Source organism: Mesorhizobium sp. NZP2298 (genome assembly GCF_013170825.1).
Lineage (GTDB): Bacteria > Pseudomonadota > Alphaproteobacteria > Rhizobiales > Rhizobiaceae > Mesorhizobium.
This window is the reverse complement of record NZ_CP033365.1, coordinates 4,414,671-4,469,850: the sequence shown is the minus strand read 5'-3', so window position 1 is coordinate 4,469,850 and position 55,180 is coordinate 4,414,671. Positions and strand designations below refer to the sequence as shown.

Here is a 55,180-nt window from a genome sequence, read left to right as displayed (position 1 = left end):
AGTTCCGCGTCTCCGCCGACAACATGATCGATGTCGGCGCCGAGATCACCGTCGAGCACTTCGTCGCCGGCCAGAAGGTCGATGTGACGGGCACGACGATCGGCAAGGGTTTTCAGGGCGTCATCAAGCGCCACCACATGGGTGGTGGCCGCGCGACGCACGGTAACTCGGTCTCGCACCGTACGCACGGTTCGACCGGCCAGCGCCAGGACCCCGGCAAGGTGTTCAAGGGCAAGAAGATGGCCGGTCATATGGGCGACACCCGCGTCACCACGCAGAACGTCGAGATCGTCTCGACCGATGCCGACCGCGGCCTGATCCTGATCCGCGGAGCGGTTCCCGGATCGAAGGGCGCCTGGATCCTGGTCCGCGATGCGGCCAAGGTGGCACTGCCGGCCAATGCGCCGAAGCCCGCCGCGATCCGCCCAGTTGCAGCAGGAAGTGCTGCTAAGAACGAGGCTCCGGCCACAGAGGGAGCGGAATAATGGATCTCAAGATCACAACGCTTGGCGGCAAGGACGCCGGCAAGGTGAAACTCTCCGAGGAGATTTTCGGCCTTGACCCGCGCGAGGACATCCTGCAGCGCGTCGTGCGCTGGCAGCTTGCCAAGAAGCAGCAGGGCACGCACAAGGCCAAGGGCCGCGCCGAAATCGCGCGCACCGGCGCCAAGATGTACAAGCAGAAGGGTACGGGCCGCGCCCGTCACCACTCGGCACGCGCTCCGCAGTTCCGCGGCGGCGGCAAGGCCCACGGCCCGGTCGTTCGCAGCCACGAGCACGACCTGCCGAAAAAGGTGCGTGCTCTGGGCTTGAAGCATGCTCTCTCGGCCAAGGCCAAGAGCGCGTCGATCATCGTCATCGACGAGCTGAAGCTGACCGAGGCCAAGACCAAGGCGCTGATCGCGAATTTCGCGACGCTGGGCCTGAGCAATGCCCTGGTGATCGGTGGTGCCGAGCTTGACAAGAACTTCAAGCTGGCCGCGACCAACATCCCCAACATCGACGTGCTGCCCATCCAGGGCATCAACGTCTACGACATTTTGCGCCGCGGCACGCTGGTCCTTTCCAAGGCCGCCGTCGAGGCTCTCGAGGAGCGCTTTAAATGACCGACCTTCGTCACTACGACGTGATCGTCAGCCCGGCGATCACCGAAAAGTCGACCATGGCTTCCGAGCAGAACCAGGTCGTCTTCAACGTCGCCAAGAAGGCGTCGAAGCCGGAAATCAAGGCCGCCGTCGAAGCGCTGTTCGGCGTCAAGGTGATGGCCGTGAACACGCTTGTCCGCAAGGGCAAGATCAAGCGCTTCCGCGGCACGATCGGCCGCCAGAGCGACGTCAAGAAGGCGATCGTGACGCTGGCCGACGGCCAGTCGATCGACGTCGCGACGGGTCTCTGAGCAAGGCCGCGAGGACAGAACAATGGCACTGAAAAAATTCAACCCGGTAACGCCGAGCACCCGTCAGCTGGTCATCGTCGACCGCTCGGGCCTCTACAAGGGCAAGCCCGTCAAGGGTCTGACCGAGGGCCTGACCAAGTCGGGCGGCCGCAACAATTACGGCCGCATCACCGCCCGCTTCATCGGCGGTGGTCACAAACGTTCGTACCGCATCATCGACTTCAAGCGCCGCAAGTTCGACGTCGTCGGCACGGTCGAGCGCATTGAATACGATCCGAACCGCACCGCTTTCATCGCGCTGATCAAGTACGACGATGGCGAGCTGTCCTACATCATCGCCCCGCAGCGCCTTGCCGCCGGCGACAAGATCGTGGCTGGCGAAGCGGTCGACGTGAAGCCGGGCAATGCGATGCCGCTGGCATCGATGCCGGTCGGCACGATCGTCCACAACATCGAGCTGAAGCCGGGCAAGGGCGGCCAGGTTGCCCGTTCGGCTGGCGGTTACGCCCAGCTCGTCGGTCGCGACCAGGGCATGGCGATCCTGCGCCTCAACTCGGGCGAGCAGCGTGTCGTTCACGGCTCCTGCATGGCCACGGTCGGCGCCGTGTCGAACCCCGACCACGGCAACATCAACGATGGCAAGGCCGGCCGCACGGTTTGGCGCGGCAAGCGCCCGCACAATCGCGGCGTGACCATGAACCCGGTCGACCATCCGCACGGCGGTGGTGAAGGCCGCACCTCCGGTGGCCGTCATCCGGTCAGCCCGTGGGGCAAGCCGACCAAGGGCAAGAAGACGCGGTCCAACAAGGCGACCGACAAGTTCATCCTGCGCTCGCGCCATCAGCGCAAGAGCTAAGAAGAGGTAACGCCAAGTGACTCGTTCTATTTGGAAAGGCCCCTTCATCGACGGCTACCTTCTCAAGAAGGTGGACAAGGTTCGTGAAGGTGGTCGCAATGAGGTGATCAAGATGTGGAGCCGTCGCTCCACCATCCTGCCGCAGTTCGTCGGCTTCACCTTCGGTGTCTACAACGGCCAGAAGCATGTTCCCGTTTCGGTGAACGAGGACATGGTCGGTCATAAGTTCGGTGAATTCGCTCCGACGCGGACTTATTACGGTCACGGCGCGGATAAGAAGGCGAAGAGGAAATAATCATGGGCAAGGCCAAAGCTCCGCGCAGGCTTGCTGATAACGAAGCGCGCGCCGTGTTGCGCACGATCCGTATCAGCCCGCAGAAGCTGAACCTCGTTGCCGCGCTGATCCGCGGCAAGAAGGTCGCGACAGCGCTTTCCGACCTCGAATTCTCGGCCAAGCGGATTTCCGGCACGGTCAAGAAGACGCTGGAATCGGCGATCGCCAACGCGGAAAACAACCACGACCTCGACGTCGATGCGCTGGTGGTGGCGGAAGCCTATGTCGGCAAGTCGATTGTCATGAAGCGGTTCCACGCTCGTGGCCGTGGTCGCGCCAGCCGTATCGAGAAGCCGTTCTCGCACCTCACGATCGTCGTTCGTGAAGTCGAAGAAAAAGGGGAGGCCGCATAATGGGCCAGAAAGTCAATCCGATCGGTCTTCGCCTCGGCATCAACCGGACCTGGGATTCGCGCTGGTTCGCGAACACCGGCGAGTACGGCAAGCTGCTGCATGAGGACATCAAGATTCGCAAGTATCTTGAGAAGGAACTCAAGCAGGCCGCGATCTCCAAGGTCGTGATCGAGCGCCCGCACAAGAAGTGCCGCGTCACCATCCATGCCGCGCGCCCGGGCCTGATCATCGGCAAGAAGGGCGCCGACATCGAGAAGCTCCGCAAGAAGCTGATGGAGATGACGAAGTCCGAGACGCACCTCAACATCGTCGAAGTGCGCAAGCCGGAAATCGACGCGACCCTGGTCGCCCAGTCGATCGCCCAGCAGCTCGAGCGCCGTATCGCGTTCCGCCGCGCCATGAAGCGCGCCGTGCAGTCGGCGATGCGCCTCGGTGCCGAAGGCATCCGCATCAACTGCTCCGGCCGTCTGGGCGGCGCTGAAATCGCCCGCATGGAGTGGTACCGCGAAGGCCGCGTGCCGCTGCACACGCTGCGCGCCGATGTCGACTACGGCACGGCCGAGGCGAATACGGCGTACGGCATCTGCGGCGTCAAGGTCTGGGTATTCAAGGGCGAGATCCTCGAGCACGACCCGATGGCTTCGGAACGTCGCGCGACCGAGGGTGATGCAGCGCATGGCGGTGGTGGTGATCGCGAACGCGGTCGTCGTCGCGAAAACGCCTGAGACATTTAGGAATTTGGAGTTAGAACGATGCTGCAGCCAAAGCGCACAAAGTTCCGCAAGCAGTTCAAGGGCCGTATCCATGGTACCGCAAAGGGCGGCACCAACCTGGATTTCGGTGGTTTCGGGCTGAAGGCGCTTGAGCCGAACCGCGTCACCGCGCGTGAGATCGAGGCGGCCCGCCGCGCGATCACCCGCGAAATGAAGCGCGCTGGCCGCGTCTGGATCCGTATTTTCCCGGATCTGCCGGTCACGTCGAAGCCGACCGAAGTCCGCATGGGCAAGGGCAAGGGCGCCGTCGACTACTGGGCGGCGCGCGTCAAGCCGGGCCGCATCATGTTCGAGATCGACGGCGTCAGTGAAGAAACCGCCCGTGAGGCGCTGCGTCTCGGCGCGGCCAAGCTCTCGGTCAGGACGCGCTTCGTACAGCGCATCGCAGAATAAGGACGGGCTGATCATGAAAGCCGAAGACATCCGGACCAAGACCCAGGACCAGCTGACCGACGATTTGGCCAGCCTGAAGAAGGAGCAGTTCAATCTGCGCTTCCAGAAGGCCACCGGCCAGCTCGAGAAGACCGCGCGCGTGAGGCAGGTCCGCAAGGACATTGCGCGTATCAAGACCATCGCTGCGGAAAAGTCCGCGGCCAAGAAGGCTTAAGGACGAAAACCATGCCAAAGCGCATTCTGCAGGGCACCGTCGTCAGCGACAAGAACGAGAAGACGGTTGTCGTCAAGGTCGAACGGCGCTTCACGCATCCCGTGATGAAGAAGACCGTGCGCATGACCAAGAAGTACAAGGCGCACGACGAGAACAACGCCCACAAGGTTGGCGATCAGGTGTTCATCCAGGAATCGAAGCCGATTTCCAAGGATAAGCGCTGGATCGTTGTGTCTTCGGACCAGGCGTAAACAAACGAATTTTGGACAGACCGGGGAGGGGTGAAAAACCCGTCCCGTTAGAAAAGAAGAAGGCGGCCAGTCATGATTCAGATGCAAACAAACCTCGACGTGGCGGATAATTCCGGCGCGCGTCGTGTCATGTGCATCAAGGTGCTGGGCGGCTCGAAGCGGAAATACGCTTCCGTGGGCGACATCATCGTGGTGTCCATCAAGGAAGCCATTCCGCGCGGCCGCGTTAAGAAGGGCGATGTGATGAAGGCGGTCGTGGTTCGCACGGCCAAGGACATCCGCCGCCCGGACGGCAGCGTGATCCGTTTCGACAAGAACGCGGCCGTTCTCGTCGACAACAAGAAAGAGCCGATCGGCACGCGTATCTTCGGACCGGTTCCGCGCGAACTCCGCGCCAAGAACCACATGAAGATCATCTCGCTCGCGCCTGAAGTGCTGTAAGGAGCCGGACCAATGCAAAAGATTAGAAAAGGCGACAAGGTCGTCGTGCTGGCCGGCAAGGACAAGGGCCGTTCGGGCGAAGTCCTCTCGGTTCAGCCGAAGGATGACACCGCGCTGGTGCGCGGCGTCAACATGATCCGTCGTCACCAGAAGCAGTCCCAGTCCCAGGAGGGCGGGATCATCACCAAGGAAGCGCCGATCCAGCTGTCGAACATCGCGCTGGCCGACCCCAAGGATGGCAAGCCGACCCGCGTCGGTTTCGTCTTCCAGAAGGACGGCAAGAAGGTGCGCGTCGCCAAGCGCTCGGGAGAAGTCATCAATGGCTAAGGCTCAAACCAAGCAGGCTACTGCAACCAACACGCCGCGCCTCAAGCAGGTCTACAATGAGACCATCCGCAAGGCGCTGCAGGAGCAGTTCGGCTACGACAACGACATGCAGGTTCCGCGCCTCGACAAGATCGTGCTGAACATGGGTGTCGGCGAAGCGACCGCCGATTCCAAGAAGCCGTCGGTTGCGGCCGAAGACCTGGCGCTGATCGCCGGCCAGAAGGCCGTCGTCACCCGCGCCCGCAATTCGATCGCTGGCTTCAAGGTCCGCGAGAACATGCCGATCGGCGCCAAGGTCACGCTGCGCAAGGAGCGCATGTACGAGTTCCTCGACCGCCTCGTGAACATCGCGCTGCCGCGCGTCCGCGACTTCCGCGGACTGAACCCCAAGAGCTTCGATGGCCGTGGCAACTACGCCATGGGCATCAAGGAGCACATCGTGTTCCCGGAGATCAACTACGACAAGGTTGATCAGATCTGGGGCATGGACGTCATCGTTTGTACGACTGCGAAGACGGACGACGAAGCCAGGGCATTGCTCAAGGCCTTCAACTTCCCCTTCCGCCAGTAACGGCAGCGAGAAAAGGAAAAATCTGAAATGGCAAAGACCAGCTCAGTCGAGAAGAACAACAGGCGCCGCAAGCTTGCCGACCAGTACGGTCCCAAGCGCGCTGCCCTGAAGGCGATCATCATGGATCAGTCCAAGCCGATGGAAGAGCGCTTCCGCGCTCAGCTCAAGCTTGCTGCCCTGCCGCGCAACTCGGCCAAGATCCGCATCCGCAACCGCTGCGAAGTCACCGGCCGCCCGCGTGCCTACTATCGCAAGCTCAAAGTATCGCGCATCGCGCTTCGTGATCTCGGCAATAACGGCCAGATCCCGGGCCTGGTCAAGTCGAGCTGGTAAGGAGGACATAACATGTCATTGAGCGATCCTCTCGGCGATATGCTGACCCGCATCCGCAACGCCTACGGCCGCAAGAAGTCGAGTGTCTCGACGCCGGCCTCGCGTTTGCGCACCCGCGTCCTCGACGTGCTGAAGGCTGAAGGCTATATCCGCGACTACAGCCAGACCGACTTCGACAACGGCAAGTCCGAAATCGAAATCGAGCTGAAGTATTTCGATGGCGCGCCAGTCGTGCGCGAAATCGCCCGCGTTTCGAAGCCGGGCCGCCGCGTTTACGTCTCGGCCAAGTCGATCCCGCACGTCGCCAACGGCCTCGGCATCGCCATCCTTTCGACGCCGAAGGGCGTGATGGCCGATCACGAGGCACGCGAACAGAACGTCGGTGGCGAGATTCTCTGCCAGATTTTCTGATCTGGCAGCTGAGCGCAAAGTGGAATCCGGTCTTCGGATCGTTCCGAAGACAGAGACCTGAAACAAGAGAAGTGACGAGGACAACAAAATGTCTCGTATTGGAAAGAAACCCGTTTCGCTGCCGCAGGGCGTGACCGCGACCGTCAACGGCCAGACCGTTACGGCGAAGGGCCCCAAGGGCGAGCTGAAGTTCGTGGTGAACGACGAAGTCCTGGTCAAGATGGAAGGCAGCGAAATCGCTGTCCAGCCGCGCGATCAGACCAAGACCGCCCGCTCCAAGTGGGGCATGTCGCGCACGCAGATCGTCAACATCCTGCAGGGCGTGAAGGACGGCTTCGAGAAGAAGCTCGAGATCACCGGCGTCGGCTACCGCGCTGCACTTCAGGGCAAAAACCTGCAGCTGGCACTTGGCTTCAGCCATGACGTCGTCTACGAGACGCCGGCCGGCATCACCATCACCGTGCCGAAGCCGACCGAGATCACCGTGGCCGGCATCGACAAGCAGCAGGTTGGTCAGGTGGCTGCCGAGATCCGCGAATACCGCGGTCCCGAGCCCTACAAGGGCAAGGGTGTACGCTACGCTGGCGAGAAGATCGTCCGCAAGGAAGGCAAGAAGAAGTAGTGGGCCTGGCCCCGAAAAGTCGCAGGCTTTTCGAAAGGGCCAAGCCAAGGAAGTGTAACGCCGCGGGGAGCGGTCGCGGGAGGCGCTTTCGCCTACCGCACATGGCGGCCCCCGTTTTTTGAAGGCAAGGAAGACCATCATGGGTACCAAGGAATCCACGCAGCGCCGTGCGCAGCGCGTCCGTCGTCAGATCAGGAAGGTCGCCGGCGAGCGGCCGCGTCTGTCGGTCCACCGCACCTCGAAGAACATCTATGTGCAGGTGATCGACGACGCCAAGGGCCACACTATCGCCGCTGCCTCGACGCTGGAGAAGGACCTCAAGGGTTCCCTCAAGACCGGTGCCGACACCGCTGCGGCCGCCGCGATTGGCAAGCTGATCGCCGAGCGCGCGACCAAGGCCGGCGTCAAGGAAGTCGTCTTCGACCGCGGCCCCTACATCTATCACGGCCGTGTCAAGGCCTTGGCTGAAGCTGCTCGCGAAGGCGGTCTCAGCTTCTGATTCTTTCACCGTCGGCGACCCAAAGTGGCGTCGACAATCATCAACCCGTGCTTCCGGAAAAGAACAAGGAACAGGATATGGCACAGGAACGTAGGGAAGGCGGCCGCGGCCGCGAGCGTGAAGAGCGCGACGACGGCATGGTGGACAAGCTGGTCCACATCAATCGCGTGGCCAAGGTCGTCAAGGGTGGTCGTCGCTTCGGCTTCGCCGCACTAGTCGTCGTCGGCGACCAGAAGGGCCGCGTCGGCTTTGGTCACGGCAAGGCGCGCGAAGTGCCGGAAGCGATCCGCAAGGCAACCGAGTCCGCGAAGCGCGACATGATCTTCGTGCCGCTGCGCTCGGGTCGCACGCTGCATCACGACGTCGAGGGACGCTGGGGCGCCGGACGCGTTCTGCTGCGTGCCGCCAAGCAGGGTACCGGCATCATCGCCGGCGGCCCGATGCGCGCCGTCTTCGAGACGCTCGGCATGCATGACGTGGTCGCCAAGTCGATGGGGTCGTCGAACCCTTACAACATGGTCCGCGCCACCTTCGACGCGCTCAAGAGCCAGATGCATCCCAAGGATGTCGCTGCCGCTCGCGGCATCAAGTATTCGACCCTTCAGGCCCGCCGCGGCACCGCCGTTGCGGCTGAAGAATAGTCGACTGACCAGGGATTTTGACCATGGCCAAGAAAGCAACCAAGACCATCACCGTTGAGCAGATCGGTTCGCCGATCCGCCGTCCGAAGGAACAGCGCGCGACGCTGGTCGGCCTCGGCCTCAACAAGATGCACAAGCAGCGCACGCTGGAAGATACGCCTTCCGTGCGCGGCATGATCGCCGCCGTTCAGCATCTCGTCCGCGTCGTGGACGAGGGCTGAGCCAAAGCGCAGGAGAACTCAGATGAAACTCAACGATCTGCGTGACAAGGACGGCGCGACGCACTCCAAGAAGCGTCTCGGCCGCGGCATCGGTTCCGGCTCGGGCAAGACCGCCGGTCGCGGCGTCAAGGGCCAGAAGGCACGCTCCGGCGTCGCCATCAACGGCTTCGAGGGCGGCCAGATGCCGCTCTACAGGCGCCTGCCGAAGCGCGGCTTCAACAACCTCTTCGCCAAGAGCTTCGTTGTCGTCTCGCTGGCTCGTATCCAGGAAGCCGTCGACGCCAAGAAGCTTGACGCCAAGGCAACCGTGACGGCCGAGGCGCTTGTCGCCGCCGGCGTCATCCGCCGCGTCAAGGATGGCGTACGCGTGCTGTCCGACGGCGAGCTCAAGGCAAAGCTCGCCTTCGACGTGGCCGGCGCCTCCAAGGCCGCGATCGAGAAGATCGAGAAGGCCGGCGGCTCGGTCAAGTTGCCGGAAAAGGCAGCTGCCGAGTAACGGCGATTTGAAGCGTGATCGGCAAGAGTGGGATCCAGTTTTCGCTCACGATTGCGCTTTGACCAGCTCAATTAGGCGGCCGCGTCAACGCGGCCGCTTGCATGTTTACAGCCCGGAGCTTATCTCGTGAGCTTCGGTGAAACGCACCGCCTGACCTCACGGGCCATCAAGCGTTACCAAGCGGAGAATCAGGCATGGCTTCGGCTGCTGAACAACTAGCCTCGAATCTGAATTTCTCGGCCTTCGCCAAGGCGGAGGACCTGAAGAAACGCATCTGGTTCACCATCGGCGCGTTGCTCGTCTACCGCCTCGGCACCTACATCCCGCTTCCCGGCATCAACCCCGACGCCTTCGCCCAGGCATTCTCCTCGCAGAGCAAGGGCGTCCTCGGCATGTTCAACATGTTCGCGGGCGGCGCCGTGCAGCGCATGGCGATCTTCGCGCTCGGCATCATGCCCTACATCTCCGCCTCCATCATCATGCAGCTGATGACCTCGGTCATCCCGTCGCTGGAAGCACTGAAGAAGGAAGGCGAACAGGGCCGCAAGGTCATCAACCAGTACACGCGCTACGGCACGGTGCTGCTCGCACTGGTTCAGGCCTACGGCATTTCGGTGGGCCTGGAAGGCGGTAACGGCATCGTCAGCGATCCCGGCATGTTCTTCCGCATCTCGACCGTCGTCACGCTGGTCGGCGGCACCATGTTCCTGATGTGGCTCGGCGAGCAGATCACCGCGCGCGGCATCGGCAACGGTATTTCGCTGATCATCTTCTCCGGCATCGTCGCGGGCCTGCCGCATGCCATCTCCGGCACGCTGGAACTCGGCCGCACCGGCGCCCTGTCGACCGGCCTGATCCTTGCGATCATCGTTCTGGCCATCGTGGTCATCGCGCTCATAGTGTTCTTCGAGCGCGCCCAGCGCCGCCTGCTGATCCAGTATCCGAAGCGGCAGGTCGGCAATCGCATGTTCCAGGGCGATACCTCGCATTTGCCGCTGAAGCTCAACACGTCGGGCGTCATTCCGCCGATCTTCGCGTCGTCGCTGCTCTTGCTGCCGGCCACCATCGCCGGCTTCTCGCAGACGACCAACATGCCGGCCTGGGCGAGCACCATCCTGGCTTCGCTTGGCCATGGCCAGCCACTCTACATGCTGTTTTATGCGGCGATGATCGTTTTCTTCGCCTTCTTCTACACAGCGATTGTCTTCAACCCGAAGGACACCGCCGACCAGCTCAAGAAGCATTCGGGCTTCATCCCGGGCTATCGTCCGGGCGAGCGCACCGCCGATTATATCGATTACGTTCTCACCCGCATCACCGTCGTCGGCGCCATCTATCTGGTGCTGGTGTGCCTGCTGCCGGAGTTCCTGATCTCGGCGACTGGCGTACCATTCTACCTTGGTGGCACATCGCTTCTGATTGTGGTCAGTGTCACGCTCGATACGGTCGCGCAGATTCAGGGTCACCTGATCGCGCACCAGTATGAAGGCCTGATCAAGAAGTCGAAGCTGCGCGGGGGGAAGAAAGCCAGATGAGGTTGATTTTGCTTGGGCCGCCAGGAGCGGGCAAGGGGACACAAGCACAAAGACTGGTAGAAAAACACGGCATACCTCAGCTCTCGACGGGCGATATGCTGCGTGCCGCCGTCCAGGCCGGAACCGAGGTCGGCAAGCGTGCCAAGGCAGTGATGGATGCCGGTGAACTGGTGTCCGACGCCATCGTCAACGCGATCGTTGCCGAGCGGATCGATCAGGCCGATTGCGCCAAGGGGTTCATCCTCGATGGCTATCCGCGCACGCTGGTGCAGGCCGATGCGGTTGATCAGATGCTTTCCGAACGTGGCATCGACCTCGACACGGTCATCGAACTGGTCGTCGACGACAGGGCCCTGGTCGGCCGCATCGTCAAGCGCGCCGAGGACGCCAAGGCCGCCGGCCTGCCGGTGCGCAAGGACGACAATCCGGCGGTGTTCGAAGAACGTCTGCGCGAGTACTACAAGAAGACCGCTCCGCTGACCGGCTACTATTACGCCAAGGGCAAGCTCAGGACGGTCGACGGCATGGCCAGCATCGATGCGGTGACCGCCGAGATCGAAGCCGTGCTGGCTGCGGCCACCAAGGCGCGGTAAGGGAATTTAAAGATTAAGCTTGACGGGGGCGGTTCGCTGCGGTATGGCGGCCCGTCTTCCTATCAGGTGCGAACTTTGCTTGTCCGCAAGGGCAAGGCAGTCGCTTTGAACTGGAAACTCCCGCAAGGGCCGGCCTCCACCGGACGCGGGGCAATTTTTACAGCGCCTGGTCTTCCTTGTTTCGAAGGTTGGCCGGCCCAGATGGAGAAGAGAAGAACATGGCTCGTATAGCCGGCGTCAACATTCCGACCAACAAGCGCGTCGTCATCGCGCTTCAGTACATTCACGGCATTGGCAAGAAGTTCGCCCAGGAGATCGTCGACAAGGTCGGCATCCCGGCCGAGCGCCGCGTCAACCAGCTGACCGACGCGGAAGTGCTGCAGATCCGCGAGACCATCGACCGCGACTACCAGGTCGAGGGCGACCTGCGCCGCGAAGTGTCGATGAACATCAAGCGTCTCATGGACCTCGGCTGCTACCGCGGCCTGCGTCACCGCCGCTCGCTGCCGGTTCGCGGCCAGCGCACGCATACCAATGCGCGTACCCGCAAGGGCCCGGCCAAGTCGATCGCCGGCAAGAAGAAGTAATTTAGGGCAGTAAGGGAGTAGGGCAGTAAGGCAATAGGAACGGCAGACATACTGCCCTACTGCCATATTCCCCTACTGCCTTCTCCTAGGTGGAGCCGCTGGCATTACGGCGGTGTAGAGATCAACTGAAAGGACTATCATGGCCAAGGAAGCCGCTCGTGTTCGCCGTCGCGAACGCAAGAATATCTCGTCGGGCGTTGCCCACGTCAATTCGACCTTCAACAACACGATGATCACCATCACCGACGCGCAGGGCAACTCGATTGCCTGGTCGTCGGCCGGCGCACAGGGCTTCAAGGGTTCGCGCAAGTCGACCCCGTTCGCTGCCCAGATGGCTGCCGAGGACGTTGCCAAGAAGGCTCAGGAACACGGCATGCGCATGCTCGAGGTCGAGGTCTGCGGACCTGGCTCCGGTCGTGAATCGGCACTGCGCGCCCTGCAGGCGGCCGGCTTCACCATCACCTCCATCCGTGACGTGACGCCGATTCCGCACAATGGCTGCCGCCCGCGCAAGAAGCGCCGCGTCTAAGCAATTATTGAACGCCGCGTGAGCGCCTCAACGGCGCTCCTCCGCGGCATTCCAGGTCGCCCGCCACGATTGGATGGTGGCGGGTCAACGGAAGGAAAGCATCATGATCCAGAAAAATTGGCAGGAACTGATCAAGCCGAACAAGATCGAGTTCTCGTCGAAGAAGAAGACGCTGACCACGCTGGTCGCCGAGCCGCTCGAGCGTGGCTTTGGCCTGACGCTCGGCAACGCGCTGCGCCGCGTGCTTCTGTCTTCGCTGCGCGGTGCGGCCGTTACCGCCGTGCAGATCGACGGCGTTCTGCATGAATTCTCGTCCATCGCCGGTGTGCGCGAGGACGTGACCGACATCGTCTTGAACATCAAGGAAATCGCCATCCGCATGGAAGGCGACGGCCCCAAGCGCATGGTCGTTCGCAAGCAGGGCCCGGGTGCGGTTCTCGCCGGTGACATCCAGACGGTCGGCGATGTCGAGATCCTCAATCCCGACCACGTCATCTGCACGCTGGACGAAGGCGCTGAAATCCGCATGGAATTCACCGTCGACACTGGCAAGGGCTACGTGCCGGCCGAGCGCAACCGCGCCGAGGACGCGCCGATCGGCCTCATCCCGGTCGACAGCCTTTACTCGCCGGTCAAGAAGGTCTCCTACAAGGTCGAAAACACCCGCGAGGGCCAGGTTCTCGACTATGACAAGCTGACCATGACCATCGAGACCGATGGCTCGATCTCCGGCGAGGACGCGGTGGCGTTCGCGGCCCGCATCCTGCAGGACCAGCTTGGCCTGTTCGTCAACTTCGACGAGCCGCAGAAGGAAGTCGCGGCGGAAGCCGTCACCGAACTCGCCTTCAACCCGGCGCTGCTCAAGAAGGTCGACGAGCTCGAGCTTTCTGTGCGTTCGGCCAACTGCCTGAAGAACGACAACATCGTCTACATCGGCGATCTCATCCAGAAGACCGAAGCCGAGATGCTGCGCACCCCGAACTTCGGCCGCAAGTCGCTTAACGAGATCAAGGAAGTGCTCGCGGCGATGGGACTGCACCTCGGCATGGAAGTGCCGGACTGGCCGCCGGAAAACATCGAAGACCTCGCCAAGCGTTACGAAGACCAATATTGAGCATGAATTCCAAGGATCGGCGGCGTGGGCCGTTCGATCCGACGGTCATGCGGAAAACCATCAGAGGCCTTGGCCTCTTGAACAACTGAAGAAGGAAATGAGCCATGCGCCACGGTTTTAAAGGCCGTCGCTTCGCTAGAAGCATTAGCCATCGCAAGTCGATGTTCGCCAACCTCGCCGTGTCGCTGCTCGAACATGAGCAGATCGTCACCACCCTGCCGAAGGCGAAGGACCTGCGTCCGATCGTCGAGAAGCTGGTGACGCTCGGCAAGCGCGGCGATCTGCATGCCCGCCGCCAGGTCATTGCCCAGATCGGCAATGAAGGCGTCGTCAAGCGCCTGTTCGACACCATCGCCCCGCGCTACGCCAACCGCAACGGCGGCTATCTGCGCATCATGAAGGCGGGCTTCCGTCACGGCGACAATGCCGCGATGGCCGTCATCGAGTTTGTCGATCGCGACACCTCGGCCAAGGGCGCCGGCGACCGGGCCCGCCTCGAAGCCGAAGGCACCGACGCGGAAGCCGCGGCCGCATAAGGCCACGTCTCTCCGGAATGAATTGAAGGGGCCTGCGGGCCCCTTTTTCATGTTCTGCCTGCGTCAGGGCGCCCCCATGACCATGTTGTGGCGCGAAAATAATCGGATTTCAGCGGCTTAGCCTTTCATTTTGCACAATCGTCGGGACAATGCGCCCGAACTCGCCTTGGAGGATTCGCGAATGCGCGCCAAAAGACTGTCCTTTGTTCTGCTCTGCGCCTTCATGGTGGTCGCAGCCGCACCGGCAGTCCGGCAGGCGTTGGCCGAGGACGCCGCCAAGCCCGCGGATCCGGGCCTGTCGGACGTGCTGACCGATCTGTTGCATGGCGTTGAAGGCGAGAATGCCACCTCTGGGCCCGACAAGCGCGTGCCGTTCGGCCGCGAGGAGGTGCAGCTTTCGTTCGCGCCGCTGGTCAAGCAAACCGCGCCCGCCGTGGTCAATGTCTATGCTTCGCAGACGGCCAAGGTCACGTCGCCTTTTGAAGGCGATCCGTTCTTCGAGGAGTTTTTCGGCCGCGCGCAGCCGCGCGCGCAGTCCTCACTCGGCTCGGGCGTGCTTGTCGATCCTAGCGGTGTCATCGTCACCAATTTCCACGTCATCAAGGATGCCGATGAGGTCAAGGTGGCGACCGCCGACGGGCGCGAATTCGCCAGCAAGATAATGCTCAAGGACGAGACGCTCGATCTCGCCGTGCTGAAGATCGAATCCGACAAGCCGTTCCCGGTCATCGCCATCGGCGATTCCGATGCGCTCGAGGTCGGCGACCTGGTGCTGGCCATCGGCGACCCGTTCGGCGTCGGCCAGACCACTACCAGCGGCATCGTTTCCGCACTTGCCCGCAGCCATATCGGCGTCTCGGATTCTGGGTATTTCATCCAGACCGATGCCGCCATCAATCCAGGCAATTCGGGTGGGGCGCTGATCAACATGGGTGGCCAACTGGTCGGCATCAACACAGCCATCTACAGCCGCAGCGGCGGTTCGATCGGTATTGGCTTTGCCATCCCCGCCAACATGGTGCGGGCCTTCGCCGACGCCGCCAAGGCCGGGCTCGATTTCTTCGAACGACCCTATATCGGCGCCGAGTTCGAAGCGGTGACGCCGCAGATCGCCGAATCGCTCGGCATGGAAAAGCCAACCGGGGCGCTGGTCTCTTCGGTCGATGCGGCGGGGCCCGCCGGCAAGGCAGGGCTGAAGCCCGGTGACGTCGTGATGCAGATCAACGGCAAGCCAGTCGAGAGCATCGCGGCGCTGGACTATCGCATGGCGACGCTGTCGATCGGCACCAAGGCGAATTTCGCGATCCTGACCAAGGGCCAGCAGGCGGCGATGGATATCGCGCTGGAGCGTGCGCCGGAAGGCGCGAAGGCCTCGGAAGTGACGCTGCATGGCCGCAGCCCGTTTTCAGGTGCCAAGGTCGCGGAACTGTCGCCGCGCCTTGCCCAGAAGCTCGGCCTGCGTACAGATCTCAAAGGCGTGACGGTGATCGATATCAATCGCGATTCGCCCGCCGCCGATTTCGGCTTCCAGCCGGGCGATATCGTGCGCGAGGTCAACGGCACCACCATCGACACCGCCGCGACGCTGGCGCAGGTAGCCCAGCAGGATACGCGCTGGTGGCGCTTTACCGTCGAGCGCGGCGGGCAGATACTGCGCCAAGTGTTGCGTTACTGAGTTCGGCCCGCGAGGGTCGTGCTCCAACCTGAAGACATAAATGGCCGATCTGTTCAGCGTCGATGAACCGGAAAAGGCGCCGCCCGGACGGCCGCTGGCTGACAGGCTGCGGCCCAGAAATCTTGGCGAGGTCGTCGGCCAGGAGCATCTGACCGGCCCCGATGGCGCGCTGACCCGGCTGATCGGCTCCGGCTCGCTGGGCTCGATGATCTTCTGGGGGCCGCCGGGCACCGGCAAGACCACGGTGGCAAGGCTGCTTGCCGGCGAGACCAGCCTGGCCTTCGAGCAGATATCGGCGGTCTTTTCCGGCGTCGCCGACCTCAAGAAAGTGTTCGAGGCGGCGAAGCTGCGCCGCGCCAACGGCCGCCAGACCCTGCTTTTCGTCGACGAGATCCACCGCTTCAACCGCGCCCAGCAGGATTCGTTTCTCCCTGTCATGGAGGATGGCACGGTCGTTCTGGTGGGCGCCACAACCGAGAACCCGTCCTTCGAATTGAATGCCGCCTTGCTGTCGCGCGCGCGCGTCATGGTCTTTCATTCACTCGGCGAGGAGAGCATCGCCAAGCTGATGACGCGCGCCGAGGCCACGGAGGGCAGGGCGCTTCCGCTCGACGACGAGGCGCGGGCTATGCTGATCCGCATGAGCGATGGCGACGGACGCGCATCGCTGACACTCGCCGAGGAAGTCTGGCGCGCGGCCAAGCCTGACGAGATATTCGATCCCGAAGGCCTGCAGCGCATCGTCCAGCGCCGCGCGCCGATCTATGACAAGGGGCAGGACGGCCATTACAATCTGATCTCGGCGCTGCACAAGTCGGTGCGCGGCTCGGACCCGGACGCCGCGCTCTACTATCTCGCGCGCATGTTCGATGCCGGCGAGGATCCGCTCTATCTCGGCCGCCGGCTGGTGCGCATGGCGATGGAGGATATCGGCCTTGCCGATCCGCAGGCGCTGGTCGTCGCCAATGCCGCCAAGGACGCCTATGACTATCTGGGCTCGCCGGAGGGCGAACTGGCCTTTGCCGAGGCCACTGTCTATCTCGCCACTGCGCCCAAATCCAACGCCGTCTACACCGCCTTCAAGGCGGCCACGCGCGCTGCCAAGGAGCATGGCTCTCTGCTGCCGCCAAAGCACATCCTCAACGCCCCGACCAAGCTGATGAAGGAAGAGGATTACGGCGCGGGCTATCGCTACGATCATGATGAGCCGGATGCTTTTTCGGGCCAGGACTATTTTCCGGAGAAGATGGGCCGCCAGACTTTCTACGATCCACCCGAGCGTGGTTTCGAGCGCGACATCAGGAAGCGGCTCGACTACTGGGCGAAGCTGCGCAAGGAACGGGACTAGCTGACTTGCGCGGCCCAGTGGTCGTCACGCTTCGAAGCGAGGCCTCGCCATGGGGTATCTCGACCTCCGTCGTTCTCCACGCGCTGCTTGCCGCGACGCTGGCTCTCATGCCGCTGCCGAGGCTGCCGAAGCGGTTGGAAGAGGAGCGGGTGTCGGTCGGCATTCTGACGCCCCAGCAGTTCGAGGCGTCGACAAGGCCACCGCCAGCGCCAGAACGACCTTCGGCACCAGAGGCGCCAGCGCCATCACCGTCGCCGAGTGCTCCTCAATCTCAACCGCCCACCGCGCCGGCCATGATCCGGCCGACCGAAATGCTGTCGGGCAAGACGCTCGCCGATCCGCGCAGCCGGCAGGCGCGCGCCGATCTTGCGACCTTCGCTTCCGACGAGCGCATGGTGCAGTTGTGCAATCTCGAAGCCATGGACCAGATCCGGCGATGGCGCGCGGACTTTCAGCCGGATCGCGTCGTGCCTTACGCTACGGCCGAGGAGAAGGTCCGCGGCACAACGATCGCCGCGGATGGCGCGGCTTTCCGCAGTCGCAAAAACTGGTATAGTTTGAAGTTCAAATGCCAGCTCGCGCAAGACGGCGAAAGCGTCATCGGCTTTGAGTTCCTGGTCGGCGATCCCGTGGCCAGGGAGAAATGGGACGAGCTCGGCTTGCCGGCGGTGCATTGACCGACGTCTGGCAAATTCCACCAGGCAGCTGCCAGGCCACGCAGTCGTGGCGTTGTGCGGCGACCCAAAAAATCTTATCAAGGCGCACGGCCGGGCGGTGGCCGTTGCCCAGATTTGGCACACTCATTCGCAACAGGATCGCGCTCCGCGCGTGGAAAAATGACAAAAACCCTTCGCAAAACCCTTCGCAAATTCGCCATCGCCATCCCACTTCTCGCCCTTGGCTTTTACTTCATCCCCATCCTCACAACGATCTTCATCGTTTGCGGGCTGATTGACGTGCTGCGCAACGACAGGAAGGATCTGGCGCTGTTCAGCGGTTATTTCCTTGGCAACGGCCTCTTCACCTGGCTGCTTTCGCCGTTCAACCTGCTGGTTGATCTCCTGTGCTACAGGAATCCCGGCGTGTGGAAGCTGGAGCAGTTTCCAGAGGATTATCAGCGCGAGGTCAACGAGATCCTGGACATCTTCAAGGCGCGCAAGGACGAGATCATCGCCGACATCGACGCCAATTTCGGCGCCGGTCGGCGCGGCATGTATGTCTATCAATGGTACGGCAAGCACAGAATAGACAACGTCGCCGAATTCAACAAGGATTTCAAATACATCAAGACCATCGCCGTTTCCGTTTTCAGCAAGCGCGAATCGACCTCCTGGCACTTCGGCCCGCTACGGCTCAGCCTGCGCATCCTCTACAATTTGGTTCCGGTGAAAGCCGAAATCTTCGTCGAATGCGGCAACGTCAAGAACTACTGGTACGACAATCCGCAGTTCATTTTCGACGACACTCTGCTGCATCGCTCGGTCAACGAATATGACGGCCGCCGCTATTGCGTGTTCATGGACATCATCAGGCCGTCTCCGTTCCCAAGACTCATCGCCGGCATGCTCGCTGTCGTCTCGGTCAGCGTCGAGCGCATCAATTCGATGTTCTACAAGAACTGGAAAATGATCGGCTCGACCAAGCCGAAGAAGGTCGAAACCACCTGAACTGACAATACGTCAACGTAGCCGGCAGCAGTTTGCAAGCAAGCATCTCTGCCGGCTGCTTTGCGGATCGCTGGTTACTGACGTTCTCCATGCTTGCGGCGTGGGTACTTAAGCATAAGCTCATTTGGCATCAGCCCATTTGGGCTCTCGACAATTCATTATATGAATCTTGTCACGAGATTCGCCGGAGCGACTCCTGGCGGCGTCAGGGGACGACTTCAGCCCTGGTCCCGCAGTTCTGTCTCTTCCTTCCTTGGCGGTATCGAGTGACAAAGAACAAAATCTTCGGATTCTGGACGGGTACCTACCTATGCACAGTGTTGCTTGGGATTGCCCTCAGCGCTGCGTACATAAATCTCGAAGAGTCCGTATACTACTGGGACTTCGCCGCCTACTTCAACATGTTCAACCGGCAAGGCGCCCTCCTGGTCGAGAGCCCTTCCAAATGGCTGAGCCAATTGAGCACCTCCATCGCGACGGAAGATTACGGCGTGGCGATCCTGGTGCCCCTGATGCCGTTTCACCTCGTTTTCGGCGGTTCAAGGCTTTCCTTCGTCGCTGGAATAGTCGCGGTTTACTTGGTCCCTGCGGTACTTTTCATAGGCAGAATAAGCTATCTGCAGGCGGCCTCCGAGACACCCTCCCGAGGTTGGATCGCCGTCTGGATCGCGGCCTTCCTGTATACTCCGTTCTGGGCGCCGACGCTTCGTGGAATGCCTGACGTCGCCGGCTGTCTCGCTTTGACCGCGGCAACCTATTTTCTCTGGAAATCCAAGTTCCTGACCCGCGAACCGGTGATAAGCGGAATATCTGTCGGCGCGTGCCTGTGGTTGGCGTTCATGCTGCGCCGCTGGTACGCCTACGCCGCAATAGGGATCACCGTTTCCGCGGCCTTGCTGGGTCTGCTGCAGATCGCAAGGGATCGGGATTTGCCGGCCTTCCGGAACGCTGTATTGGGCGGCGTGTGTGCGATTTTCCTTATTGCCGCGACAGCGTTGAGTTTCCAACTGCCGCTGATCGCCAAGATCCTGGGAACCAGCTACGCCGACCTTTACAGCGGATACAGGACGATCTTTGTCACCCAACTCGGTGGAATAGGCTCTCGGCTCAGCTATGTGAACTGGGCGTTGGTCATGGCAGGCCTCTACATCTCTGTTGTGCGCGGCAACAGATTTTCCTTGTTCTGTGCCATCGCCGCCGGGCTCACCTTCCTGATCTTTATCCGGACACAGGATCCCGAACGGCATCATTCGCTACCGATGTTGCTGTGGCTCTTTCCCGCCTATGCCCAGGCGATCGTTTCGATCGTCTCCGCGCCGGGACTGAAATCGCGATGGTCGGCCGCCGCCATGGCCGTTGTTGCGGGACTTACGTTTCTGGGCACGTTTTTTCCCGCTGGCCGTCAGTTGTTGTCTCCGGTCGGCTTCGTCTTCGCCAGGGAAGCCACGCTTCCGCTTCACCTCGACAATCTTCCCGAGTACCGGCGCCTGATCGATGACCTCATCGCCAGGATGGGATCGGAGGACCGTTTTTCGGTGTTTGCCTCGGGTCCTGTAATGAGCGACGCACTCCTGTTCGGCATGAAGCGGGATCTTGTTGCCCATGTCGGATGGATTTGCCAGGTGGATAGTCGTGATCAGTTCCAACCGGACGCATTGAAATCCAGATACGTTGTCGTGACGGACCGTCCTGTTACCCATCTGCGACCGGATGCCCAGATCTGCGTCACGATTCCGAACCAATACATTGTCGAGGGAAAAGGCATCGGGGCCGCATACAAGCGTATCGCGGAATATCAATTGTCCGGCGTTACCGGTTACCTCTACGAGCGGGTGCGCCCGGTCAGCAGAGCCGAAGTCGATGCCCTTTACAGCGAATTCAGGAAAAAGTATCCGGGCTGGGTAACGCCTGACTGGTAACGATCATGTTGGCGGTTTCGGGCACGGCTACGATCCGGCCGCCTTTCTCGCCTGTTGCACCATCGTCCAATAGCGCCGCTGGGCTTCGGTGCCTACAACTCCATACTGCGGATATATCTGAATGGATATAACGCAGCTTGGGTTGAAAACGACAATCGCCTTTGGAGGATAAGGTGAGCGGACGGCAGCCTACGGTTCATCATGCGGATTTCATCCAGGCAGCCATCGCCGGCAGTGATGCCGCGCGTTCGGCGTTGGTTGCGTCCTGGCGGCGCTCGCTCACATTGCACGGCCTTGATCCAGCCGAACGAAAGGCGCCGCAGCGTCTCACCAAAAGCGAGTTGAGCGAGGCCCGGCAACGCATAGAGCCGCTGCTGCGCGCCGCGGATGCGAGCCTCGATCGTCTCTACCTCGCCGTAGGCGGCGTTGGCTGCTGTGTGCTGCTTGCGGACCGCGACGGCATTCCTGTCGAGCGCCGCGGCGCCGTTGCGGATGACGACACGTTCGATGAGTGGGGGTTGTGGACGGGCACGGTGTGGAGCGAGGACTCCGAGGGTACCAATGGCATCGGCACCTGTCTTGCCGATCAGCGCGCCCTCACCATTCACCGCGACCAGCATTTCTTTTCGCGCAACACACTGCTCAGTTGCACCACGGCGCCGATCTACGATCATGAAGGCAATCTGGCGGCCGCCCTCGATGTGTCATCTTGCCGGTCGGACCTGACCGAAGGCTTTGTCAACCTGATCGCTATCGCGGTGGGCGACGCCGCGCGTCGCATCGAGGCCGAGAATTTCCGCCTGGTGTTTTCAGACGCTCGCATCCTGCTGGCACCGGTCGCCGAGCGCAGCGCCAGCGCATTGATCGCCGTCAATGGCGACGATTTGGTGATCGGCGCTACACGCTCGGCCCGTCTTGGCCTCGGCATCACCCAGCAGATCCTGGCCAAGGGTCTCCCCGCCGCGGACATTTTGGGCAACTTGGCCGGGGCGGCGGAAGATCTGGACGAAGCCGAGCGCGGCGTGGTCCAGAGGGCCATGGCGCGCGCCGAGGGCAATGTGTCGGCGGCTGCCAGCGGCCTCGGCATTTCGCGGGCGACCCTGCACCGCAAGCTTGCCCGCTTCGGCATCCGCCGTCCGCACTGAGCTTAGGGTCCGTGGTTGTCGCAGATCTGCGACAGTCCGCGCTGGCGGATGCCGGAGCCGGGGCTGACAAAGCCGACCCCGTCCGCAACTCTTCCCAACGACGCGCCACATTCCGTGACGCTGCCACTTGGGAGGAAGACGATGAACAAGGTGGAATTTTCCCGCACGGCCAAGGTTCCCTTCGCCAAGCGCTACGACAACTTCATTGGCGGCAAATGGGTTGCCCCGCTCTCCGGAAGATATTTCGAGAACATATCGCCGGTGACCGGCCGGCCGCTGGGCGAAATCGCTCGCTCGGACGCCAGGGACATCGAGGCGGCACTCGATGCCGCGCACAAGGCCAAGGACGCGTGGGGCAGGACCAGCGCCGCCGCCCGCGCGCTGATCCTCAACCGCATCGCCGATCGCATGGAAGACAATCTCGACCTCCTGGCGCTTGCCGAAACCTGGGACAATGGCAAGCCGATCCGCGAGACGACCGCGGCCGACTTGCCGCTGGCCATCGACCATTTCCGCTATTTTGCCGGTGCGGTACGCAGTCAGGAAGGCGGCATCTCGGAGATTGACCACGACACCGTCGCCTATCATTTCCATGAGCCGCTTGGCGTCGTTGGTCAGATCATTCCCTGGAACTTCCCGCTGTTGATGGCGGTGTGGAAACTGGCGCCGGCACTTGCCGCCGGCAACTGCGTGGTGCTGAAGCCCGCCGAGCAGACGCCGGCCACCATCATGCTGTGGGTGGACCTGGTCGGCGACCTGTTGCCGGATGGTGTGCTCAACATCGTCAACGGCTTTGGCCTCGAGGCCGGCAAGCCGCTCGCTTCATCGAACCGCATCGCCAAGATCGCCTTCACCGGCGAGACCACGACGGGCCGGCTGATCTCTCAATATGCCAGCCAGAACCTCATCCCGGTGACGCTCGAACTCGGCGGCAAGTCACCCAACATCTTCTTCCAGGACGTGACCGCGGAAGATGACGACTTCTTCGACAAGGCCATCGAAGGCTTCGTCATGTTCGCGCTGAACCAGGGCGAGGTCTGCACCTGTCCCAGCCGCGCGCTGGTGCATGAGAGGATCTACGACAAGTTCATGGAAAAGGCATTGAAGCGCGTCGAGGCGATCGTGCAGGGCGACCCGCTCGATCCGGCAACCATGATCGGCGCACAGGCATCGAGCGAACAGCTGGAAAAGATCCTGAGCTACTTCGACATCGGCCGCAAGGAAGGCGCCGAAGTGCTTGCCGGCGGCGAACAGAACCATCTGCCGGGCGATCTTGCCGGCGGCTATTACGTCAAGCCGACCGTGTTCAAGGGCCACAACAAGATGCGTATCTTCCAGGAGGAGATTTTCGGGCCGGTGGTCTCGGTGACGACCTTCAAGGATGACGACGAGGCATTGTCGATCGCCAATGACACGCTCTATGGCCTCGGCGCCGGTATCTGGAGCCGTGACGCCAACCGCTGCTACCGCTTCGGCCGCGCCATCCAGGCCGGCCGTGTCTGGACCAACTGCTACCACGCCTATCCCGCGCACGCGGCTTTCGGCGGCTACAAGCAGTCCGGCATCGGACGGGAAAACCACAAGATGATGCTCGACCACTATCAGCAAACCAAGAACATGCTGGTCAGCTACAGCCCGAAAAAGCTGGGTTTCTTCTGATTGCCTCCCGAGGCGGCGCATGATCCTCCCCAAGGGATCATGCGTGATCCGAGGCGTGGCTCTATCACGCCTCGGATGGTTTGGGGATGGAGGAGGAAGACGGTATGTCCGACAAGATTTCGCTCGGAAAAGTCTCGGCCACCCCGGAAGCCATTGCTTTCCTGGCGGAGATCATCGGCGGCCACGGCCCGGTGCTGTTTCATCAATCGGGCGGCTGTTGCGACGGCTCCTCGCCAATGTGCTATCCCCGCAGCGATTTCATCGTCGGCGACAATGACGTCATGCTGGGCGAGATCGGCGAAACGCCAGTCTACATCAGCGCTTCGCAATATGAAGCGTGGAAGCACACCGACCTTACCATCGATGTGGTGCCGGGCAGGGGTGGCATGTTCTCGCTCGACAATGGGCGCGAGAGGCGGTTCCTGACGCGCTCGACCATCTGTGCCGTTCCAGAGATGTCGTTGGGGACTTGACGGGTTGACGCCGCCGCCCTCGCAAGGGCAGTAAACGGCGATGTTTAATCTGCTTCTTGTTGTCGTCGGCGGTGGCATCGGCGCCGGCATTCGCCATCTCACCAACATGGGGGCGCTGCGCCTTGTTGGCCCCAACTACCCCTGGGGCACGATGGCGATCAACATTGTCGGCTCCTTTGCCATGGGCCTGTTCATCGCCACCATGGCACGCCGCGGCGGGACGAACGAAGTCAGGCTGTTTGTCGCCACCGGTATCTTGGGTGGCTTCACCACTTTTTCCGCCTTTTCGCTCGATTTCGCCACGCTGTGGGAACGAGGAGCCACGCTGCTGGCGTTTGGATATGCACTGGCCAGCGTCATTGGCGCCATCATCGCCTTGTTTTTGGGTCTTTGGCTCGCAAGAAGCCTGCCTTAATGCTATTGCCGCGCCAAGCGCAGGCCGAGCCCTGCTTTGGAAACGGGTAAGCGAAGAAAAAATGGCAGGCGTTGAACAGATCACGGTGGAGGCCGGCGAGGCGGGCATGCGGCTCGATCGCTGGTTCAAGACCCATTTCCCGGGCCTTGGTTTCGGCCATTTGCAGAAGCTGCTGCGCTCGGGCCAGATCCGCGTCGATGGCGGCCGCGTCAAGGCCGACAGCCGTGTCGAGCCTGGCCAGGTGGTTCGTATCCCGCCACTCGAGGTCGACAAGAAGGGCGAAAGCGCGCTGACCGGTCATTCGATCCGCAACCAGGGCGATGCCGACGTCCTGGCGAAAATGCTTATCCATGAGGATCCGAAGGTTTTCGTCTTCAACAAGCCGGCGGGCCTTGCGGTGCAGGGCGGTTCGGGCGTCACCCGCAATGTCGACGACATGCTGGAAGCCTGGCGCAACCAGAAAGGCGAAAAGCCGCGGCTGGTTCACCGGCTCGACCGCGACACGTCGGGCGTGCTGGTCGTGGCACGCACAAGGCTCGCTGCGATGAAGCTGTCCGAGGCGTTTCGCGCCCGCGAAACGAAGAAAACCTACTGGGCCCTGGTCAAGGGCGTGCCGCCCAAGCGTGAGGACAAGATCTCGACCTGGCTGATCAAGGAGCCAACGCCCGACGGCGACCGGGTGCGCATTGCCGCGCATGGTGAAAAGGGTGCCGATCACGCCGTATCCTACTACCGCATCATCGAGCAGGCGGCGCAGACCATGACGTGGCTGGAGATGGAGCCTTATACCGGCCGCACCCACCAGCTTCGTGTCCACGCCGCCTATATCGGCTGCCCGATCATCGGCGACCCGAAATATTTCGAGGCCGACACCAACTGGGACTTTCCGGGCGGCATTCAAAACCGACTGCATCTTCACGCGCGACGCATCATCATTCCGCATCCCGACAAGGGCGTCATCGATGTCACCGCGCCCATGCCGCCGCATATGCGCCAGAGCTGGAACCTGATCGGCTTCGACGAGCAGAACGCGGAGGACTGACCTTGAGCGGCGCCACCGACGCGCTCGATCGGCGCGACACTGTCGACATGGCCGCCGCCGCGGTCATGGTTGGCCTGACCTTTTCCTGGGGCCTGAACTACGTCGCCGCCAAGATCTCCTATGCCGGCTACGACCCCGTCTTCCTGTCGATCGCACGCTCGATCATTGGCGGTTTCTGCGTCTTCCTCTGGTGCCGCTGGCGTGGCATCGCTCTGTTCACCCGCGATGGCACATTGCTCGCCGGCATTGTCGTGGGTGCGCTTTTCGGCGTCGAGTTCCTCTGCCTCTATGTCGGCCTGGAGCATACGACGGTTGCCCGCAACACGCTGCTGGTCAACGCAATGCCGTTCTGGATGCTGATTGGTGGTCACCTCCTGCTTGGCGAACAGATCACCATGCGCAAGTTCCTTGGGCTGCTGCTGGCCTTCGCCGGCCTTGCCGCCGTCTTTTCAGACAAGCTTGGCGGCGGCGGGGATATGCTGTTCGGCGATCTCCTCAGTCTTGGCGCCGGATTTTTCTGGGCCTTGACCAATATTCTCATCAAACGCTCGAAACTGGTGGAAGCCAGCGCCGAGAAGCTGCTGCTCTATCAACTCGCCGGCGCGGCGGTCGTCGGCATATTGGTGTTGCCTCTCGCTGGTCCGCCGGTGCGCGATGCCTCCTTGTTGCCGACATTGGCGCTGCTTTTCCAGGCGATCTACATCGTCGCTTTCACCTATGTCCTGTGGTTCTGGCTGCTGCGTCGCTATCCCGCGTCAAGCCTGTCCAGCTTCACGTTCCTGTCGCCGGTTTTTGGCGTTTTGTGCGGTGCGATCATCTTGAACGAACCGCTGACCATTCGCATTTTTCTGGCGCTTGGCCTGATTGCGGCGGGCCTGATCATCGTCAACCGGCCGGCGCGCAAGCTGACACCGGTGTGAGAGAGATTCTTCATGCGTGACATCCTCAACGACCTCGAAGCGGGCAAGTATCTTTCCGATCCGGATCCGGTGCGCCGCGCCCAGATCCAGATGAAGACGCCGCTGCCCAAGCGCTTCTACAAGACCGTTTCGGTTGCGCCGGTAGAGGAAGGTTTCGCCGTGCATCTCGACGGCAAGCCGGTGCGCACGCCGGGCAAGGTGCTGCTGGCGCTGCCGACCGAGGCGGCAGCAGTGCTGGTTGCCGGAGAATTCGCTGAACAGGGCGAGACGATCAATCCGGTGACGATGCCGGTAATGCGCTTGGTCAACACCGCCATCGATGGCGTCGCCAGTGACCCGCAGGCGGTGCTGGAAGACATACTGCGTTTTGCCTCATCGGACCTGCTCTGCTACCGCGCCGACGCGCCGCAAGGGCTGGTTGACCGGCAGAACGAGCAGTGGGATCCCGTCATCGATTGGGCGCGAGCCGCATTCGGCGCACGCTTCAACCTCGCCGAGGGCATCATCCATGTCGAGCAGCCGCGCGAGACGATCGCCGTTCTGGGCAGTCATCTCAATCAGCGCGCCGAGCCGCTGCGGCTGGCCGCCATCCATCTCATGAGCTCGCTGACCGGTTCGGCGCTGCTGGCGGTGGCCGTCGATTTCGGTGAGCTCGACGCGGAGGCCGCCTGGGCCGCCGGCCATGTCGACGAGGACTGGCAGATCGAGCAATGGGGGCAGGACGCCGAAGCGGTCGCGCGCCGCTCCGCGCGCAAGCGCGACATGATGGCCGCGGCCGGCCTTCTCGAGGCGCTAAAGGCCTGAGCCCGGGCCATTGCCGCACCGCACCTAATACCAAAGTCATAATCCCATCGTCGCTCTGACGTCGGCGGGTGCTTTCTGCCATTTTTTGCCTGATGGCTCCGCTTTTTTGAGTCTGCGTTCGGAGGAGAACGCGGGCATTGGCGTGGCATCGAGGGCAAGGGTCTCACGGGAGGACATATCAATGGCAATGGCATCGACCGCCGGCGGAACGAGCCGCGGCATGACACGAGAGGAGAAGAAGGTCATCTTCGCTTCCTCGCTCGGCACTGTTTTCGAATGGTACGATTTCTATCTCTACGGCTCACTGGCTGCCTTTATCGGCTCAACCTTTTTCAGCCCGACCATTCCCGAGGCGACGCGCAATATCTTCGCGCTGCTGGCCTTCGCCGCTGGTTTCCTCGTGCGCCCGTTCGGCGCGCTGGTGTTCGGCCGCCTTGGTGACCTTGTCGGCCGCAAATACACATTCCTCGTCACCATGACCATCATGGGCCTGTCGACCTTCCTGGTTGGCCTGCTGCCCGGTTATGCCACTTTGGGCATCGCCGCTCCGGTGATCCTGATCTTCCTGCGCATGCTGCAGGGTCTGGCGCTCGGCGGTGAATATGGTGGGGCGGCGACCTACGTTGCCGAGCACTCGCCGGATGATCGCCGTGGCTTCTACACGTCCTGGATTCAGACGACGGCGACGCTCGGGCTGTTCCTGTCGCTGATCGTTATCCTCATCGTCCAGGGATCACTGAGCAAGGAAACCTACGCCGCCTGGGGTTGGCGCATTCCGTTCATCGTCTCCTTCGTGCTGCTCGCCGTTTCGATCTGGATTCGGCTGTCGCTTTCGGAATCGCCGACCTTCCAGAAGATGAAGGATGAAGGAAAGGGATCCAAGGCGCCGCTTTCGGAAGCTTTCGGTCAGTGGAAGAATGCCAAGATCGCGCTGCTGGCGTTGTTCGGCCTTACCGCCGGCCAGGCCGTGGTCTGGTATAATGGTCAGTTCTACGCGCTGTTCTTTCTGCAGAACGTGCTCAAGGTCGACGCGCAATCGGTCAACATCATGATTGCCGTTGCGCTGGCGCTTGGTTCTATTTTCTTTGTCGTGTTCGGCTGGCTGTCCGACAAGATCGGTCGCAAGCCGATTATCATGGCTGGCCTTGCGCTCGCCATCGTCAGCACTTTCCCGCTGTTCAAGGCATTGACCTGGGCCGCCAATCCGGCGCTCGCCAAGGCGCAGCAGAACACGCGGGCAACGGTGACGGCGGCACCCGGAGACTGCAGGTTCCAGTTCAATCCGGTCGGCACGGCCAAGTTCACGACGTCCTGCGATATCGCGACTTCGTTCCTGACCAAGAACTCGGTTCCCTATGACGTGGTGTCGACGGCCGCGGCCGGGACGGCTGCGTCGGTCAAGATCGGCAACGAGACGGTGACGTCCTACGACGCGGTTGCCGCCGGCGATCAGGCCAAGGCCAAGGACGCTGCCTTCGTCAAGGCCGTCAACATGTCGCTGCAGGACGGCGGCTATCCGTTGAAGCGGGCAGCGATCAAGGTCGCGGACCAGAAACTCGACGCTTTCATCGCGGCCAACCCCGAGCTGAAACTTGATGCTGCCGCCATCCGCGGCGGCGAAAAAGCAGCGATGCCCACCGATCAGGCGGTCAAGGACAAGATCTTGACCACAGATGAGGCGGCGGGCGCCCCAGAGGTCACCGTCTATAATATACCGGGTGGCGGCGCCTTTGCCATGTTCGCCGATCCGGCGGCCGTGAACTGGCCGATGACAATCGGCATCCTGTTCCTCCTGGTGCTGCTCGTTACCATGGTCTACGGCCCAATCGCGGCGATCCTGGTCGAGATGTTCCCGACCCGCATCCGCTACACCGGCATGTCGCTGCCCTATCACATCGGCAATGGCTGGTTCGGCGGCTTGCTGCCTGCGACGGTGTTCGCGCTCAGCGCCTATAGGGGCGACATCTACTACGGCCTTTGGTATCCGGTGGTGATCGCGGCGATCACGCTCGTCATAGGCGTGATCTTCGTCAAGGACACGCTCGGCACCAACTTGCACGCTAAGGATTAGCCGATCGGATTCATGTGCAACGAAAAAGCCCGGCGTGAGCAATCACGCCGGGCTTTTCATGTCAGTGACCGAAAGAAGCGGATCAGCTCTTTCGCTGATTTTCTTCCTCGACGGCTGCTTCGTGATACCAGCCGTCAAAATCGGCGTATGTGGTACGCAACGAGGCGAGCTCTGCCGTGAATTTCGCCTTCGCGCCTAAATTTGAGGCAGATTTACGCGCTGCCAGAGGGAACATCAGAATTTTTGCCGACGGACGGGTGGGAACGATTTCCATGGGCCGTCTCCTTTCTTCTTCAGGAGCTTGTCGATTCAGCTTTCCCAGAAGATAGGTCCTGCGATTCCTTTAGGCAATATGCCTACGAAAAGATCATTGTTTGCCCAATATTTGTGCGGTCTGCGCGTTTGATCGATCCGGACCCAGTGATGAGGCGGCTCAGCAAATTCGACGCGATATCGCGGCCATTTTGCCGCACCCGCCAATGCCGGAGTGGCACACGAATTGCATTTTACTGATCGGCAGCGCCGGCTGCCGACGGCAGACGCATGTCGATGCTGTTTGGTGTTCGGTGATCAAGCAACGAGAGGCTAGAATGACGAAATACAAGCTCGAGTACATTTGGCTCGATGGATACACCCCGGTCCCCAACCTTCGCGGCAAGACGCAGATCAAGGAATTCGCAGAATTCCCGACGCTCGAACAGTTGCCACTGTGGGGGTTCGACGGTTCCTCGACCATGCAGGCCGAGGGCCGCAGCTCCGACTGCGTGTTGAAGCCGGTGGCGCTTTACCCGGATCCTGCCCGCACCAACGGCATTCTGGTCATGTGCGAAGTCATGATGCCCGATGGCGTAACCCCGCATGAATCGAACAGCCGCGCGACCATTCTCGACGACGAGGATGCCTGGTTCGGCTTCGAGCAGGAGTATTTCTTCTACAAGGACGGCCGTCCGCTCGGCTTCCCCGAGAGCGGTTACCCGGCACCGCAGGGCCCATACTACACCGGCGTCGGCTACAAGAACGTCGGCGACGTCGCACGTAAGATCGTCGAAGAGCATCTTGACCAGTGCCTTGCGGCCGGCATCAACCATGAAGGCATCAACGCCGAGGTGGCCAAAGGCCAGTGGGAATTCCAGATTTTCGGCAAGGGCTCCAAGAAGGCCGCCGACCAGATCTGGATGGCGCGCTATCTGCTTCTGCGTCTGACCGAGACATACGGCATCGACATCGAGTTCCACTGCAAGCCGCTTGGCGACACTGACTGGAACGGCTCGGGCATGCACTGCAACTTCTCGACCAAGTTCATGCGCGAAGTCGGCGGCAAAGCCTATTTCGAGGCCCTGATGGCACAGTTCGACAAGAACCTCATGGACCACATCGCCGTCTACGGTCCGGACAACGACAAGCGCCTGACCGGCAAGCACGAAACCGCGCCGTGGAACAAGTTCAGCTACGGCGTCGCCGACCGCGGCGCTTCGATCCGCGTACCGCACTCCTTCGTCAAGAATGACTACAAGGGCTATCTGGAAGACCGCCGTCCGAACTCCCAGGGCGACCCCTACCAGATCGCCTCCCAGGTTCTGAAGACGATTTCGCAGGTTGCGACCGACGCGTCGGTTTCGGCCGCCGCCTGATTGTTTTCGCGGGCGCGGGCCATGAGATGACCCGCGCCCGCGTTTGCAGTGACAAGAGCCCCGGCAGGAAAACGCCGGGGCTTTTTTGTGCTTTTGGGGTGGAGCACCGCACGAATCCGCCACGGCGCCTTCGGGTAACCTCTCAATTCAGGGCGTCGACGGATACCCGTTTGATGCTTGTTCTGAACACAGCCTACACGGCACCGACGACCATGCCGATAAGATGCCCACCCTGCGCTACCCGGTTCCGTGGGAATCTTGGTCCTTGCCAGGGACCGTTTTGGGCGGCGCCGGCCGCGTGGAATGAATTCCCCCAAAAAAAGTCAGGTTGAAAAGGGGCGGCCAAAACCGTGGCGCCGGTCCGCCCCGGCTGACGTTTGGTCACCGTGTCCCCCGGGGCCGCAGGCGTGGAAATTGCCTGAAAAGCCCGGAAAACCGCCGGTTCGAGCGGTTTTGTGCACTCAAAGGCTCTTATATAAGTCTCTGTTAAAGCACTAGGATCGACCGTTTGCACCACCGGCTGGCAACGTTGACAGATCGCGCCGCGGCATGCGTATCGTGCCTTGGGTTACGCCAAAGCGATGCTGTTCGAACGGGGCGGGGTTTCTTGAACGACGGCATTGGCGGGGGCGCCGGACGAGCGGGCATTGCAGCCTGAGGCAGTGCGCCGCTCGCTCCTGGCGTTTTGTTGCGCTCTAGAACCATCCGCCAACGCGCCAGCCATGGCGTTGTACTGCGACTATGAAGCCGTGTGTTTCGCCGGCGGTCACAAGCGGGCAAGACCACACGATCCCAACACCCAAAAGCAATTCACTGATGTGATTGACCATACGCATCCATCAGTGAGCGTTGGGCGCAGCAAAAAGCCCTTGAAGGGAGAAATCCTTCAAGGGCTTTGCAAGCTATCCGAACGGGTTCTTAGACCGAGTAGTACATGTCGTATTCGACCGGATGCGGGGTCATTTCGAAGCGCATCACCTCGGCCATTTTCAGTTCGATGTAGCTGTCGATCTGGTCATCGTCGAAGACGCCGCCGGCCTTCAGGAAGCCGCGGTCCTTGTCGAGGCTCTGGAGCGCCTCACGCAGCGAACCGCAGACCGTCGGGATCTTCTTCAACTCCTTCGGCGGCAGGTCGTAGAGATCCTTGTCCATCGGCTGGCCAGGGTGGATCTTGTTCTTGATGCCGTCGAGGCCGGCCATCAGCATGGCCGCGAAGGCGAGGTAGGGGTTCGCGCCCGGATCAGGGAAACGGACCTCGACGCGCTTCGACTTCGGCGACGAACCGAACGGGATGCGGCAGGAGGCCGAGCGGTTGCGCGCCGAATAGGCGAGCAGAACCGGCGCCTCGTAGCCGGGCACCAGGCGCTTGTAGGAATTGGTCAGCGGGTTGGTGAAGGCATTGATCGCCTTGGCATGCTTGATGATGCCGCCGATGTAGAACAGGCAGGCTTCGGAGAGGCCTGCATACTCATTGCCGGCGAAGGTCGGCTTGCCGCCCTTCCAGATCGACTGGTGAACGTGCATGCCCGAGCCGTTGTCGCCGAAGATCGGCTTCGGCATGAAGGTGGCCGTCTTGCCGTAGGCATTGGCGACCTGGTGCACGACGTACTTGTAGATCAGCATCTTGTCGGCATTGCGGACCAGCGTGTCGAACTTGATGCCGAGTTCGTGCTGCGCGGCGGCGACCTCATGGTGATGCTTTTCGACGCGGACGCCCATTTCGGCGAGCACGGTCAGCATCTCGGAGCGCATGTCCTGCGCGGAATCGATCGGCGGCACCGGAAAATAGCCGCCCTTGACGCGCGGGCGGTGGCCAAGGTTGCCGGTTTCGTAATCGGTGTCGTCGTTGGACGGCAACTCGGTGGAATCGAGCCTGAAGCCGGTGTTGTAGGGATCGGCCTTGTACTTGACGTCATCGAACACGAAGAATTCGGCTTCCGGACCGACATAGATGGTGTCGCCGATGCCTTCCGACTTCATGTAGGCCTCGGCCTTCTTGGCCGTGCCGCGCGGATCGCGGTTGTAGGATTCGCCCGAGACCGGATCGAGGATGTCGCATAGGATGACCATGGTCGACTGCGCGAAGAACGGGTCCATGTGGACCGTGTCCGGATCGGGCATCAACACCATGTCGGACTCGTTGATGGCCTTCCAGCCGGCAATCGACGAGCCGTCGAACATGACACCATCGGCGAACATGTCTTCCTCGACCTCGACGACATCCATCGTCACGTGCTGCAGCTTGCCCTTCGGGTCGGTGAAGCGCAGGTCGACGAATTTCACGTCGTTGTCCTTGATCTGCTTCATGATGTCTTTGGCTGTCGTCATGTCATGTATCCCTGTGTGATGACGTTTTTTGATGGATGACGTTTCGAAGGGTGGCCGGGTCCGGTCAGACCGCGTCCATTCCGGTTTCGCCGGTGCGGATGCGCACGACTTCCTCGATGTTGGAGACGAAGATCTTGCCGTCGCCGATACGGCCTGTCTGCGCCGCCTTGCGGATGGCCTCGATGGCGCCTTCGACCGCATCGTCGCCGAGCACGACCTCGATCTTCACCTTGGGCAGGAAATCGACGACATATTCGGCGCCACGGTAGAGTTCGGTGTGGCCTTTCTGGCGTCCGAAGCCCTTTGCCTCGGTGACGGTGATGCCTTGCAGCCCGGCCTCCTGAAGCGCTTCCTTCACTTCGTCCAGCTTGAATGGCTTGATGATCGCTTCGATCTTTTTCATGTAAAAAGTGGCCTCCACTGCCAAAAAAACGGGTTGTGACCCCCCGCTTGCGCCTCCATCAAGCACGAACTGTGCCAATTCAGCGGAGCAGAAGCGGTCTCATACGATTTCAAAGCCGTACCGCCCCGGGATGCAAATTCGCGTCATTCACTGCATCGGATGCGGCACCGGCTTCTTGAGTCTCCAGAGTGCCAAGGGGTGTTGTGGCACAATAATTGAGCATATCGCCTAAATAGAAGGCATTTGCCGTCTGCAATGCCTCCCATCCGGACATCATGGCCGCGGTCGCGCCAACTCCTCTTGGTTTGCTTCGGATCGAAAACTGGACAATGCTTGATCGAATGCGGATCGGCAATCCATGAGCGATGAACTTCTTACTTCCGTCGAAATGAGCGAGGCGGACCGGCTGGTGATTGCCGCCGGTCCAGTCGCCGGCATCGGCTTGATGCGGCGCGCCGGTGAAGCGGTCGCGGCCGAGGTTTTCACCCGCTATCCCGAGGCAACCCATGTCCATGTGCTTTGCGGGCCTGGCAACAATGGCGGCGACGGCTATGTCGTCGCCCGCATCCTGGCCGACAGCGGCGTCGCCACGACGATCTGGGCGTCCGGGGCGCCGAGGCCGAAAAGCGACGCGGCGCTCGCCGCCGCGGAATGCCCGATCGCGCCTCGGCCGCTGTCCGGCTTTGAAGCCGAGCCCGGCTCGATCGTGGTCGATGCGCTTTATGGGGCAGGGCTGTCCAAGCCGCTATCGGGTGATGCCGCCAGGGCAGTCGATATCGCCACCGACCGACGTTTGCCGGTTATCGCGGTCGATCTGCCTTCGGGCGTTTCCGGCGACAGCGGCAAGGTTTTGGGCGTCGCATTTATCGCGGCCATCACCGTGACCTTTGCGCGCAAGAAACCCGGCCATCTGCTGCTGCCGGGCCGCGAGCGATGCGGTGAGATCGTGCTTGCCGATATCGGCATCGGCGACGATATCATTGCACGGCTCCGGTCCCGGGCGTTCGAGAACAGGCCGGCGCGTTGGCTGCGCGATTTTCCGGTGCCGGCGGTCGACGCGCACAAATACAAACGCGGCCATGTCGGCGTCTTTTCCGGCGGTCCGAGCGCCACCGGCGCGGCGCGGCTGTCGGCGCTGGCCGCGGCCCGAAGCGGGGCAGGGGCGGTGACCGTGCTGTCGCCGGGCAACGCCATGCAGGTCAATGCCGCCCATCTGACCTCGATCATGCTGCGCAAGACCGATGACGTCCCGGACATCGAGGAATTTGCCGGCGAACGCCGGCCTTCGGCGTTCGTGCTTGGGCCCGGCTTTGGCGTCGGCGAAAAAACGCGGACTTTCGGGCTCGCGCTCCTGGCCGCTGGCCAGCCACGGAATGCTTCCGCACAGGTCGACGGCCTTGTGTTCGATGCCGACGCGATCACCTCGTTTCGTGAGGCGCAGGACGTCTTGTTCGAATCGGCGCGCAGGCCGAATGCGCCGGCCCTGGTGATGACACCACACGAAGGGGAGTTTGCCAGGCTGTTTCCCGACATAGCCGGTGATGACGCCCTGTCCAAGCTGGACAAGGCGCGTGCGGCGGCCGCACGTGCCAATGCCATCATCGTCTACAAGGGCGCCGACACGGTGATCGCCGCGCCCGATGGCCGGGCGGCAATCAATTCCAACGGCGCGGCCTGGCTTGCCACCGCCGGGTCGGGCGACGTGCTGTCGGGCATATCAGCCGGCCTGATGGCGCAAGCCATGCCGGCGTTCGAAGCAGCCTGCGCGGCCGTCTGGATCCATGCCGAGGCCGGCAGCCGGTTTGGACCGGGGCTGATTGCCGAGGATCTGCCGCTGGCGCTGGTGCCGGTTTTGCGCGAACTGGTCGAGGCATGGCGCAAGGTGCCTAACGGATGAAGCGTTTCGCGCTCACCGTTGCCGCCTTCATCGCGCTGCTCACCTCGCATGGCGTGCGCGCCCAGCAGCCGGTGACCATCGTCGATGATCCGGCGGTTCTCACCACCCTCGATGCCAAGGGCTTTGGCTTCGCCGGCATTTTCGCCGTCGATGGCGCGGACGACCTGAAGGCGCTCTATGACGAAGCACCCGCCTATCACGCGATCGTTGATGCGGTGGCATCAGACATTGCCACACTTCGGGCCGAGATGAAGGCCGGCGGGCGCACGCTTTACGAGGTAACCGATGGCAATGTCGGTCGCGTCATGGACATGCGCTGGCTGAAGACGGAGGCGGCACGCTTCCGTCTGGTCGGCGTCGTCAACCGGCTTGACCGGCGCGATTTCGCTGCCTTGGAAGGCGAAAGGAGCTGTGGCGAGGTGCGTTTCATCTATCGCCTCGCCTACAGCTTCAAGAAGGACGGCAAGGTCCTGGCCTCGCGGCTGCCGTTCAATTTCAACGCGGTCTACAGTGCGGCACCGGATGCCGATGGCGGCTGTGTTGGCGTTGCCGGACGCTGGACGCCGCAACTGGATGAGAGCATCGACGCTGGCTGGCTGAGCGGCGGGCCGCTGGAGCGGGCCGGGCTCACTTTCAAGCAGCTCGAACTGAATGCGCAGGTCGTGCGCTTTCCCTCCGGCCAGGAGACCGAATTCGGCGGGCAGGCCGCCTATCTCATGCGGATATTCGGCATCGATGGCGCCACCGTCAGCGAGAGGCCGCTGGAAAATACACCTGATACCGCGCGGCTCTCGCAAGATGCGGCGCTGAAGAAAGAGCTTGCCGATTATGTCAGCGCCAATATCGCGGCGGTCGATCTCGGCGTCTACCAAATCCCGGACGAATTCCTGGCGAAAAAGGTCATCTCGTGGTCGACCTTCGGCAGCGCGCGGCAGGCCAACCATCCGTTTACGCAAATATTCCAGCCCCAGGAATTCGTATCGCTCGATTATTCCTCGATGAAGCTGGTGCGCACGCCGGAGGCGCTGGTCGAGCGGCTGGACAACGGCGCCTGCCAAGGCTGTCACCAGGCGGGTTCCACGGCCGGCTTTCACTTGATCGGCCTCGACGACAAGACGACGTCGCCGCTCAACCGCATCGAGGTCGGCATCTCGCCGCATCTCCATGCCGAGATTCCCCGGCGCCAGGCCTGGCTGCACGCAACGCAGGAAGGCAAGGAACCGAACCGTTATCGGCCGCTGTCCTTCGCGCCGCCGGCCACCTGGGCTGATACCGGCGACGTCGACTACGCGCCGGCCGAAATGGCGATGCCGTGCCTGATGCCGGACGATGCCAAGCGTTTCGGCGCGACCTGGCAATGCGGCGGTGGCACGGTCTGCACGCCGCTGGTGACCGCGTCTGGCGTGCGTGCCACTCTGGCGCAGTGTCTGCTGCCCAAGGACAGCCCAAGAATGTTCTCCGGCCATCCCTGCCTGACCGGGTCGATCGCCAGCAACCAGTCGCAGCCTTTCAACGACCGCTACACGATATCAGGCCAATTCGCCGCCTTCGCACCGGGGATCTCGCGCACCGCCTATACCTGCCGTCCGCCGAAGATCGGCGTGCCGGCCGGAATCGCCTATCGCGCCTGTGACGACAGGGACCGCGGCTTCGCCGCCTTCAAAAGGGGCAATCCGATGCCGAATGAAATCTGCGGGCTGGTCGGCGGAAAAAAATTCGACACTTGCGTGGCGACCAACAATTTCGACCAGTGCCTCGGCGGTGCGGTCAATCGCGGCAACCGGCCGGCGTGTTCGGCCGATCATTTCTGCCGCGAGGATTATATGTGCCAGTCGCTACCGCCGGACACGCCGGGGGCGGCCAAAGTGAAAGGCATCGGCTTCTGCTCGCCGACCTATTTCATCTTCCAGATGCGCATCGACAACCACGCAACGCCATGGGCAAGCGCCACCAGCGCCACGATGGACGCGGGGTTCGGCGCGGCGGCGGAGGAGTGAGTGTTCGACAGCTACCTCTGCCGCTTCACAGCGGGATGTTGTCGTGCTTCTTCCAGGGGTTCTGCATGTCCTTGTTGCGCAGCATCCTGAGCGCGCGCGCGATACGGCGGCGGGTCGAGTGCGGCATGATCACCTCGTCGACATAACCGCGCTCGGCGGCGACGAAGGGCGACAGGAAGCGATCCTCATAAGTCTTTGTATGGGCTGCGATCTTTTCGGCGTCGCCAATGTCCTTGCGGTAGATGATTTCCACCGCGCCCCTGGCGCCCATGACAGCGATCTGCGCCGTCGGCCAGGCATAGTTCATGTCGCCGCGCAGATGTTTTGAGGCCATCACGTCGTAGGCGCCGCCATAGGCCTTTCGGGTGATGACGGTGATCTTCGGCACGGTCGCTTCGGCATAGGCAAAGAGCAGCTTGGCACCATGCTTGATCAGCCCGCCATATTCCTGCGCGGTGCCGGGCAGGAATCCGGGGACATCGACGAAAGTGACGATCGGGATGGAAAAACAGTCGCAGAAGCGCACGAATCGCGCTGCCTTGCGGCTGGCGTCGGAATCGAGCACGCCGGCCAGCACCATCGGCTGGTTGGCGACGAATCCGACCGTGCGGCCTTCGACCCGGCCGAAACCGGTGACGATGTTCTTGGCGAAATTCTGCTGGATCTCGAAGAAGTCGCCCTCGTCGGCGACCTTCAGGATCAGTTCCTTGATATCGTAGGGCTTGTTGGCGTTGTCGGGGATCAGCCGGTCAAGCGACAGGTCATGGTCGGTCACCGACTGGTAGCATTCGATCTCGGGAATCTCTGATGTGTTCGAAGCAGGCAAAAGATCGACCAGCCGGCGCATCTGCAGCAGTGCCTCGACGTCATTGTCATAGGCGCCGTCGGCGATTGAGGATTTCGTCGTGTGGACCGAGGCGCCGCCGAGGCTTTCCGCCGTCACCGTCTCGTTGGTGACGGTCTTGACCACATCCGGGCCGGTGACGAACATGTAGGAGGTGTCGCGCACCATGAAGATGAAGTCGGTCATGGCGGGCGAATAAACGTCGCCGCCGGCGCATGGGCCCATGATCACGGAAATCTGGGGAATGACCCCGGAGGCCAGCACATTGCGCTGAAAAATCTCGGCATAGCCGCCGAGCGCCGCCACGCCTTCCTGGATGCGGGCGCCGCCGGCATCGTAGAGCCCGATGATCGGCGCGCGGTTGCGCAGCGCCATCTCCTGCACCTTGATGACCTTCTCGGCATGGGCTTCCGACAGCGAGCCGCCGAACACGGTGAAATCCTTGGCGAAGAGATAGACCGGGCGGCCGTTGACCGTGCCCCAGCCGGTGACGACGCCGTCGCCGGCGATCTTGGTCTTCTCCATGCCGAAATCGGTCGAGCGATGCTCGACATACATGTCGAACTCCTCGAACGAACCCTCGTCGAGAAACACCTCGATGCGTTCGCGCGCGGTCAGCTTGCCCTTCCTGTGCTGGGCGTCGATCCGGGCCTGGCCACCGCCCATGCGGGCGATCTCGCGCCGACGCTCGAGTTCCTTCAGCACATCCTTCATCACCTGGTCCCCAGAAACGGAAAGCTACCTTTGTGGTAATGATGCCCGCCGGGGAGCGCAAGCGTCGGCTTTGGCTGGTTTTTGCTGCGCTGCAACATGGTGCCCCTTGCATTCCGGGGCGAACTCAGCCATATGCAGCCTATAGGCGCTTGGGCCGGGAGATTCCGGCCTTCTCGACAAATGAGACTGGTTGCGTCTGTTTTCCCTCTTTCCGGTATATCGGCCCTCTTTCCGGTACATCATAAAGTGGCGAAAAAGCCCCGTGGCATGATGCCTGCGGGCACGACAGCGCAGCCGAGTGGACGCACACGTCCGCCCGCCTTGTCGTTTCATATCAAATTTTTCGACGGCAGGTTGCGCCCTGCCGCCATTGATGTTTGCGGCCAAGAGGCCGCTTGAAAGAAGATTATTTTGACCAACGAAAACACATTGCCCGGCAACGACACCGCGGAACTCTCCGGTTTCGCGGCGCTGGGAATTACCGGTGCGCTGCTCAAGGCCACCCACAATGCCGGCTTCACCGAACCGAAGCCGATCCAGATGCAGGCCATCCCGCCGCAGATGGAAGGCCGTGACATTTTCGGCATCGCGCAGACGGGCTCCGGCAAGACCGCGGCCTTTGCGCTGCCGATCCTGTCGAAGATCATCGCGCTCGGCACCAAGCGGCGCGCCAAGACGACTCGCGCGCTCATCCTGGCGCCGACCCGCGAACTCGCGGTACAGATCGAGGACACCATCAAGATCCTCGCCAAGGGCGCTCATGTCTCCACGGCACTGGTGCTGGGCGGCGTTTCCCGCTTCAGCCAGGTGAAGAAGGTCGCTCCCGGCGTCGACATCCTGATTGCCACGCCCGGCCGGCTGACCGACCTGGTGCGCGAGGGTGACCTCATCCTCTCCGACACCAAATGGCTGGTGCTGGACGAGGGCGACCGCATGCTCGACATGGGCTTCATCAACGACGTCAAGCGCATCGCCAAGGCGACCGCGCCTGACCGCCAGACGGCGCTGTTCTCGGCCACCATGCCGGACGAGATCGCCGAACTGGCCAAGGGCCTGTTGAAGAACCCGGTTCGCATCGAAGTCTCGCCGCAAAGCACGGCGGCAGCCGAGATCGTGCAGGGCGTCGTCTTCGCCCGCACCAAGCAGAAGCGCCAGGTTCTGTCGACCATGCTCGCCGACGAGGCGATGAAGTCCGTCATCATCTTTTCGCGCACCAAGCATGGCGCCGACCGGGTGACCAAGGACCTCGAGCGCGATGGCTTCAAGGCCGCCGTCATCCATGGCAACAAGTCGCAGAATGCCCGTCAGAAGGCGCTGAACGATTTTCGTGACGGATCGGTGCGCATTCTGGTCGCGACCGACATCGCCGCGCGCGGCATCGACGTGCCCGGCATCAGCCATGTCGTGAATTTCGACCTGCCCGACGAGGCCGAAAGCTACGTCCACCGCATCGGCCGTACCGGCCGCAACGGCATGGACGGCATCGCGATCACGCTTTGCGATCCTTCGGAAAACAGCAAGTTGCGCCAGGTCGAGCGCATCATCCGCACCAAGCTGCCGATCGTTGCCGACCATCTCGGCAGCCCCGATCCGCAGCGCAATCCGGCGGAAAAGAACGAGCGCTTCGAGCCCGCCAATGATCGCAACGACCGCAATGGCCGTCGCGACGGCCGGCGTCCAGGCGGCGAGAACAAGGGCAACGGCTTCGGCAAGAAGCGCTTCGGCGACAAGCCGGCGTTTGCCGGCGAGCGCAAGCCGGAAGGCGCGAAACCCTTCAAGGGCAACAACAAGCGCCGCTTCGGCGGCAAGCGGCCGGCAGCGCGGGCTGCCTGACGCTTCGCGGTAGTCGGCCAAACCTTGATGGTTGGGTGATTGCCTGACTGATAAATATGAGGGCGGTTGAAGCGATGCTTCGGTCGCCCTCTTTATTTTCTGAACCTTACTTCGCCACCGCCTCGACCCAGACGGTAATCCGTTGCGCCAGGAAAGCCGTGGTCGATGGTGACAGCGCGTCGCCGGCGATGACATGGTTGTCCGGGTCGCCGGTGTCGTCGACCGGTACCAGTTCGTGCGGCGCGCCCCAGCGGCCGGCGATTTCGCGGGTGCGGTCAGGCCGCACCACCCTGTCAGAGTCTGAGAAGATGAACAGGGCAGGGATATCAGCTTTCTCCACGGGCGCTCCATAGGCGAGTTCAGTCAGTGCCTGCATCGGCAGCGTCGCGGCAACCGGATATTTGGTGGTCCAGAATTTTTCGTGCAGCGCGTTGCGCGGCACGAAACTGCGTTCCTTGCCCATGACGAGTTCGGCGATCTGCTTGCCCCACGGCATGGTCAGGATCTCGGCACCTGACGCCTTCACGCCGAAATTGGGCGAGATGAATGCAATGGCCGCCACGCCATCCGATGCGCCGGGCTGTGTTGCCGCCCACGCCGCCAGCGAGCCGCCGGTCGAGGTCGAGATGACGATCACCTTGTCGCCTATCGCCCGACCGATGGCGAGCGCCTCCTCATAGTCGTTGATCCAGGCATTGACGCTGCCCTGCGTCATCGCCGCGCCGTCTTGCCCGTGACCGGTAAGGCGTGTGTAGAAGAGGTTGGCGTCGAGCTGGTCGGCCACCTCGTCGGGCAGGGGGCGGACTTCGCCTTTGGAAGCGGAAAAACCGTGGATATAGACGATCGACAGCGGCGTCTTGGCATGCACCATCGGGTTGGCCCAGACGATCTCCTTCTCCAGCCCGTCGCGGATACCGGGCACGGCGGCTTCCACCTTCGCCACATAGGCCTGCGGATCGTCGCCGATGGCGGAAGGATCGAAGCGTATCGTGGTGTCGACGGGAACGCGTGGACCGAGGACGATGGCCAGTGCAAGGACGGCGATCAGGCCCAGCACAGCAAGCACGATCCGTCGCCCCATTGCAGACTCCACGCAACAACAACAAGCCTATGGCGGTGGCCATGAACAGGCAACGGCCGCCCAGGCAGCCAAACCACCAATCCTGTGGGCATCCTATTCGCTTGGCGGTTTGCGGTCGTAATTAAGCGGCCGTGCCTTCCAACTGGTCATCAGGCTGATCACCCATCGGCAAACGGGTCGGGGCAAGAGGGCGAGAAATTTCAGCGGCCAGCTCGTCCGGTACGGAAAGGTGACTTCAAAACCACCGGATTTGATCGCCTTCACCATGCGGCGCGTTGCTCGGCTGACCGGCATCAGGCCCGGCATTGGCAGCATGTTCTTTTCAGTCAGCGGCGTGTCGACAAAACCGGGGTTTATCACCTGGACGCGGATGTTCATCTTGTCGAAATCGTACTTCAGCGACTCTGCCAGAATGTTGATCGCCGCCTTGGTGCCGCCATAGGCGGCGGTGGTCGGCCAGCCGAAATAGGCGGTGACCGATCCGACCAGCACGACATGGCCGCGTGATCGCACGCGCATATGCTCCACGACCGGCACCAGCCCGTTGATGATGCCGAAATAATTGACCTCGAAGGACTTGCGAAAGTCCTTGACGACGAGAGCCTCTCCGGGCGTCGAGATGTAGTTTCCGGCATTGAAGACCGCGAGCACGATCGGACCGAGCTCCTTCTCGATCGCCGCGACCGTTCTTGCCATGCGCGGTTCGTCGGTCACGTCGCAGGGAAAAGCGGTGACACTGCCCGGCATCTGCGCGGTCTCGACAATGAGCGTGTCGATAGGATCGTCGTCCAGCGCGGTTACCGCCACCGCGTAGCCTTGGGACGCCAGATCCCTGGCCAGCGAGCGGCCAATGCCGCTGCTGCCGCCTGTGACCCAGGCGACGCCGTGTTTCGGATCGGCCCGATAGAGTGTCATGCTGCGCCCTGCCGAGTTTGTTGGTGCCTTGCTCTAGCGGTCAGGAAATCGAATGAAAAGAGCGCTTTTCGACCACAAGTGCAAAATGAACTGTGCGATACCAAGCTCGGCCTCGGGAACGCCAATGCAACGCAATGCTGGAAATGCGACTGGACCAGGCGAATTCTTGCCTTGAAACCGCGGCGTCGGGTTTCTAGGGTTTCGGCGCACGCACACAAGGAATCCTGAATGCCCCGTTCTGTGATCGACGCGATCGGCAACACGCCTCTGATCCGCCTCAACAAGGCTTCCGAAGAAACCGGCTGCGAGATCCTGGGTAAGGCCGAGTTCATGAATCCGGGGCAATCGGTCAAGGATCGCGCCGGCCTGTTCATCATCCGTGACGCCGAACAGCGCGGCCTGTTGAAGCCGGGTGGTGTCATCGTCGAGGGCACGGCCGGCAACACGGGCATCGGCCTGACACTGGTCGCCAAGGCGCTGGGTTATCGCACCGTCATCGTCATCCCGGATACGCAGAGCCAGGAAAAGAAGGATACGATCCGGTTGCTCGGCGCCGAGCTGATCGAGGTGCCGGCCGTGCCCTACAAGAACCCCAACAACTACGTGAAACTGTCGGGACGTCTGGCCGAGCAGATGGCCAGGAGCGAGCCGAACGGCGCCATATGGGCCAACCAGTTCGATAATGTCGCCAACCGCGACGGCCATATCCGCACCACGGCGGAGGAAATCTGGAGCCAGACCGGCGGCAAGGTCGATGGTTTCGTCTCGGCGGTGGGGTCCGGCGGCACACTTGCCGGCGTTGCTTTCGGACTGAAGGCCAAGAGCAAGGATGTGAAGATCGCGCTCGCTGATCCACTGGGCGCCGCGCTCTACAGTTTCTACACCAGCGGCGAATTGAAGTCGGAGGGCAGCTCGATCACCGAGGGCATCGGGCAGGGGCGCATCACCGCCAATCTCGAAGGGTTCACGCCGGACTTCTCCTTCCAGATCAAGGATGAGGACGCACTGCCGATCGTTTTCGATCTCATTCAGGAAGAGGGTCTTTGCGTCGGCGGCTCGACCGGCATCAACATCGCCGGCGCGATCCGGCTGGCCAGGGAATTGGGCCCCGGTCATACCATCGTGACCATTCTTTGCGACTACGGCACGCGCTATCAGTCGAAGCTGTTCAACCCGGAATTCCTGCGCGAGAAGAATCTTCCCGTGCCGGGCTGGATGGAACTGCGGAGCAAGATTTCGGTGCCATTCGAAAAGGTCTCGTGATGGCGTACAAAACCGAAGCGCTGTTTCGCGACGATGCCTACCTGCGCACGGCGGATGCGACGGTTGTTGCCATCAATGATCGTGGCGGCATCATTCTCGACCGGACGATCTTCTACGCCACCTCGGGTGGACAACCTGGAGACACCGGTTATCTCGAGCGCGCCGACGGCAGCCACATCGCCATCGCTGCCACCATCACGGGTGAGACCAAGGACGAGATCATCCATGTGCCGGCGCCCGAGCAGGCGGCCCTGGCGGCTGGCGAGAAGGTCAAACTCGCCATCGACTGGGAACGCCGGCACCTGTTGATGCGCATGCATGCGGCCTGTCACCTGCTTACAGTCGTTTGCCCGTTCCCGATCACGGGTGCCGCGGTTTCCGAGGACGACAGCCGTGTCGATTTCGACATTCCGGACGCCAGTTTCAGCAAGGAAGAGGTGACCGCGAGCCTGATGGGCCTGGTGCGGGCCGATCATCCGATTTTCACCAGGCTGATCAGCGACGAGGAACTCGCCGCGAACCCCGGCCTGGTGAAGTCAAAGAACGTCCGGCCGCCGGTCGGCACCGGCAAGATCCGCCTGGTCTGCATCGGCGAGAATGGCACGGTCGACAGCCAGCCCTGCGGTGGTACGCATGTGAACAGCACCGGCGAAATCGGCGAAATCCACATCGGCAAGATCGAAAAGAAAGGCCGTGAGAACAGGCGTTTCCGTATCCGCTTCGGCCCAATGCCGGCCGCCTGACACGCAACCCTTTGCCTTACCCGGGATAGAGAGAACCACAATGGCCGAAGACAGTCCTTTTATCGTCGACGCGGACTGGCTGCAGGGACGCCTGGGCGAGCCCGGCCTGACAATCGTGGACGCATCCTGGTACTTGCCGGCGCAGAAGCGCGACGCGCGTGCCGAGTATCAAGCCGCCCACATCCCCGGCGCCCGCTTCCTGGACCAGGATGCGGTTTCGGATCCTGACGCTGCCTTGCCGCATACGCTGCCGTCGCCTCGGCATTTCGCGCAATATGTCGGAGCGATGGGCGTCACGGCCGACGACACCATCGTCATCTATGACGGTCCGGGGTTCTTCTCGGCACCCCGGGCATGGTGGATGTTCCGCATCATGGGTGTTTTCCAGGTCTACATTCTCGACGGCGGCTTCGACGGTTGGAAAGCGGCCGGGCGGCCGGTCACGGCCGAGCCGACAAGGATCGCGCCGAGTGTATTCCACGCCGATTTCGACGCAGGTCGCGTCGCCAGCCTCGCCGACATGCGCCGGATCGTGGAGACCGGCGCCAGCCAGGTTGCCGATGCCCGTGGACCCGGCCGCTTCACTGGTGCGGAGCCCGAACCCCGTGCCGGCATCCGTTCAGGCCATATGCCGGGCGCGCGCAATGTGCCGTATTCCGCACTGTCGGAGAATGGTTCGCTGCTGTCGAAGGAGCGTTTGCGCAAGGTGATCGAGGATGCCGGCATTGACCTGTCGAAGCCCATCGTCACGTCTTGCGGCTCCGGTGTCACCGCGGCGGTGCTTACGCTCGCCCTGGAGACGCTTGGCCACACCGACAACAGGCTCTATGACGGCTCATGGACCGAGTGGGGCGGGCTCTCCGACACGCCTGTCGCAACAGGCCCCGCGAAGACCGGCCCCGAAAAGACCGGCAAGGAATGAACGCGATGGAAAACGGCGTGCTGCAGGACATTGAAGTCACGGTGACTTTTCTCGAAATGCATGCCCCTCCTGCCGTCTCGCCGCCAGTGCCTTACAACCGCCAGGTCGCGCTTTTGAAGACCAGGGACATTCCCCTGCATTTCTATCGCTACCTGATGGACCGGGTGGGACGCAAATGGCACTGGGTGAATGTTCTCAGACTGAATGACGATGAACTTTCAGCCGGCATCCACCGCGAGGATCGCGACATCAGGGTGCTTTATCTCGATGGCGCGCCGGCAGGTTTCTTCGACATCAAGCCGCATCTGCCGGAGGAAGTCGAACTTGCCTATTTCGGCATGATGGAACATGCCACCGGGCAGGGCCTCGGCCGCTGGTTCCTGGGTTCGGCGATTGCGGCCGCGTGGTCATATGGACCGAAACGGGTGACGGTGCAAACCTGTACGCTTGACCATCCGGCGGCACTCCCACTTTACCAGAAGCTCGGTTTCAGTCCGGTCGCGCAGAAGAAGGAGGTCGTGCACCCGCTGCCTTTCGCCGAGCGTTCGGCCAGCGTCATGCGGCCGTAACCCCAGCGGGAATCTGAACCTTTCGTTCATCGGCGCTTCAGCCTGCCTTTGGCATGTTGCCCGCATCATCAATGCGGCAGAGGCCGAAGGAGAAAAGATATGCTGACACGCCGTACACTGGCCGCCGCGCTGATCGCTGCGATTGCGATGCCGAGCCTTGCCGCTGCGCAAGCGACGACACCTTCCGCCGCGACGATCGAGCGCAAACTCGAGGCCGCGCCCCGAGTGAAGCTGCGGCCGAACGAGCGCGTCACCATTCGCGAATTCAAGCGCCGGCCGGATCTGCGCCGCATGGCGCGCTCGATCGACATCCAGTCGATCAATTTCGCCTTCGGCTCGACCGCCATTTCCAGCTCGCAATACGACAAGATCGAGACCATCGCCAATGCGCTTCGGCGCATCCTGCGCCGCGATCCCGGTGCGCGCGTGCTGATCGAGGGGCATACCGATGCCGTCGGATCCTTTCAGTCGAACCAGATCCTCTCCGAACAGCGTGCCGCCTCGCTGAAGCGCACGCTGGTGCGCGAATTCGGCGTACCCGGCTATGCCCTGGAAACCGTCGGCTACGGCGAGGAGTTCCTGCTCGTGCCGACGCAGAACGAAAACTGGCAGAACCGCAGGGTGACGTTGCGGCGCTTCGACGATTTCATTCGCTGATTCGGGGTTTCGCTGGCTTTATCTGGCCGGCTGGTTTCATGGATCTGGCGCGATCACTGTTGCTTGGTACGAGGGATCGATCGCCGACATCGGATCGGTCCCTCGATCCTTGGCAGGAATCGGGTGGGCCGCACCGGCCAGAGCCCATAATTTCCGGTCGACGAGCCGGAGATCTCCATGATGACCATTCAGTTCAAGGCGCTACCCACCGAACATGTCAGAGCCCTGCAGCGTGGTGGACCCGATGCCTACGGCCACCCGCCAGAGCGGAACATCTCCGACGGCGATGGCATGCCTTGCCGGCACTGTCTCAAGAACATCGCAGCCGGCGACGCCTATCTTGTCCTGGCTTTCCGGCCTTTCCCGGGTCTTCAACCCTATGCCGAGACCGGTCCGATCTTCCTGCATGCCGAAGAATGCGAACGTGCGGCCGAGACCGATGCGCTACCCGAAATCCTCGAAAGCCCGGACTATATTGTGCGCGGCTATGGCGGGGACGACCGTATCGTCTACGGCAGCGGCGCTGTCACCCCGACCGGGGCGATTGCCGCAAGGGCCGAGACCTTGTTCGAGCGCGACGATATTGCCTATGTGCATGTCCGCTCGGCGCGCAACAACTGCTATCAATGCCGGATCGAACGGGCCTGAACCGCGCGGACCGCCGGCAGGAAACTCTGTCGTACTCCCGTCGCATAGATACGATAGAACCCGATTGTCGATCGATTGGCCGACCGCGGATGAACCGGCGGCAATCTCGATATCGAGGAAGCGGGGCTTTGGCTCCGCTTTTTTGTTGCCCGCGCTTTTCCCAACTGTTTGCCGCACAACAAAAAAAGCCCGTCGGCCAAACCGACGGGCTGCAACTATTGCCTGGAGGGCTTTTTAGTTGAACTTGTACTTCGCGCCGAGACGCACGGTGTGGAAAGAAGACGTGGAGGTGATGGAGTCGTCAGCCAGCCCCAACTCCGACGAGAAATCCTTCTTGGCGAACTGCGAATAGCGATATTCGACACCGACGGTGATGTTGCTGGACACGGCTGTTTCCAGGCCGCCACCAACCGAGAAACCGCTGGAGCCCCAATCGAGGATATCGCCGACCGGGTCGGAAGCATTCAGGTCGAAATGCTGCCAGCTGTAGCCAGCCAGTGCGTAGGCGAGCGTCGATTCGTTCATCTTCATGCCGACGCGGCCAAGAACATCGAAGCCGTAGTCGGTATCGACATTGATCGATCCGACGCCGAGGTCCAGCTTCGAGGTCATGCCGGAGTAGCGAGCATCCACCATGACGCCTGCGACCCAACTGCCGAAATCCTGGTCGTAACCAACGTTCAACTCTCCAAACGCGCCTTCGCCACCGAGGCCATTGAACTTGGCGCCGCCGAGCGGCGGAATTTCGATCTGGTGCACGGACGCACCCGCGCCACCCGCGCCACCGATATAGAAACCGGTCCAGTTGTAGGCGGGGGTTTCAAAAGTAGCACCGCCGCCATTCTGCGCGCCAAAACGGTAGTTGGCTGCAATCTGGAACGTATGCCGCGACGTATCGAAGTTGAGAAGGCCATCCGGCGCACCGATAAGGCCCGCCTCTGAGAGGAGATCTCCCTTGGTGCCGAAGCGCGTATAACGGTACTCAGTCTTGATCGTCCAGTTGCTGTTGATGGCCGTTTCAATGCCGCCGCCGACGAAGTAGCCGCTCTGGTCCCAATCAAAGCCGAAGCCAGCATTGGTATCGAGCTTGTACTTCTGCCAGGAATAGCCGCCGAGCACGTAGCCCAGTGTATTCGGGGTAAACAGATAGCCTACGCGCAGGCCAGCGTCGAAACCGTATGTCTCTTGGATCGAGGCGTTGAGACCGGCGGCATCGATCTTGGTTTTGATATCGCCCACGTGGACGTCCAGCAATCCACCGAGCAGAAAGCGGGGCGACACCATGTAGTCATAGCCGGCGGTCAGTTCACCGTAAACGCCTTCGCCGCCGATGCCGTTCAGCGAGATAGGAGCAAAATCACTGCCCAACTCATGAACGTTGGCTCCGGCGCCAACGCCAAAGCCGACATAAACACCGCTCCAATTGAAACCGGAGGCTTCCACTGGCTGTACGACGTCTGCCGCGTGGGCCGCGGACATCAAAGCCACGACAGAGACAGCACCGAAAAGAAAAGATTTCGCGGAAACGCGAGTAAGCATTAGCCCGTACCCCTAGTAATAAACCCAAGCTGTTCCTAACAGGGAGTCGGTCAATTTGGGTATGACAAAAATGCAACAGTCTCAGGCAACCTGCCTCCGCAGCTGACACCGACCTGACCAGCAACCAGGCTTGTCGGCCTGGATAGGCCAGTAAAAAGCCCGCCGGAGAAATCCGGCGGGCAGCAATTAGCACGTTGACTTTTTCTGGGTGTATTACGCGGCCAGAACGGCTTTCGGCTCGACCAGTTCGTAGCCCAGCGCTTCGGCCACCGCACGATTCGTGATCTTGCCCTTGTGGACATTGAGGCCGTTGCGCAAATGATGGTCGTCGACCAGCGCCTTCAGGCCCTTGTCGGCGAGCTGCAGGCCGTAGTGCAGTGTCGCGTTGTTCAACGCATGGGCCGAGGTCACCGGCACGGCACCTGGCATGTTGGCGACGCAATAGTGGATAACGCCGTCAACCTCGTAGGTCGGCTCGGCGTGAGTCGTCGCATGCGAGGTTTCGAAGCAGCCACCCTGGTCGATGGCGACGTCGACCAGCACCGAGCCCTTCTTCATGCCCGACAACATTTCGCGGGTGACGAGCTTCGGCGCCGCGGCGCCCGGGATCAGTACGGCGCCGACGACGATGTCGGCCGAGAAGCATTCTTCCTCGAGCGCCTCGACGGTCGAATAGCGGGTATGCACACGGCCGGCGAAGAGGTCATCGAGCTGGCGCAGGCGCGGGATCGAGCGGTCGATGATGGTGACGTCGGCGCCAAGACCGGCAGCCATGCGGGCGGCATGCAGGCCGACGACGCCGCCGCCGAGCACGGTGACCTTGCCGGGAAGCACGCCGGGCACGCCGCCGAGCAGCACGCCACGGCCGCCATTTGCCTTCTGCAGCGCCGTGGCGCCGGCCTGGATCGACAGGCGGCCGGCGACTTCCGACATCGGCGCGAGCAGCGGCAGGCCGCCACGATCGTCGGTCACGGTTTCGTAGGCGATCGCGGTCACGCCCGAAGCGAGCAGGCCCTTGGTCTGTTCCGGGTCCGGAGCCAGGTGAAGGTAGGTGTACAGGATCTGGCCGTCGCGCAGCTGCGCCCATTCATTGGGCTGCGGCTCCTTGACCTTGACGATCATGTCCGACTTGGCGAACACGTCGGCGGCGGTCTTGGCGATGGTGGCGCCGGCGGCGCGATAGGCATTGTCATCGGCGCCAATGCCGGCACCGGCACCAGTCTCGACCAGTACTTCATGGCCGTGCGCCACATATTCGCGAACCGAGCCGGGCGTGAGGCCGACACGGTATTCGTGGTTCTTGATTTCCTTGGGGCAGCCGACGCGCATTGTCTTCTCCTGATCCGGGCCCTTTTGGGCTCACTCCCTGTATCGTCTGAGTGAACCACGAATCGGCGCGCAAGTGTTTGCGAATGCGCTTGCGCGGACAGGCACGTTTCGATAATTGTTGCGCCAAATGGCCGGATATTCGCAGGATTCACGAAAAATGCCGCTCGACAGGATCGATATCGCCATTCTTGAGACATTGCAGAAGGATGGCAGGATACCCAATGCGGCGCTCGCCGAGAAGGTTGGCCTGTCGCAATCGGCCTGTTCGCGCCGGCTCGATAATCTGGAAAAATCCGGAACCATTCGCGGCTACCACGCCCGGCTTTCCAATGCAGCGCTCGGTCATCAGATGACGGCGATCGTGCATATATCCTTGTCGGGCCAGTTCGAGAAGACGCTGTCGGATTTCGAGGCGGCAATCAAGCGGTGCCCCAACGTGCTGTCCTGCCACCTGATGTCGGGCGAATACGACTACATCCTGCGCATCGCGGCAAAGGACCTGGTCGACTATGAGCGCATCCACAAGGAATGGCTGTCGGCCATGCCGCATGTCACCAAGATCAACTCGTCCTTTGCCTTGCGTGAAATCGTCGACCGCACCGCCATGGGCATGAAGCCGGAGATGGCTTAGACGTATTGATATTCAGGTGACGCGGGCCTCCGAACGGCAAGGTCTCGCGCTTTCGATGCTCACGGACCCGAATGTCTGCTCCGTTCCGATTCTCAGACCTCGCCATTCTCGGCACGGCCTGACCTGAATCTTAACACATCTGGCTGGCTTCCGTGACAATCCGATCCATCGGAATGTCGTGCGGCTGCGGATAAATGGTCGCGATGCGCTGCAGTTCGTAGCCGACTCCGATGACCAGCGGCCTGAACGGCATGGCGGCCAGCGTGCGGTCGAAGAAGCCGCCGCCATAGCCCAGGCGATAGTTTGCAGGATCGATGCCGACGATCGGCGAGATGACGATGTCCGGCAGCACCGGATCGCCCTCGGCCGGGATCGGGATGTTCCAGACGCCTTTTTCCAGCCGGTCGCCCGGTTTGTAGGCGCGGAAGATCAGCGGTTGCGCTTTCTCCACGACGATGGGCAGCGCTGTGCGGCCGCCTCGTTCATTGATCGCCGCCATCCACGGCCGCAGGTCCGGTTCGCCGCGAAACGGCCAGTAGAGACTGACCGTGCGGCCAGCGATATCGCCGATGATCGCGTCGAGCCCTTCGGCGATGCGCTGAGACATTGCCGTTCGCGCGTCGGCCGAAACTGCGAGTCGCGCTGCGATCAGCCGCTCGCGCTCGGCTTTGCGCCAGCGTCTCACATCGGTCCAGTCGGATAGCGGCGCCTGGAATGCCGGATCGAGTTCATGCATGAAGCGGGGCGGCGAGGCATACTGTGCCGGACCCTGGTCGTCATGATCGTTAGCCATGCGTCACCTCATCGCGTGTTTGATCAGGCTATACCTCGCGACACGATACATCTTGTGCATTCACGACATGGGACGACGAGTCCCGGGCACCGTCCTTTTGTTGCTGCGTTGCACAAAAATACCTACATTCAGGACAGGCGATCTTGCCGTCAGGGGTGAACGAGATGACTGAACCCAGCCACCATGTCATCGTTGTCGGTGCAGGTTTCGGCGGCCTCGAATTCACCCGAGCGCTCGCCGGCGCACCGGTGCGCATCACCATGATCGACAAGCGCAACCATCATCTTTTCCAACCGCTGCTCTACCAGGTTGCGACGACCGCGCTGGCAACCTCCGAGGTTGCGTGGCCGATCCGCCATCTCCTGCGCAAGCGCAAGGACGTGACGACGCTACTGGCCAATGTCACCGGCGTCGACCGTGCCGGCAGACGCGTGCTGCTCGATGACGGCAGCGCGGTCGCCTACGACACGCTAGTGCTGGCCACCGGCGCGCGGCACGCCTATTTCGGTCATGATGAATGGGAGCCTTTTGCGCCGGGTTTGAAGACGCTGGAGGACGCCACCACCATTCGGCGGCGCATTCTCCTGGCTTTCGAGCAGGCCGAGCGCGAAACCGATCCCGCCAGGCGCCAGGCGCTGCTGACCATTGCGATCGTCGGCGGTGGGCCGACCGGCGTGGAACTCGCCGGCACCATCGCCGAACTGGCACACGACACGCTGCGCGGCGAGTTCCGCAATATCGATACGCGGCAAACGCGCGTGGTGCTGATCGAGGCCGGCGACCGCATCCTTGCCAATTTCGCGCCGAAACTCTCCGGTTACGCCAGCAAGGCGCTGGAGCGTCTTGGCGTGACGGTTGAGCTCGGCCGCGCCGTCACGCGCTGTGACGCCGAGGGTGTTGTGTTTGGCGACAAGCAGCTGGCAGCCCGGACGATCCTGTGGGCGGCCGGCGTTGCCGCCTCGCCCGCCGCCGAATGGCTGGGCGCGAAGGCGGATCGCGCGGGCAGGGTGCTCGTCGAGCCAGACCTCAGTGTGTCCGGCAGCCCGGAGATTTTTGTCATCGGCGACGCCGCTCTTGTGCTGAGGCCAGATGGACGGCCGGTACCTGGCGTGGCGCCTTCCGCCAAGCAGGAGGGCCGACATGTCGCGGCCACCATCAAGGCCAGGCTTGCCGGCGACAAGACGGTACGTCCTTTCCACTACAAGCACGCCGGCGACCTGGCGACGATCGGAAAACGCGCCGCCGCGATCGATTTCGGCTGGATCAAGCTCACGGGCTGGCTCGCCTGGTGGCTGTGGGGAATTGCGCACATCTATTTCCTGATCGGTTTCCGCAACCGGCTGGCGGTTTCCCTGAGCTGGCTATGGATCTACGTCACAGGCCAGCGCAGCGCCCGGCTGATCACCCAGGGCGACGACGACAAGACCTGACTTTTCTTCACTGTTCCATTCATCCGCGCGTCATCTCCAGCTGATGGACTGATGTCCGGATGCGCGCGACTTCTTGAGTGGACTTGAGCCTATTTCGGCGCGAAGTTCGCTCCGGGGCAGGGCGTCAGGTAGTCGAACAGGAGAAAACATGTCGCAACTGCTCCACCCCGTCTCCCGCCGCGGTTTTCTCGCTGGCGCCGCAGCCACAGGGGCGCTGATCGTGCTTCATCCCTTCTCCGCCCGCGCTCAAGCTAACCAGGCGCATCTTCGGATCATGGAAACCACCGACATCCATGTGAACGTGCTGCCCTATGATTACTACGCCGACAAAGCCAACGACACGATGGGCCTGTCGCGCACCGCATCCCTGATCGACGCAGTGCGCAAGGAAGCCGTTAACTCGATGCTGATCGACAATGGCGACCTGCTGCAGGGCAACCCGATGGGCGACTACATCGCCTACGAGAAAGGCCTCAAGGACGGCGACCTGCATCCGATCATGAAAGGCATGAACCTGCTCGGCTATGAATGCTCGACGCTCGGCAACCACGAGTTCAACTACGGCCTGTCTTTCCTGGACAAGGTGCTGGCCGGCGCCAATTTCCCCTTCGTCTGCGCCAATCTGATCCGCGGCACCGAGCTTGCCGCCAACCCGCGTGACGACAAGCTCTACCTCAAGCCCTATGTGATCCTCGACAAGAAGATCAAGGACGGTTCGGGCGCCGAACAGCCGATCAGGATCGGCATTATCGGTTTCGTGCCGCCGCAGATCATGGTCTGGGACCTCAAGAATCTCGAAGGCAACGTCAAGACGCGCGACATCGTCGAGGCGGCCAAGGCCTGGGTGCCGCAGATGAAGGAAGAGGGCGCCGACATCGTCATCGCGCTCTCGCATTCCGGCATTGATGTGAAGCAGGGCGACATGATGGAGAACGCCTCGTTCTTCGTCGCCGGCATCGATGGCGTCGATGCCGTGTTCACCGGTCACCAGCATCTGGTGTTCCCCGGCAAGAAGGATTTCCAGTCGCTCGAAGGGGTCGACACGCAAAAAGGCACCCTGCAGGGCAAGCCGGCCGTGATGGGCGGTTTCTGGGGCTCGCATATGGGTCTGATCGACCTGATGCTGGAGCGTGACGGATCGAAATGGAAGGTCGTGTCCGCGACCTCCGAGGCGCGGCCGATCTTCGAGCGCGTCGACAACAAGAACAAGCCGACTGTCCCCGACGACAAGCGCATCATCGCCGCCCTCGAGCAGGACCACCAGGCGACCCTGGCCTATGTGCGCCGTCCGGTCGGCAAGACCTCCGCGCCGCTCTATTCCTATTTCGCGCTGGTCGCGGACGATCCGTCGGTGCAGGTCGTCAGCCAGGCGCAGACCTGGTACTTGAAGGACATACTCAAGAGCACGCAGTGGAAGGACGTGCCGCTGCTGTCGGCCGCCGCTCCCTTCAAGGCAGGCGGGCGCAACGGCGCCGACTACTATACCGACGTGCCTGCCGGCGACATCGCCATCAAGAACGTCGCCGACCTCTATCTCTATCCCAACACCGTGCGCGCCGTCGAAATCACCGGCGCCCAGGTCAAGGAATGGCTGGAAATGTCGGCCGGCATCTTCAACAGGATCGAGGCGGGGAAGACCGACCAGACGCTCATCAACACCGATTTCCCGTCCTACAATTTCGATGTCATCGATGGCGTCTCCTACAAGATCGATCTGTCGCAGCCGCCGAAATATGATGCCAAGGGCGGCGTGGCGAATGCTGGCGCCAATCGCGTCGTCGACTTGATGTTCGACGGAAAACAACTTGATCCCAATCAGAAATTCGTCGTCGCGACCAACAATTACCGTG

General features: G+C 61.9%; 62 protein-coding genes (2 of these 62 only partly in view). 52 read left to right on the top strand and 10 right to left on the bottom strand.

Annotated features, from left to right (window positions below):
* The 38 genes from rplC to EB231_RS21515 all read left to right on the top strand — a co-directional run.
* On the top strand, nucleotides 1-485 hold the 3' portion of the coding sequence (rplC, locus tag EB231_RS21700) for a 50S ribosomal protein L3 (RefSeq protein ID WP_095775810.1). The gene continues 244 nt to the left of window position 1, outside the view; the window shows 485 of its 729 coding nt (coding positions 245-729); the start codon falls outside the window, past its left edge; its stop codon occupies nucleotides 483-485.
* Complete coding sequence (rplD, locus tag EB231_RS21695) at nucleotides 485-1,105, top strand: 50S ribosomal protein L4 (RefSeq protein WP_019857964.1); 621 nt, start codon at nucleotides 485-487, stop codon at nucleotides 1,103-1,105. Before rplC ends, rplD begins: the two co-directional genes overlap by 1 nt.
* Nucleotides 1,102-1,395, top strand: coding sequence for a 50S ribosomal protein L23 (locus EB231_RS21690; protein ID WP_010909275.1), 294 nt, complete (start codon nucleotides 1,102-1,104; stop codon nucleotides 1,393-1,395). Before rplD ends, EB231_RS21690 begins: the two co-directional genes overlap by 4 nt.
* Nucleotides 1,396-1,417: 22 nt before the next feature.
* Nucleotides 1,418-2,251: a 50S ribosomal protein L2 gene (gene rplB / locus EB231_RS21685; RefSeq protein WP_010909276.1), complete on the top strand. Its 834-nt coding sequence runs from the start codon at nucleotides 1,418-1,420 to the stop codon at nucleotides 2,249-2,251.
* 16 nt (nucleotides 2,252-2,267) lie between these two features.
* A complete protein-coding gene (rpsS, locus tag EB231_RS21680; protein WP_006205463.1) occupies nucleotides 2,268-2,546 on the top strand; it encodes a 30S ribosomal protein S19 in 279 nt (92 codons plus the stop codon).
* A 2-nt stretch (nucleotides 2,547-2,548) separates the two neighbouring features.
* Nucleotides 2,549-2,938, top strand: a complete 390-nt coding sequence (rplV, locus tag EB231_RS21675; RefSeq protein ID WP_010909277.1) for a 50S ribosomal protein L22 — start codon at nucleotides 2,549-2,551, stop codon at nucleotides 2,936-2,938.
* The gene (gene rpsC, locus EB231_RS21670; protein WP_010909278.1) at nucleotides 2,938-3,663 is read left to right on the top strand and encodes a 30S ribosomal protein S3; all 726 of its coding nucleotides are present in this window, start codon (nucleotides 2,938-2,940) and stop codon (nucleotides 3,661-3,663) included. The genes rplV and rpsC overlap by 1 nt, the downstream gene beginning before the upstream one ends.
* Before the next feature lie 27 nt (nucleotides 3,664-3,690).
* Nucleotides 3,691-4,104 (top strand): 50S ribosomal protein L16, encoded by a 414-nt coding sequence (gene rplP, locus EB231_RS21665; RefSeq protein WP_010909279.1) that lies wholly within the window; start codon nucleotides 3,691-3,693, stop codon nucleotides 4,102-4,104.
* A 13-nt stretch (nucleotides 4,105-4,117) separates the two neighbouring features.
* Nucleotides 4,118-4,318, top strand: a complete 201-nt coding sequence (gene rpmC, locus EB231_RS21660; protein ID WP_006205459.1) for a 50S ribosomal protein L29 — start codon at nucleotides 4,118-4,120, stop codon at nucleotides 4,316-4,318.
* Between the two features lie 11 nt (nucleotides 4,319-4,329).
* Complete coding sequence (gene rpsQ, locus EB231_RS21655) at nucleotides 4,330-4,569, top strand: 30S ribosomal protein S17 (RefSeq protein WP_010909280.1); 240 nt, start codon at nucleotides 4,330-4,332, stop codon at nucleotides 4,567-4,569.
* A 72-nt stretch (nucleotides 4,570-4,641) separates the two neighbouring features.
* Nucleotides 4,642-5,010: a 50S ribosomal protein L14 gene (gene rplN / locus EB231_RS21650; RefSeq protein ID WP_006205457.1), complete on the top strand. Its 369-nt coding sequence runs from the start codon at nucleotides 4,642-4,644 to the stop codon at nucleotides 5,008-5,010.
* A 12-nt stretch (nucleotides 5,011-5,022) separates the two neighbouring features.
* Nucleotides 5,023-5,337 carry a 50S ribosomal protein L24 gene (gene rplX, locus EB231_RS21645; protein WP_015317981.1) on the top strand — a complete coding sequence of 105 codons (315 nt, stop codon included), beginning with the start codon at nucleotides 5,023-5,025 and terminating at the stop codon, nucleotides 5,335-5,337.
* Nucleotides 5,330-5,908: a 50S ribosomal protein L5 gene (rplE, locus tag EB231_RS21640; protein WP_056568059.1), complete on the top strand. Its 579-nt coding sequence runs from the start codon at nucleotides 5,330-5,332 to the stop codon at nucleotides 5,906-5,908. Before rplX ends, rplE begins: the two co-directional genes overlap by 8 nt.
* A 27-nt stretch (nucleotides 5,909-5,935) precedes the next feature.
* Nucleotides 5,936-6,241 (top strand): 30S ribosomal protein S14, encoded by a 306-nt coding sequence (rpsN, locus tag EB231_RS21635; RefSeq protein ID WP_010909282.1) that lies wholly within the window; start codon nucleotides 5,936-5,938, stop codon nucleotides 6,239-6,241.
* Nucleotides 6,242-6,253: 12 nt separating this feature from the next.
* Nucleotides 6,254-6,652, top strand: coding sequence for a 30S ribosomal protein S8 (gene rpsH / locus EB231_RS21630; RefSeq protein WP_006205453.1), 399 nt, complete (start codon nucleotides 6,254-6,256; stop codon nucleotides 6,650-6,652).
* An 88-nt stretch (nucleotides 6,653-6,740) separates the two neighbouring features.
* A complete protein-coding gene (gene rplF, locus EB231_RS21625) occupies nucleotides 6,741-7,274 on the top strand; it encodes a 50S ribosomal protein L6 (RefSeq protein WP_013895694.1) in 534 nt (177 codons plus the stop codon).
* A 139-nt stretch (nucleotides 7,275-7,413) separates the two neighbouring features.
* Nucleotides 7,414-7,773, top strand: coding sequence for a 50S ribosomal protein L18 (rplR, locus tag EB231_RS21620; RefSeq protein WP_010909284.1), 360 nt, complete (start codon nucleotides 7,414-7,416; stop codon nucleotides 7,771-7,773).
* A gap of 77 nt (nucleotides 7,774-7,850) precedes the next feature.
* Nucleotides 7,851-8,414: a 30S ribosomal protein S5 gene (rpsE, locus tag EB231_RS21615; RefSeq protein ID WP_032933400.1), complete on the top strand. Its 564-nt coding sequence runs from the start codon at nucleotides 7,851-7,853 to the stop codon at nucleotides 8,412-8,414.
* A 23-nt stretch (nucleotides 8,415-8,437) separates the two neighbouring features.
* On the top strand, nucleotides 8,438-8,635 hold the full coding sequence (gene rpmD, locus EB231_RS21610) for a 50S ribosomal protein L30 (RefSeq protein WP_006205449.1): 198 nt from the start codon (nucleotides 8,438-8,440) through the stop codon (nucleotides 8,633-8,635).
* A 22-nt stretch (nucleotides 8,636-8,657) separates the two neighbouring features.
* Complete coding sequence (gene rplO / locus EB231_RS21605) at nucleotides 8,658-9,131, top strand: 50S ribosomal protein L15 (protein WP_027051778.1); 474 nt, start codon at nucleotides 8,658-8,660, stop codon at nucleotides 9,129-9,131.
* 194 nt (nucleotides 9,132-9,325) lie between these two features.
* Complete coding sequence (gene secY, locus EB231_RS21600) at nucleotides 9,326-10,666, top strand: preprotein translocase subunit SecY (RefSeq protein ID WP_056568050.1); 1,341 nt, start codon at nucleotides 9,326-9,328, stop codon at nucleotides 10,664-10,666.
* Complete coding sequence (locus EB231_RS21595; protein ID WP_172350635.1) at nucleotides 10,663-11,259, top strand: adenylate kinase; 597 nt, start codon at nucleotides 10,663-10,665, stop codon at nucleotides 11,257-11,259. Before secY ends, EB231_RS21595 begins: the two co-directional genes overlap by 4 nt.
* Before the next feature lie 218 nt (nucleotides 11,260-11,477).
* The gene (rpsM, locus tag EB231_RS21590) at nucleotides 11,478-11,846 is read left to right on the top strand and encodes a 30S ribosomal protein S13 (RefSeq protein ID WP_006205445.1); all 369 of its coding nucleotides are present in this window, start codon (nucleotides 11,478-11,480) and stop codon (nucleotides 11,844-11,846) included.
* 139 nt (nucleotides 11,847-11,985) lie between these two features.
* Nucleotides 11,986-12,375: a 30S ribosomal protein S11 gene (gene rpsK / locus EB231_RS21585; protein ID WP_006205444.1), complete on the top strand. Its 390-nt coding sequence runs from the start codon at nucleotides 11,986-11,988 to the stop codon at nucleotides 12,373-12,375.
* Between the two features lie 103 nt (nucleotides 12,376-12,478).
* On the top strand, nucleotides 12,479-13,489 hold the full coding sequence (locus tag EB231_RS21580) for a DNA-directed RNA polymerase subunit alpha (RefSeq protein WP_006205443.1): 1,011 nt from the start codon (nucleotides 12,479-12,481) through the stop codon (nucleotides 13,487-13,489).
* A 104-nt stretch (nucleotides 13,490-13,593) separates the two neighbouring features.
* Nucleotides 13,594-14,025, top strand: coding sequence for a 50S ribosomal protein L17 (rplQ, locus tag EB231_RS21575; protein WP_010909289.1), 432 nt, complete (start codon nucleotides 13,594-13,596; stop codon nucleotides 14,023-14,025).
* A 181-nt stretch (nucleotides 14,026-14,206) separates the two neighbouring features.
* Nucleotides 14,207-15,700, top strand: a complete 1,494-nt coding sequence (locus EB231_RS21570) for a DegQ family serine endoprotease (protein WP_172350634.1) — start codon at nucleotides 14,207-14,209, stop codon at nucleotides 15,698-15,700.
* Nucleotides 15,701-15,740: 40 nt separating this feature from the next.
* Nucleotides 15,741-17,048 (top strand): replication-associated recombination protein A, encoded by a 1,308-nt coding sequence (locus EB231_RS21565; protein WP_172350633.1) that lies wholly within the window; start codon nucleotides 15,741-15,743, stop codon nucleotides 17,046-17,048.
* A gap of 5 nt (nucleotides 17,049-17,053) precedes the next feature.
* A complete protein-coding gene (locus tag EB231_RS35200; RefSeq protein WP_246740694.1) occupies nucleotides 17,054-17,725 on the top strand; it encodes a DUF930 domain-containing protein in 672 nt (223 codons plus the stop codon).
* A gap of 159 nt (nucleotides 17,726-17,884) precedes the next feature.
* Nucleotides 17,885-18,715, top strand: a complete 831-nt coding sequence (locus EB231_RS21555) for an aspartyl/asparaginyl beta-hydroxylase domain-containing protein (RefSeq protein ID WP_172350632.1) — start codon at nucleotides 17,885-17,887, stop codon at nucleotides 18,713-18,715.
* A gap of 266 nt (nucleotides 18,716-18,981) precedes the next feature.
* Nucleotides 18,982-20,634, top strand: a complete 1,653-nt coding sequence (locus EB231_RS21550; protein WP_172350631.1) for a hypothetical protein — start codon at nucleotides 18,982-18,984, stop codon at nucleotides 20,632-20,634.
* 173 nt (nucleotides 20,635-20,807) lie between these two features.
* On the top strand, nucleotides 20,808-21,779 hold the full coding sequence (locus EB231_RS21545) for a helix-turn-helix domain-containing protein (protein WP_172350630.1): 972 nt from the start codon (nucleotides 20,808-20,810) through the stop codon (nucleotides 21,777-21,779).
* Nucleotides 21,780-21,920: 141 nt separating this feature from the next.
* The gene (gene adh / locus EB231_RS21540; RefSeq protein ID WP_172350629.1) at nucleotides 21,921-23,438 is read left to right on the top strand and encodes an aldehyde dehydrogenase; all 1,518 of its coding nucleotides are present in this window, start codon (nucleotides 21,921-21,923) and stop codon (nucleotides 23,436-23,438) included.
* Nucleotides 23,439-23,542: 104 nt separating this feature from the next.
* Complete coding sequence (locus EB231_RS21535; RefSeq protein ID WP_172350628.1) at nucleotides 23,543-23,911, top strand: DUF779 domain-containing protein; 369 nt, start codon at nucleotides 23,543-23,545, stop codon at nucleotides 23,909-23,911.
* 40 nt (nucleotides 23,912-23,951) lie between these two features.
* On the top strand, nucleotides 23,952-24,326 hold the full coding sequence (gene crcB / locus EB231_RS21530) for a fluoride efflux transporter CrcB (RefSeq protein WP_172350627.1): 375 nt from the start codon (nucleotides 23,952-23,954) through the stop codon (nucleotides 24,324-24,326).
* A gap of 61 nt (nucleotides 24,327-24,387) precedes the next feature.
* Nucleotides 24,388-25,368 (top strand): RluA family pseudouridine synthase, encoded by a 981-nt coding sequence (locus tag EB231_RS21525; protein ID WP_140773904.1) that lies wholly within the window; start codon nucleotides 24,388-24,390, stop codon nucleotides 25,366-25,368.
* A gap of 47 nt (nucleotides 25,369-25,415) precedes the next feature.
* Nucleotides 25,416-26,288: a DMT family transporter gene (locus EB231_RS21520; RefSeq protein WP_172352980.1), complete on the top strand. Its 873-nt coding sequence runs from the start codon at nucleotides 25,416-25,418 to the stop codon at nucleotides 26,286-26,288.
* A 12-nt stretch (nucleotides 26,289-26,300) separates the two neighbouring features.
* Complete coding sequence (locus EB231_RS21515; protein ID WP_172350626.1) at nucleotides 26,301-27,092, top strand: ATP12 family chaperone protein; 792 nt, start codon at nucleotides 26,301-26,303, stop codon at nucleotides 27,090-27,092.
* 36 nt (nucleotides 27,093-27,128) lie between these two features.
* Here EB231_RS21515 and EB231_RS21510 read toward each other — a convergent pair whose 3' ends face one another.
* Entirely contained in the window at nucleotides 27,129-27,338 is a 210-nt protein-coding gene (locus tag EB231_RS21510; protein ID WP_172347039.1) for a hypothetical protein, read from the bottom strand.
* On the opposite strand from EB231_RS21510, the gene EB231_RS21505 reads away from it, so the two are divergent.
* Complete coding sequence (locus tag EB231_RS21505; RefSeq protein WP_172350625.1) at nucleotides 27,274-29,163, top strand: MFS transporter; 1,890 nt, start codon at nucleotides 27,274-27,276, stop codon at nucleotides 29,161-29,163. The genes EB231_RS21510 and EB231_RS21505 overlap by 65 nt on opposite strands.
* An 82-nt stretch (nucleotides 29,164-29,245) precedes the next feature.
* Here the strand turns inward: EB231_RS21505 and EB231_RS21500 are convergent, their stop codons facing one another.
* The gene (locus tag EB231_RS21500; protein ID WP_172350624.1) at nucleotides 29,246-29,437 is read right to left on the bottom strand and encodes a DUF2735 domain-containing protein; all 192 of its coding nucleotides are present in this window, start codon (nucleotides 29,435-29,437) and stop codon (nucleotides 29,246-29,248) included.
* A 316-nt stretch (nucleotides 29,438-29,753) separates the two neighbouring features.
* Between EB231_RS21500 and EB231_RS21495 the strand changes: the two genes are divergently transcribed.
* Nucleotides 29,754-30,794 carry a glutamine synthetase beta-grasp domain-containing protein gene (locus EB231_RS21495; protein WP_065005076.1) on the top strand — a complete coding sequence of 347 codons (1,041 nt, stop codon included), beginning with the start codon at nucleotides 29,754-29,756 and terminating at the stop codon, nucleotides 30,792-30,794.
* 918 nt (nucleotides 30,795-31,712) lie between these two features.
* Here the strand turns inward: EB231_RS21495 and glnA are convergent.
* Together glnA and EB231_RS21485 are read right to left on the bottom strand one after the other, a co-directional pair.
* The gene (gene glnA, locus EB231_RS21490) at nucleotides 31,713-33,122 is read right to left on the bottom strand and encodes a type I glutamate--ammonia ligase (RefSeq protein WP_056568012.1); all 1,410 of its coding nucleotides are present in this window, start codon (nucleotides 33,120-33,122) and stop codon (nucleotides 31,713-31,715) included.
* Nucleotides 33,123-33,186: 64 nt separating this feature from the next.
* Nucleotides 33,187-33,525: a P-II family nitrogen regulator gene (locus EB231_RS21485; RefSeq protein ID WP_006205430.1), complete on the bottom strand. Its 339-nt coding sequence runs from the start codon at nucleotides 33,523-33,525 to the stop codon at nucleotides 33,187-33,189.
* Nucleotides 33,526-33,883: 358 nt separating this feature from the next.
* Here EB231_RS21485 and EB231_RS21480 point away from each other — a divergent pair, with 358 nt between their 5' ends.
* Both EB231_RS21480 and EB231_RS21475 read left to right on the top strand, forming a co-directional pair.
* Entirely contained in the window at nucleotides 33,884-35,422 is a 1,539-nt protein-coding gene (locus tag EB231_RS21480) for an NAD(P)H-hydrate dehydratase (protein WP_172350623.1), read from the top strand.
* Complete coding sequence (locus EB231_RS21475) at nucleotides 35,419-37,419, top strand: hypothetical protein (protein WP_172350622.1); 2,001 nt, start codon at nucleotides 35,419-35,421, stop codon at nucleotides 37,417-37,419. The genes EB231_RS21480 and EB231_RS21475 overlap by 4 nt, the downstream gene beginning before the upstream one ends.
* 25 nt (nucleotides 37,420-37,444) lie before the next feature.
* Here EB231_RS21475 and EB231_RS21470 read toward each other — a convergent pair whose 3' ends face one another.
* Complete coding sequence (locus EB231_RS21470) at nucleotides 37,445-38,977, bottom strand: acyl-CoA carboxylase subunit beta (RefSeq protein WP_172350621.1); 1,533 nt, start codon at nucleotides 38,975-38,977, stop codon at nucleotides 37,445-37,447.
* A gap of 411 nt (nucleotides 38,978-39,388) precedes the next feature.
* Between EB231_RS21470 and EB231_RS21465 the strand changes: the two genes are divergently transcribed.
* The gene (locus EB231_RS21465; protein WP_172350620.1) at nucleotides 39,389-40,810 is read left to right on the top strand and encodes a DEAD/DEAH box helicase; all 1,422 of its coding nucleotides are present in this window, start codon (nucleotides 39,389-39,391) and stop codon (nucleotides 40,808-40,810) included.
* Nucleotides 40,811-40,916: 106 nt separating this feature from the next.
* Here the strand turns inward: EB231_RS21465 and EB231_RS21460 are convergent, their stop codons facing one another.
* Entirely contained in the window at nucleotides 40,917-41,891 is a 975-nt protein-coding gene (locus tag EB231_RS21460; protein WP_172350619.1) for an alpha/beta hydrolase, read from the bottom strand.
* 93 nt (nucleotides 41,892-41,984) lie between these two features.
* Nucleotides 41,985-42,806, bottom strand: coding sequence for an SDR family oxidoreductase (locus EB231_RS21455; RefSeq protein WP_172350618.1), 822 nt, complete (start codon nucleotides 42,804-42,806; stop codon nucleotides 41,985-41,987).
* 228 nt (nucleotides 42,807-43,034) lie between these two features.
* Between EB231_RS21455 and EB231_RS21450 the strand changes: the two genes are divergently transcribed.
* The 6 genes from EB231_RS21450 (at nucleotide 43,035) to EB231_RS21425 (ending at nucleotide 47,608) form a co-directional block, all read left to right on the top strand.
* Nucleotides 43,035-44,069, top strand: a complete 1,035-nt coding sequence (locus EB231_RS21450) for a cysteine synthase A (RefSeq protein ID WP_172350617.1) — start codon at nucleotides 43,035-43,037, stop codon at nucleotides 44,067-44,069.
* Nucleotides 44,069-44,812, top strand: a complete 744-nt coding sequence (locus EB231_RS21445; protein WP_172350616.1) for an alanyl-tRNA editing protein — start codon at nucleotides 44,069-44,071, stop codon at nucleotides 44,810-44,812. The genes EB231_RS21450 and EB231_RS21445 overlap by 1 nt, the downstream gene beginning before the upstream one ends.
* Nucleotides 44,813-44,852: 40 nt before the next feature.
* Entirely contained in the window at nucleotides 44,853-45,734 is an 882-nt protein-coding gene (sseA, locus tag EB231_RS21440; protein WP_172350615.1) for a 3-mercaptopyruvate sulfurtransferase, read from the top strand.
* A gap of 5 nt (nucleotides 45,735-45,739) precedes the next feature.
* Nucleotides 45,740-46,303, top strand: coding sequence for a GNAT family N-acetyltransferase (locus EB231_RS21435; protein ID WP_172352979.1), 564 nt, complete (start codon nucleotides 45,740-45,742; stop codon nucleotides 46,301-46,303).
* A 99-nt stretch (nucleotides 46,304-46,402) separates the two neighbouring features.
* A complete protein-coding gene (locus EB231_RS21430; protein ID WP_172350614.1) occupies nucleotides 46,403-46,960 on the top strand; it encodes an OmpA family protein in 558 nt (185 codons plus the stop codon).
* Between the two features lie 180 nt (nucleotides 46,961-47,140).
* Nucleotides 47,141-47,608, top strand: a complete 468-nt coding sequence (locus EB231_RS21425; protein ID WP_172352978.1) for a DUF1203 domain-containing protein — start codon at nucleotides 47,141-47,143, stop codon at nucleotides 47,606-47,608.
* A gap of 234 nt (nucleotides 47,609-47,842) precedes the next feature.
* Here EB231_RS21425 and EB231_RS21420 read toward each other — a convergent pair whose 3' ends face one another.
* Nucleotides 47,843-49,147: an outer membrane protein gene (locus tag EB231_RS21420; RefSeq protein ID WP_172350613.1), complete on the bottom strand. Its 1,305-nt coding sequence runs from the start codon at nucleotides 49,145-49,147 to the stop codon at nucleotides 47,843-47,845.
* Nucleotides 49,148-49,360: 213 nt separating this feature from the next.
* Nucleotides 49,361-50,476, bottom strand: a complete 1,116-nt coding sequence (ald, locus tag EB231_RS21415; protein ID WP_172350612.1) for an alanine dehydrogenase — start codon at nucleotides 50,474-50,476, stop codon at nucleotides 49,361-49,363.
* A gap of 157 nt (nucleotides 50,477-50,633) precedes the next feature.
* On the opposite strand from ald, the gene EB231_RS21410 reads away from it, so the two are divergent.
* On the top strand, nucleotides 50,634-51,107 hold the full coding sequence (locus EB231_RS21410) for an Lrp/AsnC family transcriptional regulator (protein ID WP_010909317.1): 474 nt from the start codon (nucleotides 50,634-50,636) through the stop codon (nucleotides 51,105-51,107).
* 130 nt (nucleotides 51,108-51,237) lie between these two features.
* Here the strand turns inward: EB231_RS21410 and EB231_RS21405 are convergent, their stop codons facing one another.
* Nucleotides 51,238-51,900, bottom strand: coding sequence for a 5-formyltetrahydrofolate cyclo-ligase (locus tag EB231_RS21405; RefSeq protein ID WP_172350611.1), 663 nt, complete (start codon nucleotides 51,898-51,900; stop codon nucleotides 51,238-51,240).
* Nucleotides 51,901-52,064: 164 nt separating this feature from the next.
* Here EB231_RS21405 and EB231_RS21400 point away from each other — a divergent pair, with 164 nt between their 5' ends.
* Both EB231_RS21400 and EB231_RS21395 read left to right on the top strand, forming a co-directional pair.
* Entirely contained in the window at nucleotides 52,065-53,330 is a 1,266-nt protein-coding gene (locus tag EB231_RS21400) for an NAD(P)/FAD-dependent oxidoreductase (RefSeq protein ID WP_172350610.1), read from the top strand.
* 148 nt (nucleotides 53,331-53,478) lie between these two features.
* Nucleotides 53,479-55,180, top strand: partial view of a bifunctional 2',3'-cyclic-nucleotide 2'-phosphodiesterase/3'-nucleotidase gene (locus EB231_RS21395; RefSeq protein WP_172350609.1) — the 5' portion only. Its footprint extends 278 nt past the window's final position; the window shows 1,702 of its 1,980 coding nt (coding positions 1-1,702); the start codon lies at nucleotides 53,479-53,481; its stop codon lies off the right edge, out of view.

Coding starts and splice junctions, on each gene's coding strand:
- rplD (WP_019857964.1), top strand. CDS start 485: ATGGATCTCAAGATCACAACGCTTGGCGGCAAGGACGCCGGCAAGGTG.
- EB231_RS21690 (WP_010909275.1), top strand. CDS start 1,102: ATGACCGACCTTCGTCACTACGACGTGATCGTCAGCCCGGCGATCACC.
- rplB (WP_010909276.1), top strand. CDS start 1,418: ATGGCACTGAAAAAATTCAACCCGGTAACGCCGAGCACCCGTCAGCTG.
- rplV (WP_010909277.1), top strand. CDS start 2,549: ATGGGCAAGGCCAAAGCTCCGCGCAGGCTTGCTGATAACGAAGCGCGC.
- rpsC (WP_010909278.1), top strand. CDS start 2,938: ATGGGCCAGAAAGTCAATCCGATCGGTCTTCGCCTCGGCATCAACCGG.
- rplP (WP_010909279.1), top strand. CDS start 3,691: ATGCTGCAGCCAAAGCGCACAAAGTTCCGCAAGCAGTTCAAGGGCCGT.
- rpmC (WP_006205459.1), top strand. CDS start 4,118: ATGAAAGCCGAAGACATCCGGACCAAGACCCAGGACCAGCTGACCGAC.
- rpsQ (WP_010909280.1), top strand. CDS start 4,330: ATGCCAAAGCGCATTCTGCAGGGCACCGTCGTCAGCGACAAGAACGAG.
- rplN (WP_006205457.1), top strand. CDS start 4,642: ATGATTCAGATGCAAACAAACCTCGACGTGGCGGATAATTCCGGCGCG.
- rplX (WP_015317981.1), top strand. CDS start 5,023: ATGCAAAAGATTAGAAAAGGCGACAAGGTCGTCGTGCTGGCCGGCAAG.
- rplE (WP_056568059.1), top strand. CDS start 5,330: ATGGCTAAGGCTCAAACCAAGCAGGCTACTGCAACCAACACGCCGCGC.
- rpsN (WP_010909282.1), top strand. CDS start 5,936: ATGGCAAAGACCAGCTCAGTCGAGAAGAACAACAGGCGCCGCAAGCTT.
- rpsH (WP_006205453.1), top strand. CDS start 6,254: ATGTCATTGAGCGATCCTCTCGGCGATATGCTGACCCGCATCCGCAAC.
- rplF (WP_013895694.1), top strand. CDS start 6,741: ATGTCTCGTATTGGAAAGAAACCCGTTTCGCTGCCGCAGGGCGTGACC.
- rplR (WP_010909284.1), top strand. CDS start 7,414: ATGGGTACCAAGGAATCCACGCAGCGCCGTGCGCAGCGCGTCCGTCGT.
- rpsE (WP_032933400.1), top strand. CDS start 7,851: ATGGCACAGGAACGTAGGGAAGGCGGCCGCGGCCGCGAGCGTGAAGAG.
- rpmD (WP_006205449.1), top strand. CDS start 8,438: ATGGCCAAGAAAGCAACCAAGACCATCACCGTTGAGCAGATCGGTTCG.
- rplO (WP_027051778.1), top strand. CDS start 8,658: ATGAAACTCAACGATCTGCGTGACAAGGACGGCGCGACGCACTCCAAG.
- secY (WP_056568050.1), top strand. CDS start 9,326: ATGGCTTCGGCTGCTGAACAACTAGCCTCGAATCTGAATTTCTCGGCC.
- EB231_RS21595 (WP_172350635.1), top strand. CDS start 10,663: ATGAGGTTGATTTTGCTTGGGCCGCCAGGAGCGGGCAAGGGGACACAA.
- rpsM (WP_006205445.1), top strand. CDS start 11,478: ATGGCTCGTATAGCCGGCGTCAACATTCCGACCAACAAGCGCGTCGTC.
- rpsK (WP_006205444.1), top strand. CDS start 11,986: ATGGCCAAGGAAGCCGCTCGTGTTCGCCGTCGCGAACGCAAGAATATC.
- EB231_RS21580 (WP_006205443.1), top strand. CDS start 12,479: ATGATCCAGAAAAATTGGCAGGAACTGATCAAGCCGAACAAGATCGAG.
- rplQ (WP_010909289.1), top strand. CDS start 13,594: ATGCGCCACGGTTTTAAAGGCCGTCGCTTCGCTAGAAGCATTAGCCAT.
- EB231_RS21570 (WP_172350634.1), top strand. CDS start 14,207: ATGCGCGCCAAAAGACTGTCCTTTGTTCTGCTCTGCGCCTTCATGGTG.
- EB231_RS21565 (WP_172350633.1), top strand. CDS start 15,741: ATGGCCGATCTGTTCAGCGTCGATGAACCGGAAAAGGCGCCGCCCGGA.
- EB231_RS21555 (WP_172350632.1), top strand. CDS start 17,885: ATGACAAAAACCCTTCGCAAAACCCTTCGCAAATTCGCCATCGCCATC.
- adh (WP_172350629.1), top strand. CDS start 21,921: ATGAACAAGGTGGAATTTTCCCGCACGGCCAAGGTTCCCTTCGCCAAG.
- EB231_RS21535 (WP_172350628.1), top strand. CDS start 23,543: ATGTCCGACAAGATTTCGCTCGGAAAAGTCTCGGCCACCCCGGAAGCC.
- crcB (WP_172350627.1), top strand. CDS start 23,952: ATGTTTAATCTGCTTCTTGTTGTCGTCGGCGGTGGCATCGGCGCCGGC.
- EB231_RS21525 (WP_140773904.1), top strand. CDS start 24,388: ATGGCAGGCGTTGAACAGATCACGGTGGAGGCCGGCGAGGCGGGCATG.
- EB231_RS21520 (WP_172352980.1), top strand. CDS start 25,416: ATGGCCGCCGCCGCGGTCATGGTTGGCCTGACCTTTTCCTGGGGCCTG.
- EB231_RS21515 (WP_172350626.1), top strand. CDS start 26,301: ATGCGTGACATCCTCAACGACCTCGAAGCGGGCAAGTATCTTTCCGAT.
- EB231_RS21505 (WP_172350625.1), top strand. CDS start 27,274: ATGGCAATGGCATCGACCGCCGGCGGAACGAGCCGCGGCATGACACGA.
- EB231_RS21510 (WP_172347039.1), bottom strand. CDS start 27,338: ATGACCTTCTTCTCCTCTCGTGTCATGCCGCGGCTCGTTCCGCCGGCG.
- EB231_RS21500 (WP_172350624.1), bottom strand. CDS start 29,437: ATGGAAATCGTTCCCACCCGTCCGTCGGCAAAAATTCTGATGTTCCCT.
- EB231_RS21495 (WP_065005076.1), top strand. CDS start 29,754: ATGACGAAATACAAGCTCGAGTACATTTGGCTCGATGGATACACCCCG.
- glnA (WP_056568012.1), bottom strand. CDS start 33,122: ATGACGACAGCCAAAGACATCATGAAGCAGATCAAGGACAACGACGTG.
- EB231_RS21485 (WP_006205430.1), bottom strand. CDS start 33,525: ATGAAAAAGATCGAAGCGATCATCAAGCCATTCAAGCTGGACGAAGTG.
- EB231_RS21480 (WP_172350623.1), top strand. CDS start 33,884: ATGAGCGATGAACTTCTTACTTCCGTCGAAATGAGCGAGGCGGACCGG.
- EB231_RS21475 (WP_172350622.1), top strand. CDS start 35,419: ATGAAGCGTTTCGCGCTCACCGTTGCCGCCTTCATCGCGCTGCTCACC.
- EB231_RS21470 (WP_172350621.1), bottom strand. CDS start 38,977: ATGAAGGATGTGCTGAAGGAACTCGAGCGTCGGCGCGAGATCGCCCGC.
- EB231_RS21460 (WP_172350619.1), bottom strand. CDS start 41,891: ATGGGGCGACGGATCGTGCTTGCTGTGCTGGGCCTGATCGCCGTCCTT.
- EB231_RS21455 (WP_172350618.1), bottom strand. CDS start 42,806: ATGACACTCTATCGGGCCGATCCGAAACACGGCGTCGCCTGGGTCACA.
- EB231_RS21450 (WP_172350617.1), top strand. CDS start 43,035: ATGCCCCGTTCTGTGATCGACGCGATCGGCAACACGCCTCTGATCCGC.
- EB231_RS21445 (WP_172350616.1), top strand. CDS start 44,069: ATGGCGTACAAAACCGAAGCGCTGTTTCGCGACGATGCCTACCTGCGC.
- sseA (WP_172350615.1), top strand. CDS start 44,853: ATGGCCGAAGACAGTCCTTTTATCGTCGACGCGGACTGGCTGCAGGGA.
- EB231_RS21435 (WP_172352979.1), top strand. CDS start 45,740: ATGGAAAACGGCGTGCTGCAGGACATTGAAGTCACGGTGACTTTTCTC.
- EB231_RS21430 (WP_172350614.1), top strand. CDS start 46,403: ATGCTGACACGCCGTACACTGGCCGCCGCGCTGATCGCTGCGATTGCG.
- EB231_RS21425 (WP_172352978.1), top strand. CDS start 47,141: ATGACCATTCAGTTCAAGGCGCTACCCACCGAACATGTCAGAGCCCTG.
- EB231_RS21420 (WP_172350613.1), bottom strand. CDS start 49,147: ATGCTTACTCGCGTTTCCGCGAAATCTTTTCTTTTCGGTGCTGTCTCT.
- ald (WP_172350612.1), bottom strand. CDS start 50,476: ATGCGCGTCGGCTGCCCCAAGGAAATCAAGAACCACGAATACCGTGTC.
- EB231_RS21410 (WP_010909317.1), top strand. CDS start 50,634: ATGCCGCTCGACAGGATCGATATCGCCATTCTTGAGACATTGCAGAAG.
- EB231_RS21405 (WP_172350611.1), bottom strand. CDS start 51,900: ATGGCTAACGATCATGACGACCAGGGTCCGGCACAGTATGCCTCGCCG.
- EB231_RS21400 (WP_172350610.1), top strand. CDS start 52,065: ATGACTGAACCCAGCCACCATGTCATCGTTGTCGGTGCAGGTTTCGGC.